Source organism: Neobacillus sp. K501 (assembly GCF_053749995.1).
In genome coordinates this window covers 574,332-632,002 of sequence record NZ_JBSLYA010000002.1, presented here as the reverse complement: position 1 = coordinate 632,002, position 57,671 = coordinate 574,332, and the positions used below count along the sequence as shown (strand labels likewise).

Annotated in this window: 52 protein-coding genes and 2 other annotated features (1 of these 54 only partly in view); of the genes, 40 read left to right on the top strand and 12 right to left on the bottom strand. The window is 38.7% G+C overall.

Annotated elements, in window-relative coordinates:
• Nucleotides 1-131 precede the first annotated feature (131 nt).
• Nucleotides 132-354 (top strand) — a binding site (T-box leader).
• A 43-nt stretch (nt 355-397) separates the two neighbouring features.
• From leuS to ACWM35_RS07655, 3 genes are all read left to right on the top strand, one after another.
• On the top strand, nt 398-2,815 hold the full coding sequence (gene leuS, locus ACWM35_RS07665; protein ID WP_454817000.1) for a leucine--tRNA ligase: 2,418 nt from the start codon (nt 398-400) through the stop codon (nt 2,813-2,815).
• Between the two features lie 63 nt (nt 2,816-2,878).
• Nucleotides 2,879-3,184, top strand: a complete 306-nt coding sequence (locus tag ACWM35_RS07660; protein ID WP_454816998.1) for a rhodanese-like domain-containing protein — start codon at nt 2,879-2,881, stop codon at nt 3,182-3,184.
• Between the two features lie 86 nt (nt 3,185-3,270).
• Nucleotides 3,271-3,456 carry a sporulation protein Cse60 gene (locus ACWM35_RS07655; RefSeq protein ID WP_454816996.1) on the top strand — a complete coding sequence of 62 codons (186 nt, stop codon included), beginning with the start codon at nt 3,271-3,273 and terminating at the stop codon, nt 3,454-3,456.
• Between the two features lie 9 nt (nt 3,457-3,465).
• Here ACWM35_RS07655 and ACWM35_RS07650 read toward each other — a convergent pair whose 3' ends face one another.
• Nucleotides 3,466-4,743, bottom strand: a complete 1,278-nt coding sequence (locus ACWM35_RS07650; protein ID WP_454816993.1) for an NAD(P)/FAD-dependent oxidoreductase — start codon at nt 4,741-4,743, stop codon at nt 3,466-3,468.
• A gap of 219 nt (nt 4,744-4,962) precedes the next feature.
• Between ACWM35_RS07650 and ACWM35_RS07645 the strand changes: the two genes are divergently transcribed.
• Nucleotides 4,963-6,585: a putative polysaccharide biosynthesis protein gene (locus ACWM35_RS07645; RefSeq protein WP_454816991.1), complete on the top strand. Its 1,623-nt coding sequence runs from the start codon at nt 4,963-4,965 to the stop codon at nt 6,583-6,585.
• Between the two features lie 24 nt (nt 6,586-6,609).
• Nucleotides 6,610-7,329 carry a pseudouridine synthase gene (locus tag ACWM35_RS07640; RefSeq protein ID WP_454816989.1) on the top strand — a complete coding sequence of 240 codons (720 nt, stop codon included), beginning with the start codon at nt 6,610-6,612 and terminating at the stop codon, nt 7,327-7,329.
• A gap of 37 nt (nt 7,330-7,366) precedes the next feature.
• Here ACWM35_RS07640 and ACWM35_RS07635 read toward each other — a convergent pair whose 3' ends face one another.
• The gene (locus ACWM35_RS07635) at nt 7,367-7,813 is read right to left on the bottom strand and encodes a Dps family protein (RefSeq protein ID WP_454816987.1); all 447 of its coding nucleotides are present in this window, start codon (nt 7,811-7,813) and stop codon (nt 7,367-7,369) included.
• Between the two features lie 194 nt (nt 7,814-8,007).
• Here ACWM35_RS07635 and speD point away from each other — a divergent pair, with 194 nt between their 5' ends.
• Together speD and ACWM35_RS07625 are read left to right on the top strand one after the other, a co-directional pair.
• Nucleotides 8,008-8,823, top strand: a complete 816-nt coding sequence (speD, locus tag ACWM35_RS07630) for an adenosylmethionine decarboxylase (RefSeq protein WP_454816985.1) — start codon at nt 8,008-8,010, stop codon at nt 8,821-8,823.
• Between the two features lie 154 nt (nt 8,824-8,977).
• Nucleotides 8,978-9,700, top strand: coding sequence for an AAA family ATPase (locus ACWM35_RS07625; RefSeq protein WP_454816983.1), 723 nt, complete (start codon nt 8,978-8,980; stop codon nt 9,698-9,700).
• A 53-nt stretch (nt 9,701-9,753) separates the two neighbouring features.
• Here ACWM35_RS07625 and ACWM35_RS07620 read toward each other — a convergent pair whose 3' ends face one another.
• The gene (locus ACWM35_RS07620; protein ID WP_454816981.1) at nt 9,754-11,097 is read right to left on the bottom strand and encodes an amino acid permease; all 1,344 of its coding nucleotides are present in this window, start codon (nt 11,095-11,097) and stop codon (nt 9,754-9,756) included.
• Nucleotides 11,098-11,272: 175 nt separating this feature from the next.
• Nucleotides 11,273-11,494 (bottom strand): DeoR family transcriptional regulator, encoded by a 222-nt coding sequence (locus tag ACWM35_RS07615; protein ID WP_173058944.1) that lies wholly within the window; start codon nt 11,492-11,494, stop codon nt 11,273-11,275.
• Nucleotides 11,495-11,914: 420 nt separating this feature from the next.
• On the opposite strand from ACWM35_RS07615, the gene pepV reads away from it, so the two are divergent.
• Nucleotides 11,915-13,336 (top strand): dipeptidase PepV, encoded by a 1,422-nt coding sequence (gene pepV / locus ACWM35_RS07610; RefSeq protein WP_454816979.1) that lies wholly within the window; start codon nt 11,915-11,917, stop codon nt 13,334-13,336.
• Between the two features lie 177 nt (nt 13,337-13,513).
• Nucleotides 13,514-14,368 (top strand): D-amino-acid transaminase, encoded by an 855-nt coding sequence (gene dat / locus ACWM35_RS07605; protein ID WP_454816977.1) that lies wholly within the window; start codon nt 13,514-13,516, stop codon nt 14,366-14,368.
• Nucleotides 14,369-14,409: 41 nt separating this feature from the next.
• Here dat and cysK read toward each other — a convergent pair whose 3' ends face one another.
• Nucleotides 14,410-15,342, bottom strand: coding sequence for a cysteine synthase A (gene cysK, locus ACWM35_RS07600; protein WP_454816975.1), 933 nt, complete (start codon nt 15,340-15,342; stop codon nt 14,410-14,412).
• Between the two features lie 142 nt (nt 15,343-15,484).
• Between cysK and thpR the strand changes: the two genes are divergently transcribed.
• The 4 genes from thpR to ACWM35_RS07580 all read left to right on the top strand — a co-directional run bounded on the left by thpR (nt 15,485) and on the right by ACWM35_RS07580 (nt 20,180).
• Nucleotides 15,485-16,051 carry an RNA 2',3'-cyclic phosphodiesterase gene (gene thpR, locus ACWM35_RS07595; RefSeq protein WP_454816973.1) on the top strand — a complete coding sequence of 189 codons (567 nt, stop codon included), beginning with the start codon at nt 15,485-15,487 and terminating at the stop codon, nt 16,049-16,051.
• A gap of 34 nt (nt 16,052-16,085) precedes the next feature.
• The gene (locus tag ACWM35_RS07590) at nt 16,086-17,069 is read left to right on the top strand and encodes a diacylglycerol/lipid kinase family protein (protein WP_454816971.1); all 984 of its coding nucleotides are present in this window, start codon (nt 16,086-16,088) and stop codon (nt 17,067-17,069) included.
• Nucleotides 17,056-19,197, top strand: coding sequence for a type I pullulanase (gene pulA / locus ACWM35_RS07585; RefSeq protein WP_454816969.1), 2,142 nt, complete (start codon nt 17,056-17,058; stop codon nt 19,195-19,197). The genes ACWM35_RS07590 and pulA overlap by 14 nt, the downstream gene beginning before the upstream one ends.
• A 209-nt stretch (nt 19,198-19,406) precedes the next feature.
• A complete protein-coding gene (locus ACWM35_RS07580) occupies nt 19,407-20,180 on the top strand; it encodes a phosphotransferase (RefSeq protein WP_454816967.1) in 774 nt (257 codons plus the stop codon).
• On the opposite strand, the gene ACWM35_RS07575 is transcribed toward ACWM35_RS07580, so the two are convergent.
• On the bottom strand, nt 20,181-20,459 hold the full coding sequence (locus ACWM35_RS07575) for a YtzH-like family protein (RefSeq protein WP_454816965.1): 279 nt from the start codon (nt 20,457-20,459) through the stop codon (nt 20,181-20,183). It abuts the gene before it with no gap.
• 135 nt (nt 20,460-20,594) lie between these two features.
• Here ACWM35_RS07575 and trmB point away from each other — a divergent pair, with 135 nt between their 5' ends.
• Together trmB and ACWM35_RS07565 are read left to right on the top strand one after the other, a co-directional pair.
• On the top strand, nt 20,595-21,236 hold the full coding sequence (gene trmB / locus ACWM35_RS07570; RefSeq protein WP_454816964.1) for a tRNA (guanosine(46)-N7)-methyltransferase TrmB: 642 nt from the start codon (nt 20,595-20,597) through the stop codon (nt 21,234-21,236).
• Nucleotides 21,237-21,489: 253 nt separating this feature from the next.
• Nucleotides 21,490-22,329 carry a YtnP family quorum-quenching lactonase gene (locus ACWM35_RS07565; protein ID WP_454816962.1) on the top strand — a complete coding sequence of 280 codons (840 nt, stop codon included), beginning with the start codon at nt 21,490-21,492 and terminating at the stop codon, nt 22,327-22,329.
• Nucleotides 22,330-22,367: 38 nt separating this feature from the next.
• On the opposite strand, the gene ACWM35_RS07560 is transcribed toward ACWM35_RS07565, so the two are convergent.
• Nucleotides 22,368-22,694, bottom strand: coding sequence for a PepSY domain-containing protein (locus ACWM35_RS07560; RefSeq protein WP_454816960.1), 327 nt, complete (start codon nt 22,692-22,694; stop codon nt 22,368-22,370).
• A 178-nt stretch (nt 22,695-22,872) separates the two neighbouring features.
• Between ACWM35_RS07560 and ACWM35_RS07555 the strand changes: the two genes are divergently transcribed.
• From ACWM35_RS07555 to ccpA, 12 genes are all read left to right on the top strand, one after another.
• Nucleotides 22,873-23,946 (top strand): M42 family metallopeptidase, encoded by a 1,074-nt coding sequence (locus tag ACWM35_RS07555; RefSeq protein ID WP_454816958.1) that lies wholly within the window; start codon nt 22,873-22,875, stop codon nt 23,944-23,946.
• Nucleotides 23,947-24,164: 218 nt separating this feature from the next.
• On the top strand, nt 24,165-24,680 hold the full coding sequence (locus ACWM35_RS07550; RefSeq protein WP_454816956.1) for a DUF84 family protein: 516 nt from the start codon (nt 24,165-24,167) through the stop codon (nt 24,678-24,680).
• A 144-nt stretch (nt 24,681-24,824) separates the two neighbouring features.
• The gene (locus tag ACWM35_RS07545; RefSeq protein WP_454816954.1) at nt 24,825-25,313 is read left to right on the top strand and encodes a hypothetical protein; all 489 of its coding nucleotides are present in this window, start codon (nt 24,825-24,827) and stop codon (nt 25,311-25,313) included.
• A gap of 81 nt (nt 25,314-25,394) precedes the next feature.
• Nucleotides 25,395-25,706, top strand: coding sequence for a thioredoxin family protein (locus ACWM35_RS07540; RefSeq protein WP_454816952.1), 312 nt, complete (start codon nt 25,395-25,397; stop codon nt 25,704-25,706).
• Nucleotides 25,707-25,708: 2 nt separating this feature from the next.
• A complete protein-coding gene (locus ACWM35_RS07535; protein ID WP_454816950.1) occupies nt 25,709-26,506 on the top strand; it encodes a DUF1444 domain-containing protein in 798 nt (265 codons plus the stop codon).
• A 168-nt stretch (nt 26,507-26,674) separates the two neighbouring features.
• Nucleotides 26,675-29,230, top strand: a complete 2,556-nt coding sequence (locus ACWM35_RS07530) for a DNA translocase FtsK (RefSeq protein WP_454817119.1) — start codon at nt 26,675-26,677, stop codon at nt 29,228-29,230.
• A gap of 204 nt (nt 29,231-29,434) precedes the next feature.
• Nucleotides 29,435-30,736, top strand: a complete 1,302-nt coding sequence (murC, locus tag ACWM35_RS07525; RefSeq protein ID WP_454816948.1) for a UDP-N-acetylmuramate--L-alanine ligase — start codon at nt 29,435-29,437, stop codon at nt 30,734-30,736.
• Between the two features lie 171 nt (nt 30,737-30,907).
• Nucleotides 30,908-31,372, top strand: a complete 465-nt coding sequence (locus ACWM35_RS07520) for a DUF948 domain-containing protein (protein ID WP_454816946.1) — start codon at nt 30,908-30,910, stop codon at nt 31,370-31,372.
• Between the two features lie 18 nt (nt 31,373-31,390).
• Nucleotides 31,391-31,780, top strand: a complete 390-nt coding sequence (locus tag ACWM35_RS07515) for a YtxH domain-containing protein (RefSeq protein ID WP_454816944.1) — start codon at nt 31,391-31,393, stop codon at nt 31,778-31,780.
• A gap of 93 nt (nt 31,781-31,873) precedes the next feature.
• The gene (gene ytxJ / locus ACWM35_RS07510) at nt 31,874-32,212 is read left to right on the top strand and encodes a bacillithiol system redox-active protein YtxJ (RefSeq protein WP_454816942.1); all 339 of its coding nucleotides are present in this window, start codon (nt 31,874-31,876) and stop codon (nt 32,210-32,212) included.
• Nucleotides 32,213-32,445: 233 nt separating this feature from the next.
• The gene (locus ACWM35_RS07505) at nt 32,446-33,522 is read left to right on the top strand and encodes a bifunctional 3-deoxy-7-phosphoheptulonate synthase/chorismate mutase (RefSeq protein WP_454816940.1); all 1,077 of its coding nucleotides are present in this window, start codon (nt 32,446-32,448) and stop codon (nt 33,520-33,522) included.
• Between the two features lie 234 nt (nt 33,523-33,756).
• Nucleotides 33,757-34,755: a catabolite control protein A gene (gene ccpA, locus ACWM35_RS07500; protein ID WP_454816939.1), complete on the top strand. Its 999-nt coding sequence runs from the start codon at nt 33,757-33,759 to the stop codon at nt 34,753-34,755.
• 52 nt (nt 34,756-34,807) lie between these two features.
• Here the strand turns inward: ccpA and acsA are convergent, their stop codons facing one another.
• Nucleotides 34,808-36,526: an acetate--CoA ligase gene (gene acsA / locus ACWM35_RS07495; RefSeq protein WP_454816937.1), complete on the bottom strand. Its 1,719-nt coding sequence runs from the start codon at nt 36,524-36,526 to the stop codon at nt 34,808-34,810.
• Between the two features lie 210 nt (nt 36,527-36,736).
• Between acsA and ACWM35_RS07490 the strand changes: the two genes are divergently transcribed.
• From ACWM35_RS07490 to ACWM35_RS07480, 3 genes are read left to right on the top strand one after another with little or no spacing between them, the layout of a single operon-like run.
• Nucleotides 36,737-37,369 carry a GNAT family N-acetyltransferase gene (locus tag ACWM35_RS07490; RefSeq protein ID WP_454816935.1) on the top strand — a complete coding sequence of 211 codons (633 nt, stop codon included), beginning with the start codon at nt 36,737-36,739 and terminating at the stop codon, nt 37,367-37,369.
• A gap of 36 nt (nt 37,370-37,405) precedes the next feature.
• Nucleotides 37,406-38,053, top strand: coding sequence for an acetoin utilization AcuB family protein (locus ACWM35_RS07485; protein WP_454816934.1), 648 nt, complete (start codon nt 37,406-37,408; stop codon nt 38,051-38,053).
• Nucleotides 38,050-39,222 (top strand): acetoin utilization protein AcuC, encoded by a 1,173-nt coding sequence (locus ACWM35_RS07480; RefSeq protein ID WP_454816932.1) that lies wholly within the window; start codon nt 38,050-38,052, stop codon nt 39,220-39,222. Before ACWM35_RS07485 ends, ACWM35_RS07480 begins: the two co-directional genes overlap by 4 nt.
• 144 nt (nt 39,223-39,366) lie before the next feature.
• Here ACWM35_RS07480 and ACWM35_RS07475 read toward each other — a convergent pair whose 3' ends face one another.
• Nucleotides 39,367-42,102, bottom strand: coding sequence for a transglycosylase domain-containing protein (locus ACWM35_RS07475; protein ID WP_454816931.1), 2,736 nt, complete (start codon nt 42,100-42,102; stop codon nt 39,367-39,369).
• Nucleotides 42,103-42,246: 144 nt separating this feature from the next.
• Nucleotides 42,247-42,463, top strand: a binding site (T-box leader).
• 175 nt (nt 42,464-42,638) lie between these two features.
• On the opposite strand from ACWM35_RS07475, the gene tyrS reads away from it, so the two are divergent.
• Nucleotides 42,639-43,892 carry a tyrosine--tRNA ligase gene (gene tyrS / locus ACWM35_RS07470; protein ID WP_454816929.1) on the top strand — a complete coding sequence of 418 codons (1,254 nt, stop codon included), beginning with the start codon at nt 42,639-42,641 and terminating at the stop codon, nt 43,890-43,892.
• 343 nt (nt 43,893-44,235) lie between these two features.
• Here the strand turns inward: tyrS and rpsD are convergent, their stop codons facing one another.
• Entirely contained in the window at nt 44,236-44,838 is a 603-nt protein-coding gene (gene rpsD, locus ACWM35_RS07465) for a 30S ribosomal protein S4 (protein WP_454816927.1), read from the bottom strand.
• A 431-nt stretch (nt 44,839-45,269) separates the two neighbouring features.
• Here rpsD and ACWM35_RS07460 point away from each other — a divergent pair, with 431 nt between their 5' ends.
• Nucleotides 45,270-46,700 carry a sensor domain-containing diguanylate cyclase gene (locus ACWM35_RS07460; RefSeq protein ID WP_454816925.1) on the top strand — a complete coding sequence of 477 codons (1,431 nt, stop codon included), beginning with the start codon at nt 45,270-45,272 and terminating at the stop codon, nt 46,698-46,700.
• Between the two features lie 83 nt (nt 46,701-46,783).
• A complete protein-coding gene (gene megL, locus ACWM35_RS07455; RefSeq protein ID WP_454817117.1) occupies nt 46,784-47,974 on the top strand; it encodes a methionine gamma-lyase in 1,191 nt (396 codons plus the stop codon).
• A 27-nt stretch (nt 47,975-48,001) separates the two neighbouring features.
• Here megL and ACWM35_RS07450 read toward each other — a convergent pair whose 3' ends face one another.
• Nucleotides 48,002-48,484 (bottom strand): GAF domain-containing protein, encoded by a 483-nt coding sequence (locus ACWM35_RS07450; RefSeq protein ID WP_454816923.1) that lies wholly within the window; start codon nt 48,482-48,484, stop codon nt 48,002-48,004.
• A gap of 160 nt (nt 48,485-48,644) precedes the next feature.
• On the opposite strand from ACWM35_RS07450, the gene refZ reads away from it, so the two are divergent.
• The 7 genes from refZ (at nt 48,645) to rarD (ending at nt 57,001) form a co-directional block, all read left to right on the top strand.
• On the top strand, nt 48,645-49,274 hold the full coding sequence (gene refZ, locus ACWM35_RS07445; RefSeq protein WP_454816921.1) for a forespore capture DNA-binding protein RefZ: 630 nt from the start codon (nt 48,645-48,647) through the stop codon (nt 49,272-49,274).
• 277 nt (nt 49,275-49,551) lie between these two features.
• Nucleotides 49,552-51,240: a septation ring formation regulator EzrA gene (gene ezrA, locus ACWM35_RS07440; protein ID WP_454816919.1), complete on the top strand. Its 1,689-nt coding sequence runs from the start codon at nt 49,552-49,554 to the stop codon at nt 51,238-51,240.
• A gap of 132 nt (nt 51,241-51,372) precedes the next feature.
• Nucleotides 51,373-52,515 carry a cysteine desulfurase family protein gene (locus tag ACWM35_RS07435; protein ID WP_454817115.1) on the top strand — a complete coding sequence of 381 codons (1,143 nt, stop codon included), beginning with the start codon at nt 51,373-51,375 and terminating at the stop codon, nt 52,513-52,515.
• Between the two features lies 1 nt (nt 52,516).
• Complete coding sequence (thiI, locus tag ACWM35_RS07430) at nt 52,517-53,722, top strand: tRNA uracil 4-sulfurtransferase ThiI (protein ID WP_454816917.1); 1,206 nt, start codon at nt 52,517-52,519, stop codon at nt 53,720-53,722.
• A gap of 136 nt (nt 53,723-53,858) precedes the next feature.
• Nucleotides 53,859-54,065 carry a small, acid-soluble spore protein, alpha/beta type gene (locus ACWM35_RS07425; RefSeq protein ID WP_454816915.1) on the top strand — a complete coding sequence of 69 codons (207 nt, stop codon included), beginning with the start codon at nt 53,859-53,861 and terminating at the stop codon, nt 54,063-54,065.
• 181 nt (nt 54,066-54,246) lie between these two features.
• Complete coding sequence (mbcS, locus tag ACWM35_RS07420; RefSeq protein ID WP_454816913.1) at nt 54,247-55,830, top strand: acyl-CoA synthetase MbcS; 1,584 nt, start codon at nt 54,247-54,249, stop codon at nt 55,828-55,830.
• 247 nt (nt 55,831-56,077) lie between these two features.
• Nucleotides 56,078-57,001 (top strand): EamA family transporter RarD, encoded by a 924-nt coding sequence (rarD, locus tag ACWM35_RS07415; protein ID WP_454816912.1) that lies wholly within the window; start codon nt 56,078-56,080, stop codon nt 56,999-57,001.
• A gap of 38 nt (nt 57,002-57,039) precedes the next feature.
• Here the strand turns inward: rarD and ACWM35_RS07410 are convergent, their stop codons facing one another.
• Nucleotides 57,040-57,671: the 3' portion of an NAD kinase gene (locus tag ACWM35_RS07410; protein WP_454816911.1), read on the bottom strand. 169 nt of this gene lie beyond the right edge of the window; the window shows 632 of its 801 coding nt (coding positions 170-801); the start codon falls outside the window, past its right edge — the gene reads right to left on this strand; it ends in the stop codon at nt 57,040-57,042.

Below are 57,671 nucleotides of genomic sequence, written 5' to 3'. Positions count from 1 at the left end.
GAAGCCGGTACCAAATGGTGCCGGTTTTAATATTATGTTTAAATAAAATTTTTTCAGGCAAAACTGCAGTTATGCTTGGTCACTTGCATATTGTATGAAAATTTAATACAATAACCGTAATACTTGTATAGTGAAAGACAGTGAGTAGGAGTAGTAATGATACATTCCCGCCTTTAGAGAGTTGACGGCTGGTGGAAGTCAACCGGGTAGATCATGAACTCGCCTATGAGTCGCAGGCATGAAATGTTAAGTAATGCTTGCCGTTCTCCGCGTTAAGGATAATGAAGCGAGTGTTTTTAACACTAATGTGGGTGGTACCGCGGGAGATACATAGATAATCCTCTCGTCCCTTTTTGGGATGAGGGGTTTTTTTAATTTTTTTTAGGAGGAAACTGAAATGAGTTTCGATCATCAGCAAATCGAGAAAAAGTGGCAGAAGTTTTGGGAAAATGAAAAGACATTTAAAACGAGTGAAGAATTCGAGAAAAGAAAATTCTACGCTCTAGATATGTTTCCATATCCATCAGGTGCAGGACTTCACGTGGGTCACCCTGAGGGCTATACCGCAACCGATATTCTTTCACGGATGAAACGGATGCAAGGTTACAATGTGCTGCATCCAATGGGCTGGGATGCATTCGGTCTGCCAGCAGAACAATATGCTTTAGACACTGGTAATGATCCAGCAGAATTTACGGAGCAAAATATTAATACGTTCCGCAGACAAATTAAATCTCTTGGTTTCTCTTATGACTGGGATCGTGAAGTAAATACAACAGATCCAGATTATTATAAATGGACACAATGGATCTTCTTAAAGTTATGGGAAAAAGGCCTTGCATACATCGATGAAGTAGCGGTGAACTGGTGCCCAGCATTAGGTACTGTTCTTGCCAACGAGGAAGTAATCGATGGTAAAAGTGAGCGCGGCGGCCATCCGGTAGAACGCCGTCCAATGAAGCAATGGATGTTGAAAATCACGGCTTACGGTGACCGATTACTTGAAGACTTAGAAGAATTAGATTGGCCAGAAAGCTTAAAGGAAATGCAGCGTAACTGGATCGGCCGTTCTGAAGGTGCGGAAGTAACCTTTAACATTGATGGACATGATGAAACTTTCACGGTATTCACTACTCGTCCAGATACATTATTCGGTGCAACATATGCAGTTCTTGCTCCTGAGCATTCATTTGTTGATAAAATTACGACTGCAGAGCAGCGAGAAGCTGTAAATGCATATTTGGATAAAGTGAAGTTGAAGAGTGATCTTGAACGGACAGATCTTGCAAAAGAAAAAACGGGCGTATTTACAGGAGCCTATGCCATCAATCCTGCTAATGGTGAAAAAATGCCAATCTGGATTGCGGACTATGTATTAGCAAGTTATGGTACAGGTGCAATCATGGCGGTTCCGGCACATGATGAGCGTGATTATGAATTTGCCAAAGAATTCGGTTTACCGATTAAAGCGGTAGTCGCAGGCGGCGATATCGAAAACGAAGCTTATACTGGCGACGGCGAGCACATTAACTCTGAGTTCTTAAATGGTTTAAATAAAGAAGAAGCGATTCAAAACATGATTGCCTGGTTAGAGGAAAAAGGTATTGGTACGAAGAAGGTTACGTTCCGTTTACGTGATTGGTTATTTAGCCGTCAGCGTTATTGGGGCGAGCCAATTCCAATTATTCATTGGGAAGATGGAACAATGACAGCGGTACCTGACGACCAGCTACCATTGACATTACCAAAAACAAAAGATATTAAACCTTCTGGTACTGGTGAGTCACCGCTTGCAAATATCGAAGAATGGGTAAATGTAGTGGATCCGGTAACTGGTAAAAAAGGCCGCCGTGAAACCAATACGATGCCACAATGGGCGGGCAGCTGCTGGTACTATTTACGTTATATCGATCCTAAAAATGATCAAGCACTGGCTGCACAGGAAAAATTAAATCACTGGCTTCCGGTTGATATCTACATTGGCGGTGCGGAGCACGCGGTACTTCATTTACTTTACGCACGTTTCTGGCATAAATTCTTGTATGATATCGGTGTAGTGCCAACGAAAGAGCCTTTCCAAAAGCTTTTCAACCAAGGTATGATTTTAGGCGAAGGCAATGAAAAAATGAGTAAATCTAAAGGAAATGTTGTCAACCCTGATGATATCGTTGCCAGCCATGGTGCCGACACTCTTCGTTTGTATGAAATGTTTATGGGACCACTTGACGCATCGATTGCTTGGTCTACAAATGGTTTAGACGGTTCCCGTCGTTTCTTAGATCGTATTTGGCGTTTATTGGTGGAAGAAAATGGGGAGTTAAATCCAAAAATCCAAGAGGATGAAGAAGCTTCTAACTTGGAAAAGGTTTATCACCAAACCGTCAAAAAGGTAACCGAGGATTACGAAGGCTTACGATTCAATACGGCGATTTCACAAATGATGGTATTTATTAACGAAGCGAATAAAGCCACGGTTCTTCCGATGCGTTATATGGAAGGGTTCGTTAAAATGCTTGCACCAGTAGCTCCTCATATCTCAGAAGAACTTTGGGAAAAGCTAGGACATAGCGGTACAATATCTTATGAAGCATGGCCAGCATATGATGAGGCTAAATTAGTGGATGATGAAGTAGAGATTGTTATTCAAGTGAACGGAAAAGTTAAGACTAAGTTGATGGTTCCTACTGATGCCAGTAAGGAAGCGCTAGAAGGTATTGCTATGGATGATGACCGTGTGAAGGAACAAATCGAAGGAAAAACGATTCGCAAAGTAATTACAGTTCCGGGTAAACTAGTGAATATCGTAGCAAATTAAAACTTAAGAAATGCCCCCTGTTCATAGGGGGCCATTTCTCTCTAAAAAGGGGATGGATTTACTATGGAAGAAATTAAAATAATTACTCCTGAGGAGCTCCAGAAGAAGCTTGAACAAGGGGAGAAACTGGAGCTTGTTGATGTTAGGGAAGACCATGAGGTGGCACAAGGAATGATTCCGGGTGCTAAGCATATTCGCATGGGGGATATTCCGGCAAACCTTGAATATTTTGATAAGGATAAAGAATATATCTTTATTTGCCGCTCCAGTGGCCGTAGCGGAAACGTCTGCCATTATTTACAAGATCAAGGCTATAAAGTCCGTAATATGACCGGTGGCATGCTTGAGTGGTCCGGAGAAACTAAGTAAACGATTCCTATATGGAGTCGTTTTTTTATTTTAAAAATTCAGTAAATTGGAAAGGATGGTAGTAAAAAGGAAAAGAGGAGATTCCGATGATTCAGGTAAAACTATTTGATCGTGAACATGAAAAGGATTTGGAGAAGGAAATGAATCGTTTTTTAAAGGGGCTGGATGAACAAAAATTACTCGATATTAAATACAATGTTGCTGCCCTGCCTGAGGACGAAGAGGAAGATCAAATCTATTGTTTTTCAGCCATGATCATTTACAGAGCCTGACAATAATTGTCAGGCCTGATAATGTTTTTTAGCCGAAAGAGCAGCATTAGTGCCTGCAAGTCTTCCTGTTACTAAAGCCGAGGTAATATTATAACCACCTGTGTAACCATGAATATCAAGGATCTCACCGCAAAAATATAATCCGCCCATTAATTTCGAGCCCATTGTTTGTGGCTCGATTTCTTTAACGGAAACGCCTCCACCTGTCACGAAAGCTTTTTCTAAAGGTAAAGTACCGTTGACCTTTATGAAAAACTGCTTGCAGCTTTTTGAGAAACTACGAATTTTCTCATTTGAAATGGTTGCTCCTTGTTCTGAAGGATCAATCTCATTAAATTCTAATAAAAACAAAAGATATCGTTCTGGAAGTAATCCCTTTAAAGTATTTTTAATACTTTTTTTCGGTTCACTTTTTACCAGCTTGATAATCTCTTGAAAAATTTCTTCTTCCTTCCGATCAGGAAGCGCATCGAGACTCATCAATACCTCTGGCAGCTTCGATTTTTTCAAAGCCTTCACGACAAATTGACTGCAGCGGAGAACAGCAGGCCCGCTTAAGCCAAAATGGGTAAATATCATATCCATTCGATGGGAGATAAGCGGTTTCCCCTTCGGGTTTAACACACTTAACTCGATATCCCTTAAGGAAAGACCTTGTAATGATTTATTTTTGATAAATGGCTCGTTGGAGGTGACAGGCACCTCAGTAGGGAATAGCTCAGTTATGGTGTGACCAGCCTTTTCTGCCCAGGAATAGCCATCACCGGTTGAACCAGTGTGTGGGACAGATTTTCCACCAACAGCGATGACTACTGCCTTTGCCCCGATTTTCGAACCGTTCTTCAATAATACTTCTGCAACCTGGCCATCTCTATAAATAACGTTTGCAACAGGGCTATTAGTAAATACCTTTACCTTTAGCTTTTCTAATTGGGTTAGTAACGCATCCACAACAGATTGAGCTTTATTGGAGACTGGAAACATTCGGCCATGGTCTTCCTCTTTTAGCTCAATACCTAATTTTTCAAAGAAGGCAATAATATCTTCGTTGCTGAAAATCGAAAAGGCGCTATATAGAAACTTACCGTTCCCAGGTAAATGTTTAATAATTTCTTCAATAGGGAGGCGATTGGTCACATTGCAGCGCCCGCCACCAGAAATGGCGAGTTTTCGCCCAAGCTTGTCTCCTTTATCAATTAACAGCACCTTTGCTCCTTTTTCCCCGGCAGCAATCGCCGCCATTAAACCTGATGGCCCACCGCCAATCACAACTACATCAAATTCCATTGATCCACCAACTTTATGTATATTGATAACACTTCATTATAACCATTTCCCATCCATCTTAAAAGAAAACGAGCGTCAACAATTTTTAATGAAATTCACTAAGTTGTGAGTAGCATCGCAAGGGAAAGAGAGGTAAACTACTAATAGTGTGCAAAAAAGGTCGAATAACCTTGTTCATATGCGCACGAACTTTCTTCAGATAGAAGGGATCCTGATTTTATGTCGTCGAAGCTTATAAGAGGAACATTTATCTTAACCTTGGGTACGATTCTTTCCAAAGTACTTGGCCTACTCTATGTTATTCCTTTTTATCAAATCGTAGGCTCTGAGGGAACGGTACTATATCAATATTCTTACATACCTTATACAATTTTTATCAGCATCGCAACGGCTGGGGTGCCGCTTGCGGTTTCAAAATTCATTTCAAAATATAACGCTCTTGAAGAATACGCAGTAGGCCGAAAATTATTTAAGTCCGGTTTGCTAATTATGCTTTTAACAGGGATTGCTTCTTTTGTATTCTTGTATTTATCGGCTCCAATAATGGCTGATATGGTCATACCCGATGATAAAGGTAATGAAAGCAACATAGAAGATATCACCACCGTCATCCGGGCGGTAAGTTTTGCCTTAATTGTTGTCCCTTTTATGAGTTTGATTCGTGGGTTCTTCCAAGGACACCAATCAATGGGGCCATCGGCCGTATCACAAGTAGTGGAGCAAATTGTTCGAATTGCTTTCACCCTTGGCGGTGCATTTATTGTTGTTCAATTCCTAAATGGAAGTATTGTAACTGCGGTAAGTGTTGCAACATTCGCAGCGTTTGTGGGAGCAATAGGGAGCTTGGTCGTATTATTTTGGTACTGGTTTAAACGTAAACCGCATCTTGATCAGTTGTTGGAGCACGATAAAGGGACTGTAAATGTGTCACTGGGGGAAATGTATAAAGAAATTTTCGTTTATGCCGCTCCGTTTGTATTCGTAGGGATTGCCAACTCATTATTCCAACTGATTGACCAATTCACCTTTACAAGGGCGATGACAGAGCTGGGACATAGTTTAAAAGCATCCCAAGCAGCTTTTTCCATCATGAACTTTGAATCACACAAAATTGTCATCATTCCGGTATCGCTTGCAACTGGTTTCTCCCTGGCGCTTGTTCCAAGTATCACCAAGGCCTTTGTGGAAAATGACCGAAAAGGTTTAAATCTGCAGCTAAACCAAGCATTCCAAGTATTGCTGTACTTAACACTGCCAGCAGCAATTGGTCTCTCGTTATTAGCCGAGCCGGTCTACACCGTGTTTTATGAGCACAAAATACTTGGAACCGAAGTTCTTCAAGTTTATGCGCCCGTGGCAATTTTATTTGCTTTGTATTTGGTGACAGCTTCGATACTCCAAGGAATCAATGAACAGCGTTATACGGTTTTAAGTTTGTTAGTTGGATTATTAATAAAATTATCCCTAAATATCCCGCTCATAAAAATGTTTGAAACAAAGGGTGCCGTATTAGCAACAGCACTCGGGTATTTAGCAGCGATATTAATCCAATTCTTTGTAATCAAAAAATATGCAAGCTATCCATTCTTATTTGTGTGGAGAAGAAGCTTGTTAATTGTGATCTTTGGTGCGCTAATGTGGGCAGGTACGAGCATCGTGTACAAACTGCTGTTAATGTTCCTTTCACCGGAGTCCAAATTTCAATCAATCATGATTATTGTAATTTGTGCCGCAGTAGGGGCAGTTATCTATTTTTACCTAGGATTAAAATCGGGACTTGTTAACAAACTATTTGGTGATAGAGTGGACCGAATAAAGAAAAAGTTAAGATTGCCAATTTAATCTCCTAGAAAAGGAGTGCTTATTTTGCGAATAGACAAAATGTTAGCCAATCTCGGCTATGGAAGCCGGAAAGAAGTGAAACAGCTTTTAAAAAGTGGTGCGGTTAAGGTTGACGATGTTGTCGTAAAAGATGCGAAGCAGCATGTCGATACAAATAACCAATCCGTCACATTAAATGGAGAAGTGATTGAATATAAGGAATTTATCTATTTGATGATGAACAAGCCACAAGGTGTTTTGTCTGCGACCGAGGACAGCGTCGGAGAGACGGTGATCGATTTATTGGAACTCGAGGATCAAGTGTACGAGCCTTTCCCAGTTGGACGGTTAGATAAGGATACAGAGGGATTATTACTTATTACAAATGATGGCCAATTAGCTCATCGGTTGCTTTCACCGAAAAAGCATGTTCCAAAAACTTATTTTGCAGTGATTGATGGTGAAGTTACGGAAGAGGATATTACGGCGTTTTCAAAAGGGGTAACACTTGATGACGGTTATGAAACGAAGCCTGGAGATTTAATAATCCTAAAGTCCGGTATCCGTTCAGACATTGAACTGACCATCACCGAAGGAAAATTTCATCAGGTGAAAAGAATGTTTCAAGCTGTTGGAAAAAGGGTTGTCTATTTAAAGCGGATTTCAATGGGGCCTTTACCACTTGACGAAACATTAGAGCTTGGAGAATATAGAGAATTAACGGAAGAGGAAGTAGAGTTATTAAAGGAGTATCAAGTGAAATAACTTGTAAAAGGACAAGGCATCATGCCTTGTCCTTTTACTATGCAGCTAAGAAAGAATTTAACATCCAGTTATGTTTCTCTAGTTTTTCAATTAAGTCCTCGAACATCCCGCTAGTAATTTCATCTTCATTTTGTTCCGCAACTGCCATTCCTATTTTTAATTCAGCAATAATAAGTGAGAAATCATTGATAATGGTTTGTACCATTTCTTCAGACGTTAATACATCAGTAGACTCTTCAATCGTTGCGAATTGAATATATTCTCTCAATGTGGAGATAGGTTTCCCGCCGATACTAAGTAAACGTTCAGCCAATTCATCAATCGTTTCTGCGGCTTCATCATATAACTCTTCAAATTTAGCATGTAAGGTAAAGAAATGTGGCCCCTTTACATACCAGTGATAACGGTGAAGCTTTGTATATAACATATTCCAGTTTGCAATTTGTAGATTTGTTACCTCTTCTAAAGTCATTGTTTTTGTCATGATTCATACCTCCAATTTCTTATCTGTTTTAATTATAACATATATTATTTTAAAGTAAATACTAAATTATAATAATTATAAATAAACTCCAAACTAGAGCTATTCAAATACGATTATTTGATGTTCATTTCAGAAAAATAAGTAACAATTAATAAAAATGGGTAATCTAAAGATATTTACAGAGTAAGGGGGAAATGATCATCAAACTTTCACATGAGCATGTTATTGAATTACATGGATTTAATAACCTAACCAAGTCATTAAGTTTTAATATGTATGATATTTGCTATACGCGAACAAGAGAAGAGCGAGAAGCTTACGTAAAATATATTGATGAGCAATACAGCGCAGACAGATTGCAAAAAATTTTAACCCATGTGTCGGATATTATTGGGGCGCATGTATTAAATGTAGCGAGTCAGGATTTTGAACCAGCGGGTGCGAGCGTCACACTGTTGGTTTCAGAGGGTCCTGTTGTCAATGCCCCATCGGAGTCTTTTGAGGAGTCACCTGGGCCATTGCCAGAGTCCGTTGTTATGCAGTTAGATAAAAGTCATATCACGGTTCATACTTATCCCGAATACCATCCCGATGAAGGAATCAGTACATTTAGGGCAGATATTGATGTCTCGACATGTGGAGAGATTTCACCGCTTAAAGCTCTGCATTATCTTATTCGAGCGTTTGAGACTGACGTGATGACAATTGATTACCGTGTGCGTGGTTTTACGAGAAATAAGGATGGGTACAAGCTCTTTATTGATCACGAAATAAGCTCGATTCAGAATTATATTCCAGACGATGTTGGTGAACTTTTTGATATGATTGATGTGAATGTCTATCAGGAGAATATTTTTCATACAAAGTGTAAGCTTCGCGAATTTGATTTAAATAACTATTTATTTGGTTATACAAAAGAAAAATTATCTCCTGAAGAACATATTGAAATTACTGAAAGGCTAAAGCTAGAAATGGATGAAATTTTTTATGGGAAGAATATTGTTCAATAAATGACGATCATCATCTTAGCCTTCATCTATCGAATTGTCACCAAAAGGAAAGTGCGCAGCTTTACAAAAAAGTAAAGCTGTTTTTTTGTTTAATCGAATGTGGCAAATCGTGTAAAATGGGGATGAGCAGCAAAAAACTTAAGCGGAGGTATGTATGTTCTTACGGAAAGTTTCATTATTAAAAGAACGGCTCCCAATTAACGAAAGCTATCCCTTTACGATTCCCTCAGTAAAAAGTCTAAATGAATTAGAGTTTACTAGTAATGTTACTTTCTTTGTCGGCGAAAATGGATCGGGAAAGTCAACTTTATTGGAGGCAATCGCAGATAAATGTGATTTTAATACGGCTGGTGGAAGCAGGAATAATAATTATGAGGTGTATGATTCTGGTTCGGAACTAAGTGAATACATAAGGCTTTCCTGGTTGCCAAAAGTAACAAATGGATTCTTTTTACGGGCAGAATCGTTTTACCATTTTGCGACGCATCTGGAAGAAGTCGATATGACAGGGTTTAGAGATTATGGTGGAAAATCCCTATTAAAACAATCCCATGGTGAGTCATTCCTGTCATTATTTGTGAATCGGTTTAACGGAGAAGCGATTTATCTGTTAGATGAACCAGAAGCAGCACTATCCCCGGCAAGACAATTATCCCTCTTGAAAATTATTCATGACTTAGCCTCTATAGGAGATGCCCAGTTCATTATTGCGACACATTCACCGATCCTATTGGGATATCCAGAAGCACAAATCTATAGCTTTGATGATGGAGAAATATCACTAATTGATTATGAAGAAACGGATCACTATACCATCACCAAATACTTCCTTGAAAATCGAAAAAGATTTCTTCACGAGCTTTTTCGAGAAGATTGAGTTTGTTCCAACAAAAAAACAGGTCACATAGAACGTTCTATGTGACCTGTTTGCTATTTTTTAATCCCTTTTCGTACGGAAAAGGATAATAGGATAAGTATACCTATTGTAACCAGACTGGTTGAAGTGCCGATGAGATTATTAGGATTCAGCATAAAACCAATAAAGATAAGACTCAAAGCGACAATCGCAATAATCGTTGTAACGGGGAACCATTTTACCGTAAACGACGGTTTCACTTTATATTGTGGTCTAAGCTTTAATTGAGCCGCACAAATTCCAATCCAAACGATCATTATCGTAAAGCCGGGGATCGTCATTAGATAACTAATAACTTGTCCAGGAGTCAAGTACGCTAAGAAAACGCCAATGAGTAAACAGATGGTAGTTATCAATAGACCTGTAAGTGGTATCCCAGCTTTTGTTGTTTTCATTAACTGCTTAGGAGCAACCCCACTTTTCGCCATTGAAAACAGTGTTCTCGATGTTGCATAAATACCTGAATTGGCAGCCGAAAGAACTGCGGTTAATAAGACAAAATTCATCACATGAGCAGCCCCTGGGAGCCCTGCAATGCTAAACACTTGGACAAACGGACTATCTACACCTGTAACTTGATTCCAAGGCATAATTCCGCAAATAATCAAAATTGGGAAGATGTAGAAAATAATAACACGCCATACTGCCCCTTTTACAATGCTTGGCATGACACGCTCAGCATCTTTTGTTTCTGTAGCTGCCACCCCAATTAATTCAGCCCCGCCATAGGAAAACATGACGACTAAGAATGCACTTAACATTCCACTGATACCATGCGGGAAAAATCCTCCATTTCCCGTATAGTTTTGAAGGGGATTTTCGATATTACTTGGAAATAGCCCGAATATAATCAATGCTCCCAATATAATAAATGCCGTTAATGCTAGGATTTTAATACTGGCAAACCAAAACTCCAGTTCCCCATAGTATTTGACATCAACCAAATTAATCGCGATGATTCCAATTGCACAAATAAGACTCAGAAGCCATAACGGCATGGTTGGATACCAAAATTGCAAAAAGCTCCCGGCAGCCAGTAATTCTACAATGATCACAATGGTCCAGTTGATCCAATAGAGCCAGCCTGTGATAAACGAAACCTGAAAGCCAAACGCTTTATGAAGGAGGAGCTGTACATTGTTGTTGGGGAAGGCAATCGCCATTTCTCCTAATGCAGCCATAACGATAAATAATAATAGTCCTCCGATTAGATAGGTAATCACAACACTGGGACCGGCTATGTTTAACGTATCGGAACTACCTTTAAAAATACCCGTGCCTATCATTCCAGCCAACGCCATAAATTGAACATGTCGTGGTAATAACCCTTTTTTTAAATCCTGATTGTTATGTTTCATGATGAGCCTGCCCTTATTAAAATTCTTCTCTACTTAAACGCTTTTAAGTACTAAAGCGCTATCCTACTATAACATAGTTTTATAGATTATTAAACCTTACAAAAAAAATAAAAGCAACCAAGCACGTGATTAGGATCACATGCTTGGTTGCTGAATTTATCTTTAGACATTTTGTTTACGATGACATTTTTACTTTCTTTTCCGTTGTTGTCCATTTTCCGCGGCTTGGGCTTATTACCAAGTCATTATAGGCTAAGACATTTAAATCTCGTTGTATGGTGCGAGGAGTGATACCAAATTCCTCTACAAGTTCTTGCGTCGTGACAGTCCCGTTATTACGAATAAACATGTAGATGCATTTGATGCGGTTTAACATCCGGTTAGTCGAAGGTTTCAAAGAACCACTCCCTATCCTTTTTTCAAACCTATGGCTTAATCCCTCTACCGACAGCCTGTTTCATTGATATGTAGTTTTTTTTCCGCAGACAACTCCTTTTCATGGATCGTTGTAGTGGATACTGGGATGTCATACAACTATTTACATTGTACCCACAATATCTGAAAATTTCCACCATTAGAGTAAATTTTACAAAAAAATTACATTAATAATCGATTCTGCCGGATAACTCCACCTCCCTTTTTGTATTCTCACTATAGTCTATGGGCGGTACTGTTAGGTTTATGATATTTTTTTGAATTTTTTGTATTTTTATCGAAATCGACTTCTATTAAAAATTTTAAGTTTTTATAAAGAAAATTGCTAAGATATTTGCAATAATGATATTGTCTTACCATAAAGGTTAGGAGGAATTGACAATTGACTAAAATAAATTGGATGAGTGAAGTGGAAAAACGAAAATTGGCACTCATTAAAGATACACAGGAATTGCTACATATAAAAAGTCTATTAGACGAAGAAAACACAACTCCTGATGCCCCATTAGGACAGGGGGTAAAAGACGCCCTGGATTTTATGTTAAACCTCGGCGAAAAGGATGGCTTTACACCAAAGAATGTTGGAAATGTCGCAGGACATCTTGAATTTGGAGAAGGAAAAGAGCTGCTCGGGATTCTCTGCCATGTAGATGTTGTTCCTGAGGGTGACGGCTGGACAAGCGATCCTTATAGTGCAGAAATTCGTGATGGAAAAATCTATGCTCGCGGAGCTCTCGATGATAAAGGGCCGACAATGGCAGCTTACTATGCAATGAAAATTGTAAAGGAGCTTGGATTGCCATTAAAGAAGCGGGTGCGAATGATTATTGGAACTGATGAAGAAAGCAATTGGCGCTGTGTGGAGCATTATTTCCAGCAGGAAGAAATGCCAACTTTAGGTTTCGCACCGGATGCAGACTTCCCAATTATAAATGCTGAAAAAGGTATTGCTGATTTTGATATGGTTCAGAAGCTTTCAGGTCATGGCTCTTCTGAAGCCAATGTAGAGGTCGTAAATTTTGTTTCCGGAAAAAGATATAATATGGTACCAGATTTTGCAAAAGCCGTCCTATTGGTCAATGATAAGCAAACAGATATCGTTCAGCGCTTTGCGGAATTTTTGAAGAAACATGATATTGAAGGTAGATCCTTTGTTGAAAACGGCGAGTTAGTTCTTGAAGTGATTGGAGTTTCTGCTCACGGTATGGAGCCTAAGAAAGGAATAAATGCCGGTCTATTTTTAGCAGAATTCATCTCAAAGTTAAGCTTAAATTCAGAAGCTGAACAATACTTTCAATTTGTCTCCCGCTACTTCTTCAACGATTCAAGGGGAGTAAATTTAGGGGTTGACTATACGGATGAGATTTCTGGAGAATTAACCATTAATGCTGGAAAACTAGCTTTTACAAAAGGTGATGGCGGCAGTATTGGCATGACTTGCAGATATCCAGTAACAAATAATATGGAAATAACGAAAGCTAAATTGGATGTTCTTTTAGAAAAAGAGGGTTTTGCCATTGAAAACTTCTCGGATTCTAAACCACATCATGTTGATGAAAAGGAATTTCTCATTCAAACCTTAAAGAAGGTTTATGAAGAACAAACAGGGGAAAAGGCAGAATTGATTGCAATCGGTGGAGGAACCTATGCACGTTCTTTAAAGGCCGGAGTGGCCTTTGGCCCACTATTCCCTGGCAGACCAGACATTGCCCATCAAAAGGATGAATATATGTATATCGAGGACTTATTGAGGGCAACGGCTATTTATGCTCAAGCTATTTTTGAACTCGCTCAATCTGAATAAGAAAAGCGCAAGGCGCCCGCTTATCGGCGACAAGCAGAAGACGAGCCGGCTGGAAGGTTGTTCTTTAACCATCCGGACGGATTGGCTTCTGACCTCGAGCCGATGGCGCCTGGAGCTGGACAATTCTCAAAGACGAATTTTACAGATTCTTATCTTTTAAAAAAGGGGAACGTATGCATGGGCTTTGCTTTATTAAACGGGGAGATTATCGAGCGTTCGAATGCGAAGGTTGATATTGAAGACCGCGGATACCAGTTTGGCGATGGGGTCTATGAAGTGATTCGGGTCTATAATGGGAAAATGTTTACTGCAGATCTGCATTTGAATCGCTTTGTTAAAAGTGCAAGCAGTATTGGAATTACACTTCCCTATTCATTGACAGATTTAATGGAACTGCTTAATGAGCTTCTTGTGAAAAATAATCTTCAATTCGGGAATATTTATATGCAGATTACAAGGGGTGTGGCTCCGAGAAATCATCCATTTCCAGTTGGAAACGTAACACCGACACTTGTTGCTTATACCATTAATGGGTTGCGGCCGCTGGAAAGCTTGAAGGCTGGAGTGAAAACGATTCTAACAGAGGATATTCGTTGGCTGCGCTGCGACATTAAGAGCTTAAATTTATTAGCTAATTTATTGGCGAAACAAAAAGCTACTGAAGCAGGCTGTTACGAAGCAATCCAGCATCGTGGGCAAGACGTTACGGAAGGCAGTTCTTCTAATATTTTTATTGTGAAAAATGGTACGATCATTACTCATGAATCGGATCAGCTTATTTTGAAGGGAATTACTAAGGATGTGATCCTTGACATCTGTGAGAAAAATAATTTTTCAGTTGAGGAGCGAACATTTTCGTTAGAAGAACTTGAACTTGCTGATGAAGTTTTCCTCTCCAGTACGACTTCTGAGGTTATGCCGATTATTGAAATTGACGGAAAAAAAGTCTCGGATGGAGTTCCAGGTCCATTAACAAGAAAGCTACAAGAATTGTTTGAACAAGAAATAGAGTCTCAATGTGGACACATTTAAAATGAAAAAAGTGCGGCTGATAAACATCTGCCGCACTTTTCTTATTCAAATTGAAAGACATCACTGGATAAGTATCTTTCTCCTGTATCACAGGCGATGCAAATCACAATTTCATCAGGAGAGTATTGCTTAGCTATTTCTAATGCTGCATTACAAGCAGCTCCTGAAGATGGACCAACAAGAATCCCTTCTTCACGAGCGAGCCTCCTTGTAATCTCATATGCATCTTCATCAGATATTTGATGGATTTTATCGTACACAGCTTGATTCAAGATATTTGGTATGAATCCAGGGCTTGTTCCAACCAATTTATGTTTTCCTGGCTTTCCGCCCGATAATACGGGAGAACCCTTTGGCTCTACAACATGAACCGTGAGTTGCTCAAATTCCTCTTTTAACCTTTCACCAGTACCTGTAATCGTCCCTCCGGTTCCTGCTGTAGCCACAAACGCAGCCAGAGGTTTCCCGATCTCTTTAACCGCCTCGATAATCTCAATCGCAGTAGAAGCTCGGTGCGCGTCCGGATTTGCATGATTATCAAACTGCATCGGAATAAAACTATCTGGAATCGATGACGCTAATTCTTCCGCTTTTTTTATCGCTCCCGGCATTTTTTCATCACCTGGTGTAAGGACGACCTCTGCTCCGTATGCTTTTAATAAGTTAATCCGTTCCTGCGTCATCGTATCAGGCATGACGAGAATAGCTTTATAGCCACGTGCTGCGGCATTCATTGCAAGGCCGATCCCTGTATTTCCACTCGTTGGCTCAATGATGGTTGCCCCTTTTTTCAGTTTTCCGGTCTTTTCTGCTTCGATAATCATGTTAAAAGCTGCCCGATCCTTTACACTTTTGCTAGGATTTATATATTCAAGCTTTAAATAAACGGATGCTCCATGTGGTGATGCTAAGCGATTTAATTTCACAATCGGTGTATCGCCGATTAATTCCGCAATATTGGTTACAACCTTCATATTTGACCTTCTTTCTGTTCATTTCATTAAATCTATTTTAATGAAATTACCTCTCAAAGTAAAAAGTATGATTCAACCTCCCATGGAGAAATTACTTACAAGAAATAAAAAATCGATTAAAATAAAAAGGATGAACGAATCTATGAACCTTCAAACCCATTTTTTCTATGCAGTCAAAATTCCTGAAGAAATAAAACGGACGATGCAGGAGAATTGTGAAAAACTAAAAGAAATTCTCCCTTTTAGCCGCTGGGTCCATTACCAAGATTTACATATCACACTTGCGTTTTTAGGTAATGCTCCTACGGAAAGATTAGTGGCTGCGGATCATTTCGTTCGTGAAGCAATCCATGGATTTAGAGCATTTGAATTACAAATTCATAACCTTGGAATTTTCGGAAAGGAAGATTCGCCACGGATTTTTTGGGCGGATACAAAAGAAAGCAATGAGCTCGGATTGCTAAGAAAAAAGGTGTTCACGGCTTGCGGACAGGCAGGATTTATCCTTGAAACAAGAACCTTTCGCCCCCATATAACACTTGCAAGGAAGTGGGCAGGGGGGAATCCATTTCATAAGGACTTACTTGCAATTTGGAAGGAAGTCCAGAGCGAACCGCTCACTTTCACTGCGAGCGAAGTGGTTTTATATCAAACACATCTTGAAAAAACACCAAAGTACGAAGCTAAAACAGTCTACACCTTAATATAAATCTAGAAAGAAAATAAATATAAAGGTTGGTCATATGAAACAAATCTATTTTATTATCAATCCGCAAGCGAGAAATGGCTATAGTTTGAAAATATGGAAAAAGGTTGAGGAGAAACTTTCTGGCGATAAGATCCCCTATTTGGCCTTTTTTACGGAATATCCTGGCCATGCTAAGAAGCTTTCGGCACAAATTGCTGGAAGTAATCAACTAGAAAAGCTTGTCATAGCAGTAGGTGGTGACGGCACGGTTCATGAGGTCATGAATGGAATGGTGAATAGCAGGCATGTAACACTTGGAGTTATTCCAGGTGGGTCTGGTAATGATTTTTCTAGAGGATTTCTTATTTCTTCTGACCCAGAAGAGGCAGTAACGGTCATTCTCCGCCTCATGAACCATGAAGCGACTTTGATTGATATTGGCAAGGTTACCATGAAAGATCTTTCAGAAAAATATTTTATTAATAATATGGGGGCAGGCTTTGATGCCTTAGTATCCCATGCAGTAAACCAATCAAGAATGAAAGCCTTCCTCAATAAGCTTGGCTTGGGGAGATTGGTATACGTCTATTTTTTACTCAAAAAATTATTTACCTATCAATGTACGACAATTGATTTATTAATTGACGGGAAAAAGCATATATTTGAAGATACTTGGTTTGTCACTGTTTCCAATCAGCCCTACTATGGCGGGGGGATGAAGATCGCGCCTGATGCAAAGCCGGACGATGGGAAATTAGATATTACCATTGTCCATCAATTATCAAAGCTTAAGCTATTATTGGTTTTTATTAGCGTATTTTGGGGGAAACATATTTATTTTAAAGAGGTGAAAACCTTTAAAGGTGTAACCGCATCCATTCATTCCTCCTCTGCATTATATGTACATGCAGATGGTGAAACCATTGGATTTACTCCATTAGACATACAGGTCGTGACGAAAAACCTCCATGTATTAACGAGAATAAGAAGGAATGAGGAATCTACTCAGAAGGTGAGGGATTGGAATGATAACGGGTGATCGAAAGTTCTTTGCCTATTTAGATGAAATGTTAATCATTACCATTCTAATGCCGCTTTCCTATCATCATGGTGTATCATCCTCTTTTACGATCGTTAATGAATCTCAAAGTAAGCGATTGAAGATTTTAGAGAAATTAACAATAGAGAATAATATGAAATATGTTTGCCAGCTTACGGAGGAAATCCAGTTTGGCAAGACGTATTGGATATATGATGAACACGGCGGCAAAACAGATTTACAAACAGGTGCTGTTATTCGGACAAAAGCATTTGATGAAAAGTTTTATTATGATGGCGATGACCTTGGTGTGAAGTGTGACGACGGGCAAACAGTATTCAAGCTATGGGCTCCCACGGCTACGTCAGTAAAAGTAAAATTGCGATCTCATAAAAGTTCTTTTTCAGAAATCGTGAAGTTGAAAAGAGAGGGTCAAGGGGTCTGGTCACTCGTCTTTCATTTGGATTTAGAGTATTACCAATATTCTTATCTTGTTCTTGTGAATCAGGAATGGCGTGAAGCTGTAGATCCCTATGCATCAGCAGTTACGGCCAATGGTGAGTTTGGGGTGATTGTCAAGCTTGAGAAAACAAGGATGGAAAAAATACAATTACCTCCATTCGAACATCCAGTAGATGCCATCATCTATGAAACACATCTCCGTGATTTCTCGATTCATCCAAATAGCGGTATTCACAATAAAGGACTTTATCTAGGCGCAGGTGAGCTCAATACTAAAAATGAAAGCGCAATAACGGGACTATCCTATTTAAAAGATTTAGGGATTACCCATATTGAATTTCTCCCCTTCAATGATTTTGCTGGTGTCGATGAATTAGACAGAGGTAAAGAATATAACTGGGGCTATAATCCACTTCATTTTAATGCTCCTGAAGGTAGTTATTCATCAGACCCAACGGATCCTTATATAAGAATTATCGAACTAAAGCAATTAATAAATCAAATTCACCGTCAAGGTTTAAGAGTGATCATGGATGTGGTCTATAACCATGTTTATATTCGTGAGGATTCTCCATTTGAAAAAATTGTCCCTGGATATTATTTCCGTCACAATGAGTTTGGTTTGCCATCAAACGGAACAGGGGTTGGAAACGATATTGCCTCTGAAAGGAAAATGACCAGAAAATACATTATAGATTCTATACGTTTTTGGATGGAAGAATATCAAGTTGATGGTTTTCGTTTCGATTTAATGGGGATTTTAGACGTAGAAACAATGCGGGAGGTAAGAAAAACCTGTGACAGCATCTCAAACAGCACCCTGATTATTGGTGAGGGATGGAACCTTAATACCCCGCTACCGATTGATCAAAAGGCTATTATTCGGAACCAAGCTAAGCTCCCTGGAATAGGACAATTTAATGACCGTTTTCGGGATTTTATTAAAGGTAATTCGTTTAACCTATATGATAAGGGTTATGCATTTGGCAATGACCATTATTATGCCTCGGCTGTTGAGGCAATCGCTGGCAGTATTGGTTTTGAAAAAAAAGAAAACCATCTCCTTAATGAGCCTTCCCAATCTGTCAATTATGTTGAATGTCATGATAATCACACGATGTGGGATAAATTAACGGCCTGTATGCAGGAAGCTGATGAGAAGCTGCGAATGAAATATCACCGGCTGGCAACGGCGATTGTGGTCTTGTCGCAGGGGATTCCCTTTCTCCACAGTGGTCAAGAATTCTTTCGAACAAAGATGGGTGAGGGGAATAGCTATCGATCCTCTGATGTGATAAACCAGTTGGATTGGGATAGAAGAAAGCAATATGCTAATAATGTAGATTATCTTAAAGGAATTATTCTCATTCGAAAATCACTAGCCTGTTTTCGAATGAGAACAGCTGATGATATTCGGGTAAACATGCGAACCTTACCACTACCTGTTCCACTTATAGGTTTTTCCTATAAAAATCATAATGACGATATCCAAGAAGTACTTTTATTCATTAATCCTCTAAATAAAAAGCAAGTGATAAAACTTCCTGAAGGCAAATGGGAGGTCCTTGCAGACCATCAAACTGCCGGTATTTCTTCAATAAATGGCTATCACGAGCAGGCAATTTTCATGGAGCCTGTTTGTTTAAATGTTTTAGTAAAAAAATAGTTTTCTTCAGATGTACTTGACGAAAAAAGCCTATTGGAGATAAAATTTATTAAGATGGCTATTGTGTGTCATGAATCAATAGCTTTTTTTTATTTAACTTAGATTGGGCTGTTGGTTTATTTTGAAACCTTCCAGCAGCATAGATTTTACTTCTGTAACTAGATGGGACCAAAGCCCATTAGAACGGTATAAATTGAAGGTGAACAATTTTGGAACATATACTAGGACAAGAATGGGAAATTGTCCCTGCGGGAGGCGCAACAGGAGAAGCATTTTATGCGAGCTATCAAGACCAAAGACTGTTTCTTAAACGCAACTCTTCTCCATTTCTCGCAGTATTATCTGCCGAAGGAATCGTCCCAAAGCTTGTATGGACAAGAAGATTGGAAAATGGGGATGTCATTACAGCACAGCAATGGCTGGCCGGTCGTGAACTTAAGCAGCATGAAATGAATCAGGAGATTGTTGCCAAGCTACTTAAAAAAATCCACCGCTCGGAACCAATGCTTGGAATGTTAAGCAGATTAGAAAAGCTGCCACTCCAACCTGAAACCATTTTTCAATCGATTAAAGACGAATTAGATGATGAGGTTTTATCGTTACCGGTTGTCCAAAAGGCACTGGACTTTATCCTCAAAGAATCAACGAATGTTTACTGTGAAGAAAAAGTGGTTTGTCACGGGGATGTCAATCATAACAACTGGCTGTTAACGGAAGACAACCAGTTGTATTTAATTGACTGGGACGGTGCAATGATAGCAGATCCGGCAATTGATCTCGGGATGCTGCTTTATTGGTACATACCCGAAGAAAATTGGCAAAGCTGGTTAGCGATGTATGGAAAGCCGCTTAATGATCATTTACGACTGAGAATGAAGTGGTATGTTGCGCTTCAAACCCTTTCTTCCATTCAGTGGTATAAAAATAAAGACCGTATTCAGGAAAAGAATAAATGGGTGAGCTTTTTAGAAGGAATATTGTAATCAAGAAAATGAGTCGATATTATTTACCCATTGTGATAGGTTTCCTTGATTCGTCAGTATGTGCTGATCAAGATCGGCTGTATGTGCACCGTCTTGACTGTAATGATAGACCTCCTGCAAAGTACTTTTTACATTTTGATCAATCTCTGAATTGACCATTAATGATTTCACTAAACGTTCCAATTGTTCACATTCGGCAACAGAACCACAGCAATCGGTTTGATGGTTGTTTAATATATCTTTTAATAATGTAACTTGGTCTTGATGACTCAATGGCATAGTTAACACCCTTTCAAGTGAAATAAAAAAAGGAATTCACAGTTAGGTTGTGAATTCTTTTTTTGTTTATGCATTCATGGGACCGTCCAATATTACCAATAATAAAAAATAATCAAATTTTTTAGGAGTGTCAAAATGAGACTTAGAAATAAACCTTGGGCTAAGGAAAAAATAGAAAATCATCCGCAATACATTGTCGCAAATCCAGAACAATCTAAGGGCAAATGGCATGAAGTATTTCATAATCATAACCCGATTCATATTGAGGTAGGCACTGGTAAAGGTCGTTTCGTAACGGAAATGGCTAAGGCACATCCAGATATTAATTATATCGGTATCGAATTATATGACAGCGTCATTGTTGCGGCATTAGATCGTTTAATTGAAGCTGATTTACCAAATTTAAGACTTTTGAATGTAAATGCTGCTGAACTTGCAAAATACTTTGAGAAGAATGATGTCAGCAGAGTATATTTGAATTTTTCTGATCCATGGCCAAAGGTTCGTCATGAAAAAAGACGATTAACCTATAAAGACTTTTTAAAGCTTTATGAAAATATTCTAGTTGACCAGGGCGAAATTCATTTTAAAACCGATAATCAAGGTTTGTTTGAGTATTCCCTGATGAGCTTTTCTGAATACGGCTTACTATTAAAATTCATCAGCCTTGATCTTCACAAAAGCGATTTCGAAGGGAATATCATGACAGAATACGAGCAAAAATTCTCAGAAATGGGAAATCGTATCTACCGCTGTGAAGTGAAATATCAGAACTAGAACAGTCCCTTAAGGACTGTTTTTTAGGTTTTGTTGAAAATCATTGTTGAATTTCTAACTGAGTTGATTTGAGCGGAAGGCACGAAGACTCCTGCGGGAGTACGGGGCTGGGGAGACCCCGCAGGAGCGCAGCGACGAGGAGGCTCCCCGGCACGCCCGCGGAAAGCGAAGTGCCTGGAGCTCCAATCAACGGACAAGTTTAACACAATCAACTTTTATGTTAGAATATTGAAAAAAGACAAGGGGGATGAAGATGGAGACATTAAAGATTGGCAAAGTTCAGCTTACCTGGTTATCTGGCGGAGTAACCAACCTAGACGGTGGAGCGATGTTTGGTGTTGTTCCTAAAGCTTTATGGTCAAAAAAATATCCTTGTAATGAGAAAAATCAAATCGAATTACCTACCGACCCCATTTTAGTTCAAGCGGAAGGAAAAAATATATTAGTGGAAGCTGGTCTGGGGAAAGGGAAACTATCCGAAAAACAGTTAAGGAATTTTGGCGTAACAGCAGAATCAGAAGTGGAAGGCTCTTTAGCCCAATTAGGAATAACCCCTGGGGATATCGATTATGTTTTAATGACTCATTTACATAATGATCATGTTGGTGGTCTAACTAAGATTGTAAATGGGGAATTTGTTTCAACATTTCCAAATGCCCAAATTATTACCTCTACAATTGAATGGGATGAAATGAGAAATCCAAATATCCGTTCAAAAAGTACATATTGGAAAGAAAATTGGGAAGCGATCCAAACACAGGTTATCAGCTTTGATGAAAAATGGAGCTTCGGTCCAGTCACAATGATTCATACAGGTGGACATAGCAATGGACATTCCATCGTCATTATTGAGGATGGTGGGGAAATGGCTATTCATATGGCGGATATTATGCCGACACATGCCCATCAAAATATTTTATGGGTTATGGCATACGACGATTATCCTATGGATTCGATTGAAGCTAAACAGAAATGGACACCTTTTGGAATGGAGAAAAATGCATGGTTTACTTTTTACCATGATTCTTTTTATCGAGCAGTAAAATGGGATGAAAATGGCCAAATATCTGAAAGTATAAAGCGAATAAAATAAGTAAATCAAAAAAGAAAACTCGCCCTTGGCGAGTTTTTTTATAAGGCAGTATCTGCTTGCGATTTGATATCCAGCAGTGTACCGGTGGATGCATCCGCAATAAATTCGAATTGTTCGTTTATTCCATTATTATTTTTAGAAATGCCGCCTTTGTAAACTTGATATTGAATTTGGTGTTTTTCATACGGTTCTGCTTCCATATGTATCCATGAACCACTAATGTTTCCATTTTGTTTAAATTGCTTTTTTACATTCTCCAATACTTTTTCAGGTGAGACATATGTTTTTTGTGAGATGACTTCCTTCACTGCATAACCGCTAATTAATCCAACTGCAGCACCAAGGATAAATGATTTCCAGTTCATAAATGCACCTCCATGATTTTACATTTCGCCGATTCATCCTATTTCCAGTATATCTCATTTAGCTTTGAGAACATAATAAAAAAAAGGATAAATTAAATAATGGTAAGGGACTTGAATTTTCAGTAAAATAAAAAAAGATACATATAGTGCCATCAAACCTCGAGGAGGAATTATTCAATTGAACGAACAAACATTAAAGCTTTTTAAAACGTTAACAGAGCTCCCGGGAGCCCCAGGAAATGAGCATTTAGTTAGAAACTTTATGAGAGAACAGTTGTCACCTTATGCAGATGAAATCATTCAAGATAAATTAGGAAGTATATTTGCAGTGAAAAAAGGTCTGGAAGCAGGGCCGAAGATTATGGTTGCTGGACATATGGATGAGGTTGGCTTTATGGTAACGGCCATAACTGATAATGGCATGCTGCGTTTTCAGCCGCTTGGCGGCTGGTGGAGCCAGGTTTTATTAGCTCAGCGAGTACAGATTATGACGGGCAATGGACCTATTATTGGTGTCATCGGTTCTATCCCTCCGCATTTATTAGATGACTCTAAGCGTAATAAACCGATGGAAATAAAGAATATGCTTATTGATATCGGTGCGGATGACCGCGAGGACGCGATCCGTATTGGGATCAAACCTGGTCAATCGATTCTACCAATTTGTCCTTTTACACCGATGGCAAATGAAAGGAAAATTCTTGCTAAGGCATGGGATAATCGCTATGGCTGTGGCCTTGCGATAGAATTGCTCCAAGAATTAAAGGATGTAACAATTCCTAACATTCTTTATTCTGGTGCAACCGTTCAAGAAGAAGTCGGACTACGAGGAGCCCAAACTGCCGCCACTATGATTAACCCAGATATCTTTTTTGCCTTGGATGCCAGTCCGGCTAATGATATGACTGGGAACAAATCAGAATTTGGTCATTTAGGAAAGGGCACTTTATTTCGAATTCTTGATCGCTCGATGGTCACTCATAGAGGAATGAAAGAATTTATTTTAGATACTGCAGAAACCAATCAGATTCCTTATCAATATTTTGTTTCTCCGGGGGGAACAGATGCAGGTCGTGTTCACCAAACCAATGAAGGGGTGCCAAGTGCCGTTATCGGTATTTGTTCTCGTTATATTCATACTCATGCTTCGATCATCCATATTGATGATTATGCTGCTGCAAAAGAATTATTGGTTAAACTCGTGAAAGCTTGTGATCAAACCACCGTTGATACGATCAAAGCAAATAGTTAAAGCGATACATTGGGAGCATAGATGGTGCTCCCTTTATTTAATGATACAAAAGTATAAAATTCGACTTTGAGAATTGTCCAGCTCCAGCGCCTAGGGGCTTGGGTCATAAGCCAATCCGTCAAGAAGGTTAAAGAACAACCTTCTCGCCGGCTCGTCTTATGCCTGTCGCCCCTGACCAAGGCGCTTGCGCTTTTCTTATTATAGGAGATGTACAAAAAATGAAAATTATTATTGGCTCTAATAATCCGGCTAAAATTGCAGCGGTTAAGGGTGCTTTTCATTACCAACAATCGGAATTTCTCTCGTTGGATATTCCATCGGGGGTAAGTGACCAGCCGTTTTCTGATAGTGAGACCATTAATGGAGCGATTAATCGCGCTGTCGGTGCGTTAAAAAAAGGCAATGGGGAAATCGGGATTGGACTAGAGGGAGGCGTTCAGGAATCTGAGCATGGATTATTACTATGTAACTGGGGCGCACTTGCGGTGAACAACATGGATCCAATTATTGCTGGAGGTGCCAGGTTTCTTTTGCCGGAAGAAATCTCTGTAAGATTAAGAGCAGGTGAAGAACTCGGACCAGTCATGGATGATTATGTTAAAAAGCAAAATGTTCGGAAGAATGAAGGAGCGGTTGGAGTGTTTACCAATGGTTTAATCAATCGTGCCCAGATGTTCTCTCATATTATGGACCTACTTGTCGGACAATTTCATTATCAAAGGCAGAGAAAATAGGATAAATTAAGAAAAAACCTTCTTTTTCGACACCATAAATCGACAAAAACCCTTGTCTTTTATAGTTTATCAAAGGTATGATATAGATAGGGTCATTGTCTGTTAAAGGAGGCGAAAAGGCTGAGATTATTTAAAGCGATTTTAATGTTAACTATATCCGTTCTTATATTAGCTGCTTGTGGGAATTCATCCTTTAAAACAGAAAGTAAAGAAACGATAACTGCAGTGAAAGAAGCTTTTAATCAAAAAGCGAAAAAGCCAAATAAAAAAAGTGGAAATATCTCTTTTTACATGCCATTTGGCTATGAAATTAAAGAGGAATCCCCACATAATATTATTATAAAAAACGGATCAAAGACGTATATTCTTTTTCACAATCCACAGGAAGATGCAATGAGTGAAGTCGTTTATCAATCAACCGTTGCTCAATATAAGGATATCGATGTTAATAAGCAATTTAAAGAAAAAAATCAATTTGGATATTTAATTATTAAGCAACTGAAAGATGGTATGAATGAGATGACCATTGGAGTTGGCGGTTCAAAGATTACTACTCAAGTAAAAACAAGTAGTTTAAAAAACGAAGCTGCTGCAATGACTCAGATGGTTATTTCAGTAGAAAGTAAAAAATAAAAACGGAGAAGTCTCTCCGTTTTTTATTTTTTATGAACCATGATATGATTTGAATGGGAAAATAAATAGGAGGTATTGAGGATGAAAAACTTAGAGTCATTAGAACAATTCACGGAACTTCGTGATGGAGATAAAACAATATTTATGTTTTCGGCTGGATGGTGCCCAGATTGCCGTATCATTGAACCAGTGTTGCCAGAAATAGAAGCTAAGTTTCCTGAATTTACGTTTTTGCATGTGGACCGGGATGAGTTCATTGAACTTTGTCAACAGCTAGATGTATTTGGAATTCCTAGTTTCATTGCCTTTGAAAATGGAAAAGAGCTTGGCCGTTTTGTTAGTAAAGATCGGAAAACTCAAGAAGAAATCGAAGGATTTATTGCGGGTCTTTAAGAATGAAAATGGATAGTATCAAAATGAAAAAGGAATTAGAATCACGATTAACGGCCGAAAATCGGGTAATTACCTATGATCGTGACAAAGATCAACTCCGAATTGAAAATGTAGAAACTGGTAAAGGGATTACGATCTCTCTCCCTGGTATCGTGGCCAAATGGCATGTTGAAAAAGAAAAGGCCATTGATGAAGTGGTTTATTATGTGGATGAAGGACTTCGGGCCATGACTGATACTGTCCAATTGACGGATCATGAGAAGAAGATATTTCCAGTTATTCGTGCAGCCTCTTTTCCCGGTGAAGCAGAAGAGGGTATCCCGTTTTTAATTGACGATCATACGGCAGAAACAAAAATTTATTATGCCTATGATATGGGAACTACCTATCGTTTAATCGATACCCGGATCATGGAAAAAGAAGGATGGCAGCCAAGCAGAGTGAGGGAAATCGCATTATTCAATGTAAGGTCACTTAAGACAACGGTTAAAGAAGACCAAGTAGCTGGTAATACATTTTATTTTCTTAATACAAATGATGGCTATGATGCCAGCCGCATCTTAAATAAAGGCTTTTTAAATGAAATGGAGCAAAAAATCCAAGGGGCGATGGTCCTCGCTGTTCCCCATCAGGATGTTCTAATTATTGCAGATATACAAAATAACACTGGCTATGATGTTTTAGCACAAATGGCGATGAGTTTCTTTGCGAACGGTCGTGTGCCAATTACTGCATTATCATTTTTATATGAAAATGGAGAATTAGAGCCGATTTTTATTTTAGGAAAGAACAAGAAATGAGGATGAAAAAAGATCACATCTTTTGTGGTCTTTTTTCATTCTGATTATGTAAATATTTCCAAACGTGTGGTATTTTGACTCAATCTAAGATTTTGGGTCGAAATATTAATAAATACTGCTAAAATAGAATGATAGATGAAAGTAGAAAGAGTGATAGTTTTGAGCTGGATGCAAAACTTTTTGCAAAGGTTTATGAAAGACAGTGAACCTGAATATGATGATTATGAAATACATACCTATAAGCAGGAAAAGTCTTTGTCTCTTAAGACGAATGAAGGTGTAAAGGATTTAAATACAAGAATTTCTTACCAGTATCCAAAAGGGCAAGTGGATTCTTTTTTCAAACAAGAAGTAAATAAAATTAAAGCGGAGAAGCCTGTGAGGAAAAAGCGAAGTGAGCAGGCAGTAGAAAAAAAACACTTGGAACTGGATGGCGCTAAACCTGTTAAGAAGGAGATTCCTAAAAAAGGTAATGAAGAGCCTATAAGAAGGACCCGCCCTTTTCAACCGACAGAGATCCCCTCACCGGTATTTGGATTTCATAGGCCGGTTAGCAAGACTATTGAGGTCGTTGAGCATGAATTGAGTCATTTTTTAGAAGAGGACTTTCAGGGAAAAATAAGTTTAGATACTCAAGAGGAAGTTGCAGCTGCGATTGAAATCGTACAAATTCCAATTGAATCTATCACGGAAACACTCTCGAAGGATACAGAACCGTTTAAAAGCGAATCAGTTATTGTGCTTGAACAAGGAGAACTAAGTGAACCTGAAATCGAAGTTGAACCGGAGACTGAACCTGAAGAGTTGAGTGTACCTGAAATCGAAGTTGAAACTAAGACTGAGCCTGAGGATGTAATCGAAGCTGAATTTGAAGAAGCAGTCGTAGAACAGACTGAACCAATAAAGCCAAAACGGTCGCATCTTCCTTTTAATGTGATGATGCTTAAGCAGGATAGGCTGAAATGGGAAGAAAGCAAGCGAAGAAGGGCAGAGAAGAAAGAAATAGCTCAACCGGAAGCCATCGTGGTTGAAAAGACTGTTGCAAACATCCAAGTAGAAAAGTCAAAAGAGGAATCTGCACAAATTGCAACTCAGGTAGAGAACCGGGTTATTGTGCAGCAAGAAGTTGTTCAAGTTGAAGAACCGATAGCCAATGTACAGCAAGAAGCAATTCAAGTTGAAAAACCGATAGCCAATGTACAGCAAGAAGCTGTTCAAGAGGCAAAGCCAAATATTATCCCTCGGGATCGAATGATCAATCCAGATACCGTAGAAGATGCAACAAAGCCTTCCGGTGACACCTATGAGTTTCCTGCTGACCATTTGTTAAATCCACCCGTTAACGTCGATTATGATGCTGAGTGGGTGTTATACCAAGAAGAACTGTTAAATCAAACACTGCAAAACTTTAATGTCGGTGCTAATGTAGTCAATGTAACCCAAGGTCCTTCCGTTACACGCTTTGAGGTTCAGCCGGAGCCAGGTGTCAAAGTAAATAAAATTACAAATCTAAGTGATGATATTAAATTAAGTCTGGCAGCCAAGGATATACGTATTGAAGCACCAATCCCTGGAAAGCATACGATTGGCATCGAGGTGCCAAACCAAAAATCACGGCCAGTATTTATTAATGAAATTATCCAAAGTCCTGTTTTTCGTGAGGCAGACTCTCCATTGACCGCTATTCTTGGATTAGATATATCAGGTAAACCAATTGTAACGGATTTGAAAAAAATGCCTCATGGATTAATTGCGGGTGCGACGGGATCTGGGAAAAGTGTCTGCATCAATTCCATCTTAGTTAGTTTGTTATTTAAAGCTAGCCCGGAAGATTTAAAGCTGCTGTTAATTGACCCAAAAATGGTTGAACTAGCTCCTTATAATCGGATTCCGCACCTAGTCAGCCCAGTTATAACGGATGTAAAAGCCGCAACAGCTGCCCTGAAATGGGCCGTAGACGAAATGGAAAGGCGTTATGAACTATTTGCTCATACTGGCGTTCGTGATATTAATCGTTTTAATGATTTGGCGATTCAGCATAAACAATATTCTGATAAATTACCATTTATTGTAATAGTTATTGATGAATTAGCTGATTTAATGATGATGTCCCCTGCAGATGTAGAGGAGGCAATCTGTAGAATCGCCCAAAAAGCAAGAGCATGCGGCATTCATTTAATTGTTGCCACTCAAAGACCTTCCGTTGATGTTATTACTGGATTAATTAAAGCCAATATCCCGACGCGCGTGGCCTTTTCTGTTTCATCTCAGGTTGATTCGAGAACCATTATTGATATAAGTGGTGCTGAAAAACTACTCGGGCGTGGTGATATGCTTTTCTTAGAAAATGGCTCTTCTAAGCCTGTCCGACTTCAAGGAACTTTTGTTTCGGATGAAGAAATTGACTTAGTGGTGGGGCATGTAAGGGAACAACGGGAGCCTGCCTATTTGTTTGAACAAGATGAGCTCCTAAAAAAAGCTCAAGTAACCGAGGATGAGGATGAGCTTTTTTATGAGGCTTGTGAATTTATCATTGAGCAGGGGCTCGCTTCAACGTCTAGTTTACAACGGCGTTTTAAAATCGGCTATAACCGAGCGGCAAGATTGATGGATATGCTTGAAACGAACGGTTTTATTACAAGTGCTAACGGAAGTAAACCACGCGAAGTATTGATTACATTAGCTGACTTGGAGTCTATGCAAGATACTGGTACAATGAAGTAATGGTGAGTATTCTTTAATTCAGAGAACAAATAATAGGTAGTGCAAAGGTAAGCAAATAGTTTTTATCAATGAACAATGTTATAATACGTTAATATGGATTCTTAACAAGATTCTTGCAAACGACAGTTGTATTGTTAACAATAGCAAAAATAGATAGATGTCATATACTGTTTTACAGATAGACGTTGGTTGGAGGTTCTTTACATGACTATTTACCATTTTGTAGGTATAAAGGGGTCAGGAATGAGTGCTTTAGCACAAGTTCTCCATGATATGAATTTTGAGGTACAGGGCTCCGATGTCGAAAAGCGCTTTTTTACTCAACTGGCCCTTGAACAATCAGGAATAAAGATTCTTCCCTTTCAAAAAGAAAACATTAAACCAGGAATGACGATCATTGCTGGTAATGCCTTTCCTGATACACATGAAGAAATTCAAGAGGCCATGAAGCTAGGGCTCCCAATAGTTCGCTACCACCGATTTTTGGGCGATTTTATGCAAAATTTTATTAGCGTTGCCATCACTGGAGCACACGGAAAAACGTCTACAACAGGTTTGCTTGCTCACGTCATCAAAGGGGCAAAGCCAACATCATTTTTAATAGGAGACGGTACAGGTAAAGGTGAAGAAGATGCTAAATATTTTGTATTCGAAGCCTGTGAATATAGAAGGCATTTCTTGTCCTATTTTCCTGATTACGCGATTATGACAAATATTGATTTTGATCATCCTGATTATTTCGCCAACATCGATGATGTATTTTCTGCCTTCCAGGAAATGGCGGTACAAGTGAAGAAGGGGATTTTTGCTTTTGGGGATGATGAACAACTGCAAAAAATCCAGGCAAAGGTTCCAGTTCTTTTTTACGGATTTGGGGAAGAAAATGATTATCAAGCCAAAAATCTTGTGAAAACAACAAGTGGAACCACCTTTGATGTATTTATTCGCAACACTTTCTATGATACGTTTTCAATTCCAACCTTTGGTGAACATAGTGTGTTAAATGCACTTTCAGTCATTGCTCTGTGCCACTATGAAGAAATCGATGTATCGATTGTGAATGAGCAATTAAATTCGTTCCAAGGTGTAAAAAGAAGATTTTCTGAAAAACGAATTGGATCTCAAATTCTAATTGATGATTATGCCCATCATCCTACTGAAATTAAGGCCACGATTGATGCAGCAAATCAAAAATACCCTGATCGCGAAATTGTTGCCGTATTCCAGCCGCACACCTTCTCACGAACGCAAGCTTTTCTTGAGGATTTTGCAAAGAGTTTGCGTCTAGCAGATAAGGCATATTTATGTGAAATTTTCGGTTCTGCAAGGGAAAACCATGGCAAGCTGACAATTAACGATCTGCAGACCAAAATTGAGGGTTCTGAAATTCTGTCTGAAGAAAACACAGCCATTCTTGAAAAACATAAAAACGGTGTAATTATTTTTATGGGAGCAGGAGATATTCAAAAATTCCAAGAATCCTATGAAAAGCAATTAACGCCATAAAAGGGATGCCAGCGATACTGGCATCCCCTTTTAATTTTCTAAATGAAAACAAATTGAATCATCGGCAGGAAAATGAGACAATTGTCTTGAAGTAGTAGAAGATACCTATTTAGGTTTAATACAAAAGCCGATAGGTAATACATAATGGTAAATAGGCGGAGGTAAGCACAAATGGAAATTATTTTATACTTAAGCGTCGCTTTGATAGCGATTGCATTTTTGATCCTTGTCATTTTCTTGTCCAAAACATTGAAATCACTGCAGTTGACTTTAACTAGTGTTTCAAAAACTTTAAATGGCTTGGAAAAACAACTCGATGGCGTAACATCAGAAACCACTTTACTTTTACAAAAAACGAATGCTCTTGCAGATGATATTCAACAAAAGTCAGAGAGCTTGAATAGTGTCATCACCTCTGTAAAAGATGTCGGTACAACCGTTAACCAATTTAATGGCACTCTTAAAAGCTTAACCCAATCCTTTGATACTCAAATCGAACAAAGTAAAGAAAAAGTGTCTCAAATTGTTCAGTGGGGCAACGTATTTTTGGAGCTTCGGGATAAGTGGAATGAAAGAAAGCAGCAAAAGAGTGAACCAGTGGTTGAGGAAAAACAGAGAGTAAGATCAAGATCATAATGAATAGGAGGATTTACTATGGCGAATAAGGATTATGAGACTAGGGAAAACAAAAGTGAAGAGTCTTCAAGCAGTTTTTTACTTGGCATCTTGATTGGTGGACTCGTTGGTGCAGGGGTGGCGATTGCTTTAGCCCCGAAATCTGGGAAGGAGATTTTTAATAAAATCAACAATCAAGCAGGCTCACTGAAAGAAAAAACGGTGCAGCTTAAGGAGAATGTCTTAAATAAATCCAAGACTATTCATGAAGATGAAGAAGATTCTCAAATCAATTATATTTCCTTAAATGGTGTGGGCAGCAAAGTTACAACTGGAAAAGAGAAGCATATTGATGAAACTGTGATTCGAAAAAAATTAGCAGAAGCACAAAAAGCGTTAGAAGAAGAAGAATACAAAGTTACCCATTAAGATCATAAAAATAAGAAGTCTGATTATTTGTAACAATGGGCGGTGAAGTGATAGAATGACTTCACCGTTTATTTATTATAGGAGGAATACTTGATGCTTGAAAAAATTGAAACAGAAGAACAATTTGAATCATTGTTGCAAACACATGAGAATTTTATTCTTTTGAAACATAGTCTAACTTGCCCGATTAGCCATGCAGCTTATCAGGAGTATGAAAAATATGCGAATGAAAATCAAAACGTACCAACCTTTTTCTTAGCTGTACAAGATGCTCGACCACTTTCAAATGCAATTGCTGAGAAGTTTCAAATCAAACATGAATCACCACAAGCCCTTTTATTTTCCAAAGGTGAGGCTATTTGGAATGCTTCTCATTGGAAGATTACCAAACGTTCTTTGGGAACGGCAGTTAGTGAAAAATTTTCCCTATAGACACCATCAGAAAACTAAAGCATATAGTTAAGTCATGAAAAACAAAATACTTTAGTGCTTAAAAGCGTTTAATTGATAAAGAAAAAATAGGTGACAAAATTCTTCATATCCGATATAATAAATCCTAATTATTGAAATGTTGTAAAATATAAAAAAATTATTGAGGGCTTATAGCTGACGGGATACAAACGGTATGAAAATTCTGTTTAGCTAAAGAAAGGACGGGGACAACGATGAGCAATAATAATTTAGATCAATTAAGAACTCGTGTTGATGAACTGAACTTGGAATTGTTAAGGCTGATTAATGAAAGAGCTCAGCTTGTCCAAGAAATTGGTAAAGTAAAAGAAAATCAGGGAGTATTTCGTTATGACCCTGTTCGTGAAAGAAAGATGCTGGATATTATTAAAGAGAACAATGATGGGCCGTTTGATAATGCCACCATCGACCATATTTTCAAGGAAATCTTTAAAGCAGGCCTAGATTTACAAAAGGATGATCATCAAAAAGCACTTCTTGTCTCCAGAAAAAAGAAGCCAGAAAATACAATTGTGACGTTAAAGGGTGAAACCGTTGGCGATGGCAAGCCGCATTTTGTTTTTGGTCCGTGTGCGGTTGAGTCCTATGAACAAGTGGCTACTGTTGCTAAAGCTATGAAAGAAAAGGGCTTAAAACTTTTACGCGGTGGCGCTTATAAGCCGAGAACATCTCCGTACGATTTCCAAGGACTAGGTGTTGAAGGTTTAAAAATTCTAAAACGAGTGGCTGATGAGTACGATATGGCTGTCATTAGTGAAATCGTTAATCCAGTCGATATTGAAATGGCGATTGATTATATTGATGTTATTCAAATTGGTGCTCGGAACATGCAAAACTTCGAATTATTAAAAGCTGCAGGTGCGGTAAATAAACCTGTTTTATTAAAAAGAGGGATCGCCGCAACGATTGAAGAATTCATAAATGCAGCAGAATACATTATGTCTCAGGGTAATGGTAATATTATCCTCTGTGAACGAGGAATTAGAACTTACGAGCGAGCAACGAGAAATACGCTTGACATTTCAGCGGTACCAATTCTAAAACAAGAAACACATTTACCGGTTATGGTGGACGTTACTCACTCGACTGGCAGAAGAGATTTATTATTGCCAGCTGCAAAAGCGGCACTTGCCATTGGCGCAGATGGCGTAATGGCTGAAGTACACCCAGATCCAGCTGTAGCACTTTCAGATGCCCAACAGCAAATGAATCTTGAACAATTCGATCAATTCTATAATGAACTACTCGCTTCCAACTTCGTACGAATTTAATGCAAAATAGTAAAAAACCTTCTCTAAAGAAGGTTTTTTGCGTTTTTATGAAAATTAAAATGAAAATGATAATAATTTCAATTGCGGCTTTAACCTTCTTATCGTATCATTAATACATAATAAAGATTGTTTACTTTCTCACAATTAGTTCAGTCAAAAAGAAACATGACTAGTTTATACAAAACTAATGTAAAATAAAGAAAATAACGTATCGTTTTTAAGGAGAGTGTTAACGTGAATATAACGATTTATGATGTTGCCCGCGAAGCCAATGTGTCGATGGCAACCGTTTCACGTGTTGTGAATGGTAATCCAAACGTCAAACCAGTTACCCGAAAAAAAGTATTAGAGGTGATTGAAAGACTTGGCTATCGTCCAAATGCCGTTGCGCGTGGACTTGCCAGCAAAAAGACGACTACTGTCGGAGTTATTATTCCTGACATTTCGAATATCTTTTTTGCAGAATTAGCCCGTGGTATTGAAGATATTGCCACCATGTATAAATACAATATTATTTTAAGCAACTCCGACCAAAATAAGGACAAGGAGTTACACTTGTTAAACACCATGTTAGGAAAACAAGTGGATGGCATTGTCTTTATGGGAGGAAATATTACGGCAGAGCATGTTAGTGAATTTGAAAAATCTCCAGTTCCGATCGTTTTAGCTGGGTCTATTGAGGAAACAGAACAGATTCCTTCCGTTAATATCGATTATGAACAGGCAGTGTTTGACTCCGTGAAAGAATTCATCGATAAAGGCCATAAGCATATTGCCTTTGTGGTTGGACCGTTACACGAGCCTAAAAATACTGAAAGAAAATTAAAAGGCTACCAAAGAGCTCTTCAAGAATCTGGGCTTCCATACAATGAGGAACTTGTCGTTGAAGGTGATTATTCATACGATTCTGGCCTCGAAGCTTTTGATAAATTATTAGAAGCAGCCCAGAGACCGACAGCGATTCTTGTTGGTTCCGACGAAATGGCACTTGGTGTTGTGCATGGTGCTCAAGATAAAGGGTATAAAATTCCTGAGGATTTTGAAGTGGTTACATCTGATAATACAAGATTATCGCTGATGGTTCGTCCGCAGCTAACAACCATTGTCCAGCCTTTATATGATATTGGAGCGGTAGCGATGCGTTTGCTTACCAAATTAATGAATAAAGAAGAAGTATCCGAGCAAATCGTCGTCCTGCCACATCGGATTGAGCATCGTCAGTCAACGAATTAATAATATGAAAAGCAGTTACTGAAAAAAAGTAACTGCTTTTTTCATTCTAATACTAATCTTCCATCGTCGATAGGTCGCCAGTTGGCAGATTAAGTTCCCAAGCTTTTAAGACACGGCGCATAATTTTTCCGCTCCGTGTTTTAGGCAGCTTATCGCGGAAATCAATTTCTCTTGGGGCTGCGTGGGCTGCCAAGCCTTTTTTCACAAATAGCTTGATTTCTTCCTTTAGTTCTTCTGTAGCTTCATAACCGTCTCTAAGAGCGATAAACGCTTTAATGATTTCTCCCCGCACAGGGTCTGGCTTGCCGATTACACCTGCTTCTGCGATCGCTGGGTGTTCAACGAGTTTACTTTCCACCTCAAATGGACCAACGCGTTCCCCTGACGTCATAATTACATCATCAACACGGCCTTGGAACCAGAAATATCCATCTTCATCCATATAGGCAGAATCCCCTGAAAAATACCAGCCGCTAGGCATAAAGTAAGAATCGTACTTTTCTGTATTATTCCAAATTGTATGCATCATCGATGGCCAGCCCTTCTTTATAGCAAGGTTGCCCATACGATATGGCGGGAGTTCATTGCCTTGATCATCAATTATCGCAGCCTCTACACCAGGAATTGGTTTCCCCATAGAACCAGGTTTAATTTCCATACATGGATAGTTACTAATTAATTGAGCACCTGTTTCTGTCATCCACCAGTTATCATGAATTCTTTTGTTAAATACTTTGGCACCCCATTTCACAACCTCTGGGTTTAATGGTTCACCGACGCTTAGAACATGACGGAGACTACTTAAATTGTAACGCTTCACAATTTCATCACCTGCACCCATTAACATCCGGAATGCAGTAGGGGCACTATACCAAACGGTGACTCCGAAGTCTTCAATCATTTTATACCAAGTATCAGGACTAAAACGTCCTCCGACAATGACATTGGAGGTCCCGGTTAACCATGGACCGAAGATTCCGTAAGATGTTCCAGTTACCCAGCCAGGGTCAGCTGTACACCAGTATACATCGTCTTCTTTTAAATCTAGTACCCATTTAGCGGTTTGATAATGCTGGATCATTGCATTATGTACATGCAAGACGCCTTTTGGTTTACCTGTTGAACCGGACGTATAGTGAAGAATAAGACCGTCTGTCCGTTCCACCCATTCAATTTTTAATTCCTTACTTGCTTCTGCAAATTTTTTTAAGAAGTCAATATTCTTTCCTTGTTCTTCAATATCATTGCCTACTAAGAAAATATGCTTTAATGCAGGAAGTTCATTAACTGGAACACGGTCAAGCAGTTCTGGTGTCGTAACCAATACCTTTGCTTCACTGTCTAGCAGGCGGTCCCTAACGGCGCCTTCCATGAAAGCTTCAAATAATGGACCAACAATCGCACCAAGTTTGATTGCACCAAGAACAGTAAAATAAAGCTCAGGAGTTCGTGGCATAAAAACAAATACGCGGTCACCTTTTTCTACATCGCCATAGGTTTTCAGCACATTTCCTGCTTTGTTTGAAAGCTCTTTCATTTCTTTGAAGGTGAATTTTTCATTCCGTGAAGGATCACGATAATAAAGAGCCACTTTATTTTTTCGGAATGTAGCAGCATGGCGGTCAATCGCCTCATAGGCGAGGTTAACAAGCCCAGTTTCGTGCCAAGAGAATTCCTTCTCTGCTTGTTCCCAGGTGAAAGTCTTATATGTTTCTTCGTAATTAACTAAATTATGCTCCCCTTGCATAACCGGAAGTGTTTCCACTTTCATTTTAATTCCCCCTCTGCCTAATATGAAATTAATTATAGTACAAAAAATGATTATTCTCAATTTTAAAAAAATATTTTTGGTTAGTAGTTAACTATATTCATAGTGAAGCAGTTTTCTAATTAGACAGAAAATTTAGCAGAGAGGGATAAATCTAAGGGGAAATTATGTATAATAGAGAGGATATTGAATGATTATTCAGGTGGTGTTGGAATGAAACACAAAAAAACGTACAATGCAAAAGAATTAAAAACTCCTCATGGGAACTTAATTATTGAAGGTCCTGTTTCATCAGATAAACTAGCAAGCTATGATTTTCATGAACATCTCACTGCGTTTCGACCACCAGAGCAGCAGCATAAAGCATTAATTGGAATTGCTGATCTTGAGGAAGGCAGAATTATTATTGCCAGACACCGCGAAATGATTGTTGGTTATGTGACCTTTCTTTATCCTGATCCACTTGAACGATGGTCCGAAGGTAAAATTGATAATTTAATTGAATTGGGAGCGATTGAGGTTATTCCTCAATTTAGAGGCTGCTCAGTTGGTAAAAACCTTCTTACCGTTTCAATGATGGATGATGCAATGGAAGATTATTTAATTATCACAACGGAGTATTATTGGCATTGGGATTTAAAGGGAACGGGATTAAATGTCTGGGAATACCGAAAAATTATGGAGAAAATGATGAATGCCGGCGGACTTGAATGGTACGCAACGGATGACCCAGAAATATGTTCTCATCCTGCCAATTGTCTGATGGCAAGAATAGGTAAAAGGATAGATTTGGAAACTGTCCAAAAATTTGACCGTCTTCGTTTTATGAACCGATTTATGTACTAATTTTATCTTTGTGATTTTAGTAGAGGGGGAATTCGGATGATAGTAGAAGAAATTATGAAAACAAAGGTCATGACTCTTTCTGCAACAGATTCAATTATGGATGCGATGAATTTAATGGAAACAAAAAAATTCCGCCATATTCCCATTGTTGATCAAGACCAGCATCTAGTTGGAATCGTAACCTTGTCAGATGTATGGAAGGCATCACCATCTACCTTCCGTGCGAATGAAAACCAAGAGGATTTACAAAGACCGGTAGAATCGATTATGAAGAGAAATGTGATCACAGGCCATCCACTTGATTTTGTTGAAGAGGTTGCAGCTGTATTTTATGAACATAAAATTGGCTGTCTGCCTATCACAAATGACGGGAAGCTTGTAGGGATTATCACTGAGACAGATCTACTAAGGACAATGGTAGAGTTAACGGGAGCGCATCAGCCTGGTTCACAAATTGAAGTCAGGGTGCCAAATCTTGCCGGAAAACTAAGTGATATTACTGCCGTCATTAAAAATCGGAAAGCGAATATTTTGAGTGTCTTAGTCTATCCGGATAAGAAAAATGAACAGCATAAAATACTTGTTATTCGCGTCCAAACGATGAACCCTACGGCGCTCATTCAAGATCTTAAACAAGCCGGCCATGATGTTTTATGGCCAAATATGCCAGGTGTTTCCCTATGAAAGATCGGTGCTCCTTTGTATTTTCAGAAGAACTGCTGAATTATAAATTCAGCAGTAATCATCCTTTTAATCAATTTCGCCTTAAATTAACGGTAGATTTATTACATAGATTAGATGCATTGGCCAATCAGGATGTGATTGCTCCGAGAATGGCAACAGAAGAGGAGCTAAGCCTAATTCATGATCCCGGCTACATTGATGCCGTCAGGATGGCAGGACATGGTCAGCTGCCACAGGAAATCGCTGAAAATTATGGATTGGGTACAGAGGATACACCAATCTTCCCCAATATGCATGAAGCAAGCTCGTTATTGGTAGGCGGTACTTTAACGGCTGTTGATCAAGTAATGAGTGGACAAGTACTCCATGCTCTCCATTTAGGAGGCGGTTTGCATCATGGATTTCGCGGAAAAGCATCAGGCTTCTGTATTTATAACGATAGCTCCGTGGCAATTAAATATATCCAAAAGAAATACAATGCAAGGGTTCTTTATATTGATACGGATGCTCATCATGGCGATGGTGTACAATGGTCTTTTTATGATGATCCCAATGTCTGTACGCTCTCGATTCATGAGACAGGAAGATACTTATTCCCTGGAACCGGTAATGTGACGGAACGTGGGCAAGGAAAGGGCTATGGTTATTCCTTTAATGTCCCGGTGGATGCTTTTACAGAGGATGAATCATGGCTGACTGCCTATACGCAATCCTTAAGAGAAGTGGCTGAGTTTTTTAAGCCTGATGTTATCCTTACTCAAAATGGGGCAGACTCACACTATTATGATCCATTAACGCATTTATCAGCAACGATGAAAATCTATCGTGAAATTCCTAAACTTGCGCACGAAATCGCGCATCAGTATTGCGGCGGCAGATGGATTGCTGTTGGCGGGGGAGGATATGATATTTGGCGGGTAGTTCCAAGAGCTTGGGCACTGATTTGGCTTGAGATGACTGAAAACTCGAACTGTTATGGAAGTTTACCGGTGGACTGGATGGAAAATTGGCAGGAAAAAGCCCCAGTAGCGTTACCAAAGGAATGGGATGATCCAGAGGATATGTATAAACCAATCCCTAGGAAAGCAGAGATCACAGAAAAGAATCTGCTTACGCTTAATAAAGCCCTTTATCCAATTCGAAATCATCAAAAAAGTGAATCTACATAGAAAAGCGGAAGCGCCTTGGTCAGGCGCTTATGACCCGAGCCCCTAGGCGCTGGAGCTGGACAATTCTCAAAGTCGAATTTTATAATTCCTTTTCCAAAATAAAAAGAGGAGCTCGATTTTTTTGAGCTCCTCTTTTTGTTCTATTTAGGGTTGTGGAATGCTAACAATATCAACGATATTTGATGGCGTTGATTCATTTCCGGCTATATCTACGGCGACTACATAGTAACTGCCATCAGGGGCAGATGCTGCAAGTGTTGCACCACTTGGTATACTCACAACTTTTGCACCGTCTTGATAAATCCGGTAGCCGACAACATCATTATCACCCGAAGGCGACCAACTTAATTGATTACCTGAAGCGACTAATGTTACAGCATCAGGCAGTTTACCGTTATCTCCAATTTTAGCATTTGATACAAGAATATTGCCCCAACGATCACGCTTCGGAATCAGCTGACTAATATCTGAAAAATTCTTGCCAACCATTCTCTCCACGAAATCAGGGTTTAAGATCATTCCTTGCTGAGTAAACTCAGCAGGTGCTGAATCCGGAGCTAAATATTTTTTATCGCCAACTTGGACATACTTTCCTAAAACTAAACTGTCATCCACTTTGGTTGGTACATGAGCAACGTTAAAGTAATCACTTTCAACTAATCCAGCCTTTGAACATGCCTCTGATGGCAACAAGCCTGACACAGCACAATAAGAACGTGTGACAATACCAGATGGCATTTTAAAGGACTCTTCTGGATCCACTAATTCAGGCTTGATTGCATAAGCTGCGTTAATCAAATCAACCCAAAGGTTGTTCGTTCTTTGCGAATACGACATACCGCCTGTCTTTAGTGATTTTGGTGTATCGTAGCCTGTCCAAATTCCAAATGTGACATTTGGATTTGTTGCGACGAACCAAGCATCATGGAAATCAACCCCAGTTCCTGTTTTACCTGCCCAGTCTGCTTTGAATTTTAAACGGCTGTTAATTCCGGCAGCAGTCCCACTTTGAATAACATCACGCATCATATCAACTGTTAAGAAAGCTGTCTGTGGTGTGAAAACATCAACTGGTTTTACTTCATGCTGATAAACCACTTTGCCATTTTTATCAACAATTTTATCGATTAAATAAGCATCGATGAATTTACCTTCATTTGCAAAAGTACCAAAAGCATTCGTGTTTTCTTCGACAGTAACGCCATTATCCAGGGAACCAATTGCCGTAGAAAGGTGTTCAAAATCTCCTTGCGTCAGAGAAGTGAAGCCCATTTTTTCCAAATATTTTGCTGGCTTTTGATCAAGAATATCCTTGTAAAGCTTAACCGCTGGAACGTTATAAGACTTGGCCAGTGCGTATCTTGCGGAAGTGATTCCGCTGTACCTAAGGTCATAGTTTTTAGGCCAAGGAGTATTTCTGCTAGGATCAAGACGTAACGCTACATCAGGAAGAGGCAGCCCAGGAGAGGCTTTTCCCAATTCAATGGCTGGTGCATAAACAAGCAGTGGTTTCATAGTCGAGCCATTTTGGCGGATTGCATTGGTAGCATGATTGAGCTCTTGTTTGCTATGGTCTCTTCCACCAACAAAACTGATTATTTTTCCTGTTTTATTCTCAATGAGCATTGCTCCAACTTCAACTGGCTCCATGACAGTAATCTTTTCACCAGTTTCTGGATCTAATTTCTCTTCAGGTTTATCAGGGCCAAAGGAAGGATAATTGTCTTTAATTTGCTGCATGGCATCATAAATATCTTTATTAATCGTTGTGTGGATCTCATATCCATTTTGCCTTAAATTTTGACTTGCTAATGATCGGTAACGATAATAGAGATTCTCGTCCTTTAAATCCTTTTCCTCATAGCCATCTTTTTTAGCTAGTACCTTCATGAGGACTTCGATGGCACGATCTTCAATTTCGAATGTAAGGTAAGGATATTTTTCAATTGGATTTTCACCTGCTGGGATGAAATCCTTTGTAATATCGTACGCAGAAGCCTCTGCATATTGTGTCTGGTTAATGTATCCAGCATCAAACATTCTCTTTAAGACTGTTTTCATGCGAGTTAAGCCTGGTTCAAGATTGTTTTTTACGGTTCCCTCTCTGGTAAAAGGAGTATATCCGAAGGGACTTTGTGGAAGACCTGCAATAAAGGCAGATTGGGCAATGTTTAAATCACTAGCATTTTTGCCGAATATTCCCATTGCAGCAGCTTGGACTCCGCCAATATTTTTCCCAGAGGAATTTCTGCCAAACGTAGAAACATTTAAATAGGCTTCAAGGATTTCCTTTTTAGTAAAAAACTTTTCTAAGCGAAGAGCAAGCAGAATTTCGTTTGCTTTTCTTTGGAAAGAAACCTCATTTGTTAAGATTTGATTCTTAATTAATTGTTGTGTTAAAGTACTTCCTCCTGATTGAACAGAAGAGTTTGTTACCTCTTGGAATAGGGCGCGAAAGACGGCTTTTGGAACCACGCCTTTATGCTCATAAAAATATTCATCTTCCGTTGCAATAACGGCTTTGACTAGGTAGTCCGATACTTGGTCTAGTTTAACTTCTTCGCGTTCAAGATCTGTCCGAAGCTTTCCAAGATAAACACTATCAGAAAAATATAAGTCCGATGTTTCCGTATAATTATAAATATCCTTCTTCATACTGTCATAGGAGCGAACTGGTTCCTCCTTAACAAGTGAGGCAAAATAGCCGGCACCAACACCCGTTGCAAATGCCCCCCCAAGAATAACCACTGTTATGAGCAACAATAAGAGATTCCAAACTACTTGGTACGTAATTCGGGCACTTTTTACTGTTTTTCTATGGGAAAGCAAGTTTACTGTGGATTTGAATTTCTCGATCCACACTTGCCATTTATCATTCATCGAATCACCTCTCTTAAAATCATGTATATTATAGCATATAGATGGTTGTAAAACTGACAAACTTCTACATTTTTCTGATTTTTCCAGTTGGAGGTTTGACAGTGGAAATAAAATATGTTAAAAATGCTATAAGTTATTATTAATATTGAAGCTGTGAAAGGAACTCATTGTAGTTCTTCTATCCCTGTTCTTAGAGAGTCGGCGGCCGGTGTGAGCTGATACATATAGAAGAATGAATTACATCCTCGAGCTTTCCCCGTGAATATGAGAGTAGCGGTGAACGGTCAAAACCGTTAATTTTTCGAGTAGGAGGAATTTATTCCTCAAGCTGGGTGGTACCGCGCATATAGGCGTCCCTGCAATTTTGCAGGGGCGTTTTTTATTTATCTAGCTTCAGCGCCTAGGGGCTCGGGTCATAAGCCAATCCGTCAAGAAGGTTAAAGAACAACCTTCTCGGCGGCTCGTCTTATGCCTGTCGCCCCTGAACAAGGCGCTTCCGCTTTTATTTTTTACTAGAAAATGGAGGTTTATGAAAAATGGATTTATTACAGGATTTAGCATGGAGAGGTCTTATCTACCAGCAAACAGATGAAGCGAGCCTTAGAGATGTGATGAGCAATGAAAAGATTTCTTTATACTGTGGAACGGATCCCTCAGCTGACAGCTTGCATATTGGACACTTGGTGCCGTTTTTAACACTTAGAAGATTTCAGCAGCATGGGCACCGTCCAATCGTTTTAGTGGGAGGATCAACAGGTTTGATCGGTGACCCAAGTGGAAAAAGTGAAGAGCGAAAGCTGCAAAGTCTTGAAGTGATTCAAAAAAATGCCGAGGGTATCCAGAATCAATTAGCAGCTATTTTTGACTTTGATGGTGAAAATGGTGCAGTCATGGTAAATAACTATGATTGGACTAAATCAATGGATGTTATTTCCTTTTTAAGGGATATCGGTAAATACATCGGAGTTAACTATCTACTTGCAAAAGATACGATTGCTTCAAGATTAGAAACAGGAATTTCTTTCACGGAATTTACCTATACGATTCTTCAAGCAATGGATTTTAATCATTTATACGAGAATCATAATTGTAAACTTCAAATTGGTGGTAGTGATCAGTGGGGGAATATTACTTCAGGTCTTGAATTAATCCGTAAAATGCAGCCAGAGGGTTCGAAGGCATTTGGTTTAACGATTCCGCTTGTTACAAAAGCTGATGGAACAAAATTCGGTAAGACAGAGGGCGGGGCTGTCTGGTTAGATCCAGAAAAGACATCACCATATGAGTTCTACCAATTCTGGATTAACACAGGCGATGCGGATGTTGTGAAATACTTAAAATACTTTACTTTCCTATCTCATGAGGAAATTGAAGCTTTAGAAAAGGCAGTGCAGGAAGAACCTCATTTGCGTAAAGCACAAAAGGCTTTAGCGGAAGAGATGACACGTTTAATTCATGGAGAGGAATCTTTACAACAGGCAATTAAAATTACCGAAGCTTTATTTAGCGGTGATGTAAGAAATCTGTCTGCAGCGGAGATTACTCAAGGCTTTAAGGATGTACCGACTTACGAGGCTGCGGGAGAAGAGAACTTAGTAGATTTATTAGTCGCAGCTAAAATCTCTCCATCTAAGCGTCAGGCTCGTGAAGACATCAGCAATGGTGCGGTATCGGTAAACGGAGAACGAATCACAGATAAAGCTTATGTATTATCTGATTCCGATCGAATCGAAGGTCAATTCACGATTATTAGAAGAGGGAAAAAGAAATATACATTAATAAAGCATTAATAGCTATTTGAAACATGGGTTGGGCACGTATACGATGTATACGTGCCCGACCCATGACTTTTTAGGTAGTATAGGTCAAGTAAAGTCTTTATACGTGCCTGTAATATAAATTTAAAGTAGTAGATGGTAACGTAAAGCCTTCATACGTGCAAACTTTTTGTTTTTTCAAGCGGTTGTGGTAACGTAAAGCCCTAATACGTTGCCGTAAAATGGATTTAAAGTAGTTATTGGTAACATAAACCACTTATACGGTACAAATCGTATAGTATCCTGTCTTTTGGTTACGTGAGTTCCATGGAAAACAACAAAAAACCCGCACCAATTGGTGCGGGTTCTAAGTATATTATCTTGAGTAGAACTCAACGATAAGTGTTTCGCTAATTTCAGCTGGTAATTCAGAACGCTCAGGTAAGCGAGTGAAAGTACCTTCTAATTTGTCTGCATCAAAAGTTAAATAGTCAGGAACGAAGTTGTTAACTTCAACTGCTTCTTTAACTGCATCTAGGTTACGAGATTTTTCACGAAGACCAATTGTTTGACCAGGCAATACGCGGAATGATGGAATATCAACGCGTGAACCATTAACAGTAACGTGACCGTGGTTAACTAATTGACGAGCCGCACGACGAGTACGAGCTAAACCTAAACGGTATACTAAGTTATCAAGGCGTGATTCAAGAAGAATCATAAAGTTTTCACCGTAAACGCCAGGCATTTTGCCAGCTTTTACGAATAAGTTTTTGAATTGGCGCTCATTAACACCATACATGTGACGAAGCTTTTGCTTCTCTTGTAATTGCAATCCGTATTCAGAAAGCTTTTTGCGTTGGTTTGGACCATGTTGTCCAGGAGCGTAAGGACGCTTTTCTAATTCTTTACCTGTGCCGCTTAGAGAGATTCCAAGACGACGGGATAATTTCCAGCTTGGGCCGGTATAACGAGCCATGAATGACTCCTCCTTCAGTGTTTTTATTTTGGTAAAATAAAAACCGTTATGATTCAGCAATAATATTCATTTTGTTTTCATGCACCTTCGCCCTAGCAGCTAAGGGTTACAAGATGCACCATCAATAGAGTCGGCGACTCATGAGGAACAAAATGAGACTATTAAAGTGTTCACATAGGCTGCAATATTTTACACAAAGAGTATTATATAATTTTTTTCTGTATTATGTCAAGGTGATTTGATACATAATAAATTATTGTCCTTCTTTTCAACATAAACTTTGGTTCAATTACATTTTTAGGTAAAAATATACAAAAATTTAAAAAACTTTCAAAAAAATATATCAAAAAGCCTAGACTTTTTACTATAATAAAGAGAGGGATGTATTTTTTTGGTATTTAAGTTATCAGTATAATTGGGTGATAAATGAGATGGATGATCGTGAGAAGAATTTGTTATTGGAATTAAATAGATATAAGAAGTTGTTTCGTGCTGCGGAAAAACTTCACTCTTATATGGAAAAAGATACAATCTTAGAAGAAATCATTGGGACCCTCGAACAAATTTATCCTGAATTTGATTATTATTTACTCCTTTCACAAGATCATAACAATGCTAGTAATCTGCCAGTTATTGAATTTGATTATGAAAGTGAGAATTTAGCCGCATTAGGATCGTATGTTTCTGGACAAATTCAACTTGAGTCTTCAATAGAGGAAAAGCAAGCCATTCTCTATGCGCCTTTAAAAGGAAAGCAAGGGGTCTACGGAGTTATACAGGTCATTGCTCCCGATACACTTGATTTTCCAAAGGATGAAGTGGAGTTTATATCCTTGTTAGCGCAAACCACAGGAAGTGCTCTAGAGAATGCCCAACTCTATTATCAATCTAAACGAGTGATTTCTGAATTAGAATTAATAAATGAAACCTCCAAACGCTTAAATTCAAACCTGCGTTTAGCTGAAACAATGAAATATATGTCCAAGCAGATTAAACAAACTTTTGAAGCTCAGGAAATCGGCTTTTTTCTGTTTGCTAATGATCGGGAGGAAATCAATGTTCTGCCAGGCTCAACCTCCTTCTTTTTGACCGATAAATCAAGAATTTATATCGACCACATTAAGGATAAAATACTTCAAGAAAACGATTCACTGTTTATTGGTGATTTAAACCTACCAATCAAGTCTAATGTGACACACTATCATTCAATCATTGCTGTACCAATGATTCAAAGCAAAAAACTAAAGGGTTTTTCGATTATCATGCATCAAAAGCCATTTTTCTTTTCTTTCGAGACCTTTAAACTTCTTCAATCTCTCATTTACCATTCGTCATTAGCGTTAACAAACTCGATGTTAAGGGAAGAACTGGAGAACATGATCATTACAGATCATCTAACCAAGCTTCATTCACGGAACTATTTAGATGAAAAAATTCAATGGTCAATGGACGAGGATGAGGAAGGAACCTTTATCTTAATTGATATTGACAATTTCAAGAAAATCAATGATACCTTTGGACATCAGATAGGTGACGAAATTCTTGTCCAGGTGGCAGACCTTATCAAAAGCAATATCCGGGGAAAAGATGTGGGTGCTCGTTGGGGGGGAGAAGAATTAGCCATATATCTTCCTAAAGCCTCGCTTGCAGCTGGCTTTGCCGTGGCGGAAAGACTAGTGGAAAAAGTTGCTGAATGTTCCCATCCAAAGGTAACGATTTCATGCGGGGTTTCCTATTGGCATAAGGACCATTTAGATACCTATAATCATTTATTTAAAAGAGCCGATGAGGCACTTTATATTGCCAAGGCTTCGGGGAAAAATAAAGCTGTAGCCCAAGATAACAGTATGAGAGCAAGCTAAGGCATTCGTGTCACATTAAGAGTGCCTTAACTTGCTCTTTCTTCATAGAATATAATGAAAGCGTTTTCAAATAGGAGGGGTAGATTTTGGAAGAGAAAAAATTACAGTTTGAAACGGTAGTCATTCACGCTGGTTATAAACCGGATGAACACCAAGACTCTTTAGTTCCCCCGATTTATCAAACATCAACCTTCACCTTTAATAGCGCAGAACAAGGTGAAAAAAGATTTGCTGGTAAGGAAGATGGATTCATTTATTCACGCTTAGGAAATCCTACGGTAAATATTCTTGAGCATAGGATAGCTGAACTAGAAAAAGGAGAAGCAGGTTTAGCTTTTTCATCTGGGATGGCTGCGATTTCTGCTGTATTAACTGCATTAACGAAAACGGGAGACCATATTTTATGTTCCAAAGGTGTTTATGGCTGTACTTTTGGATTCCTTCAATTATTAAAGGAAAAGTATGCGATTGATCATGATTTTTCGGAAATGAACTCAAAGGAAGCACTAGAAAGAGAAATTCGCCCAAATACAACTTGTATTTACATTGAAACGCCCATTAACCCAACAATGAAGCTGGTGGATTTAGAGGTGGTTTCAAGCGTTGCTAAAGAGCGGGGAATTCCGGTGGTCGTCGACAATACTTTTTGTTCACCTTACTTACAAACGCCGCTCACCCATGGATGCGATATTGTTATTCATAGTGCTACTAAGTATATTTGCGGACATGGCGATGTAATTGCTGGGCTGGTGATTGGGTCGGAGGAATTTATTCGGCAAGTTTCAAGGACAACACAAAAAGATATTGGAGGAATTATTTCCCCATTTGATGCCTGGCTTCTTTTAAGAGGGTTAAAAACATTAGCCGTCCGAATGGACCGTCATTGTGAAAATGCTACTAAACTAGTTGAGTTTTTACGAGGGTCTCCAAAAGTAGGAGCGGTCTATTTTCCTGGCGATAGTGATCATCCAGATGATGGAGAAATTATGAGAAAGCAAATGAAAAAGCCTGGTGGACTTATCTCTTTTACGTTAAAAGGCAACAAGAAAACAGCTCAATTATTTATGAACCAGTTAAAATTAGTTAAAATTGCGGTGAGTCTTGGTGATGCCGAGACCTTGATTCAACACCCTGCAACGATGACACATGCAGTGGTACCGGAAGAAGAACGAAAAAAAATGGGGATAGAGGATACATTGCTTCGCTTATCTGTAGGGCTTGAGGCATGGGAGGATATAAAAGGCGATCTGGCCCAAGCACTTGAGAAGATATAAAGAAAACTCGCCAGGGGCGAGTTTTTCTTATATATATTCGATTAAGACAGCTACAAAATCTTCAAGTTGTTCTTGATCCAGTTCATCAAAACGATTTTTCTCTGGAGAATCGATATCAAGAACCCCAAGTAATTGACCATCCTTAATGAGCGGGATGACAATTTCTGATTGTGATGCCGCGTCGCAGGCAATGTGCCCAGGAAACTGATGAACATCCTCTACACGGAGGGTTTCTTTATTTTTGGCAGAGGTGCCGCAGACTCCTCTGCCAAGTGGAATTCGGACACATGCAGGTAGCCCTTGGAATGGGCCTAAGACAAGCTCATTATTACTGTCTAATAGATAGAATCCAACCCAGTTAATTCGATCTAGAAATTGGTTTAATAATGCCGAAGCATTACTTAAATTGGCAATTTGATTTTCCTCACCATGGAGCAGTGCCTGTAATTGTTTTTTGACAAGTTGATAATTATCCAGGCGGCTTCCAGTATACATTTCGACGTTAAACATGTTATTTCACCTCTCCATGTTGAAATTTATTATATATTTTATCAAATTTTCAAGAAAAAGAGGATACTTTGTCGATAATTTCTTGAAGGAATCGTGAATGATGAAAAGAATCAATAATGTAAGGATAAAAATGCACGTGAGCTTACAGGAGGTGTACCGGATGAAAAAAGATTCAAAAGAAGAAATTGTGAAAGCGGCAGTATCCTTGTTTAATTCTAATGGATACTCTGGGACCTCGATTCGGGATATTGCTTCACTGGCAAAAGTAAATTCCGCAACAATTGCGTACCATTTCGAAAATAAACTTGGGCTGCTGGAGTTTTGCTTCATGTATTTTTTTGAAAAATATATTCACATTATTGAAGAGCATTTTTCTAAAATTGACCAAGGTTCGAAAGAATGCCTTAAAAAAATGACAGCTGATCTACTCCATTATCAATGTGAAAATATTGAATTAACTAGATTTGTTCATCGGGAAATGTCAATGGATTCACAAATCGTGAGAGAAATTATGTCCACATATTCGTTAAAAGAAAAATATTATCTACAAAAGATTTTTGAAAAGGGATTTGAACGAAAAGAGTTTCGTCCACACTCCATTCCATACTTGATTATTCAGTACAAAAGTCTGCTAATGATGCCATTTGTTAATGCAAATTATTTAAGGGAAGTGCTCTACACTTTTCCAAACGAACGGTTTTTTGAACAGAAATATTTAAAAGATATAAATAATTGGATTGACACAATGCTTACTGCTCAAACCGTAGAAAAGAAAGAAGCTATCTTATAATCATATGAAAAGATAAAAATGTAAAAAAGCACTTGTCGGGAACGAATGTTCCCTTGCGGCAAGTGCTTTTTTCGTTGTAAGGTTGTCGTTAAACTATCGTTTTTTGTTATAAAAATGTAATTTTCATATCTTTTACAAAAAAAATGAAAATAATAGTCAAAAAATGTCGTTAACATGGTATTATAAAGGCACTGAATATTAATGAATGAAAATTTTATATAGATTTTGAACGAGCGTTTTTTGAGATTAAGAGTGTTTGGAACAGGGAGGCTTACTTGTGAAATATTTCATTGGATTTTTCATCCTAATACTAGCCTTATTTGTATTAGGATATTTGATAAAGAAAAAATATTTTAAAGAAATGGATCGCTTAGAAGCATGGAAAATCGACCTATTTAATCGGCCTGTACTCGAGGAAATGTCTAAGGTAAAGCAATTGAACATGACTGGACAAACAGAAGAGTTATTCGAGAACTGGCGGAATCAATGGGATGATATCGCTGCAGTGAAACTTCCTGATCTTGAAGAGATGTTATTTGATGCTGAGGAGTATATTGATAAATATCGGTTCAATAAAGCGAAAGGCATACAACTGGAAATTGGCAGAAAATTACAAGAAACGGAAGACAAGGTTAATAAAATACTAGAAGAATTGCATGAGCTTGTTGGCAGTGAAGAAAAAAATCGAATCGAAATAGAACAGTTGAAGGAAATCTATCGCGAAACCAAAAAAGCGTTGCTTGCCCACCGTCATAGCTTTGGCAAATCAGAAAAATTCCTCGAAGCACAGCTTGAAGATGTGACGAAAAAATTCCATGAATTTGATGAGAAAACAGAACAAGGGAATTATTTAGAGGCGAGAGAACATGTCTTAATGCTTCAAACCCAGTTAGTAACCATCAAGAATAACATGGATCTCATTCCACAGTTGTTAATTGAATGTCAGTCGCTGCTTCCAGCACAGCTTTCAGATGTCGTCGATGGTTTTCGAGAGATGACAGATAATGGATATTATCTAGAGCATATACAATTAGAAAATGAAATTGAAAGCTTACGTGAAAAGTTAAATACTTACCAAGGCTTTATTGAAGAAACGGAAATAGAAAAAGCCGTAGAGGGCATCAACGAAGTGAAAGACAGAATTGACATCCTATTTGACCTTTTAGAAAAAGAAGTAAATGCAAAGCATTTTATTATTCAAAATGAAAAAGGAACAAGCGGTCTTTTGGCATCTCTTCAAGAAGAACATGAAAATCTTTCAAATGAAGTGATTCATGTTCAAGAAAGTTATCATTTAACAGAATATGACTTTGAAATTCAAAGGCACTTGGAAAAAGAGCTTACCGCTGTTACCAAGCACTATTATATTTTGCTTGAAAAAATGAATAGTAATGAGACAGCGCAAACGGTAATTTGTGAAGAGTTGAAGGAAATTAAAGAGCAGTTGGAAATCATTCATGAAGAGCAGGATAGTTTTGCTAAAAAACTTCAAGACCTAAGGAAAGATGAATTTGAGGCGAGAGAAAAGGTTAGAGATTTAACGAAGAAAGTTGGCGAAACCATTCGACTCGTGACAAAAAGTAATATCCCAGGATTGCCTGAAGATTATAAGTATTTATTTGAGGATTCCAATGAAAGCATTCAAAATGTAAAATTGCAGCTTGAAGAGAAGCCACTGAATGTCTCCTCATTAAATCAGTATTTAGAAATTGCTGTTTTAACCGTTGAAAAGCTGTCAAATACAACCATCGAACTGTTGGAAAATGTTATGCTTGCTGAAAAAGCAATCCAATATGGAAATCGATATCGTAGACAGTATCCATCCGTTGCTAAGGGATTGGCTGATGCAGAAAATGCATTTAGACATTTCGAATATGAAGAGGCACTTGAACAGGCCGCAGCATCTCTAGAAGCGATTGACCCAGGGGCTTTAAGACGAATTAAAGCAACAATTGTAGAGGAATAAATAAAGATTTAATCGATTCAGCCTTGCAGCTGAATCGTTTTCTTTTGGACAAATTCATACCCTTTTTCATTTAATAAAGTTTATGATAAGATTTATTTCTGTTAAGGGTGTCGGAAGGGAATGGTTGATACCATGATTTATTTTGATAATAGTGCAACGACAAAACCATATAAAGAAGTGTTAGATTCTTTTGTGACAGTGTCGAATGAATTTTTTGGGAATCCCTCATCCATTCATAGTATTGGGGGGAGAGCTGAAAAACTTCTCTCACAAGCCAGAGCGCAAGTGGCTAACCTTGTAGAGGTTAATCCATCTGAAATATTTTTCACCTCTGGAGGCACGGAAAGTAATAATTTAGCTATTAAAGGAGCAGCGTTGTTTCATAAAAATAAAGGGCGACACTTAATATTATCAAGTGTTGAGCATCCATCTGTCCGTGGTGCTATGGAACAGCTTCAACAATATGGATTTGATATTACCTATTTGCCAGTAGATTCAAGTGGCCGTGTTTCTGTTGAAGACGTAAAAGCTTCGATTAAAAAAGACACTATCCTGGTTTCTGTCATGCAGGTGAATAATGAGGTCGGGACGATTCAACCAATAAATGAAATCGGAAATTTGTTGATCCAATATCCTAATATTCTTTTTCATGTTGATGCTGTCCAAGCAATTGGAAAAGTCCCATTGGAGCTGTATAGGAATAATGTTGACCTTTGCTCCTTTTCAGGGCATAAATTTCATGGATTAAAGGGAACGGGAGCCTTATTTATTAGAGATGGTGTTAAATTGGATCCGCTTTTTTCTGGTGGAAATCAAGAATGGAAACTACGCAGTGGAACGGAAAATGTGGCTGGAGCTGTAGCCATGGCCAAAGCATTGCGGTTGGCGCTGGAAAAATGTAAATCAGGTAAAGCTAGAATGAAGAAGGTAATTTCATTGTTACGAGAGGGGCTTAGCCAGATTGAAGACCTTACCATTCATACACCGCTAGAAAATTCAGCCCCGCATCTATTAAATTTTTCAATAAAAGGAATAAAGTCTGAGGTATTGATTCATGCACTTGAACAGCAAGAGATTTTCCTATCGACAACAAGTGCCTGTTCCTCTAAGAAGAAATCTCCTAGTAAAACGCTATTAGCAATGGGAGTACCTGAGGATCTCGCTGACAGTGCCTTTAGAATCAGCCTTTCCTATGAAAATACGGAAGAGGAAGCAGCTGCCGTCATCACCGCTTTAGAAAAGGCTGTTAAACAGCTTAGAAAGGTTATGAACTAATATGGAATATGATCGTATATTAATCCGCTATGGAGAAATTTCAACTAAAGGAAGAAATCGTAATAAATTTGTTGATAAATTGAAGAAGAGCATTCGAATCGCGTTGGCCCCTTTTCCGAAAATAAAAATTGAAGCCAGTCGGGATCGCATGCATGTTCTGCTTAATGGTGAAAACCATCAAGAAATCATTAAGTTGTTAAAGGGAATTTTCGGAATTCAATCCCTAAGCCCAGCGATTAAAGTGGCAAAAGAAATTGAAGCGATGAAAGAAGAAGCCCTAGAACTAGTAAAAAGCCTCTATCATGAGGGACAAACTTTTAAAATTACTGCAAAAAGGTCAGATAAAACTTTTGAGTTAGATACCGATGGAATTAATCAAACCTTTGGCGCGCATCTGCTGCAAAATATCCCGGGGATTAAGGTGAATGTAAAAAATCCGGATATTAATCTTAAAATTGAAGTTCGAAGTGAAGCCGTTTATTTATCATGTGAGAATATTTTGGGTGCAGGCGGACTTCCAGTTGGCTCGAGCGGCAGAGCAATGTTAATGCTCTCAGGTGGAATTGATAGTCCGGTTGCAGGATACTTAACGATGAAACGCGGAGTAGAACTTGAAGCAGTTCACTTTTTTAGTCCCCCATATACGAGTGAACGGTCAAAGGAAAAAGTAATTGATTTGGCTAAAAAGCTTGCTGAAATTTTTGGAAGCATGAAGTTGCATATTGTCCCATTCACGAGTGTTCAAGAAGCCATTCGTGAACAGGTTCCAGAAAACTATTCGATGACAACAACAAGAAGATTTATGTTGCGGATCACGGATGAAATCAGGAAAAAAAGGGAAGGACTAGCAATTGTTACAGGTGAAAATCTTGGACAGGTAGCGAGTCAAACACTAGAGAGTATGTATGCGATAAATGAAGTTACCAATACGCCTCTATTGAGACCGTTACTGACGATGGATAAAAATGAAATCATAAAAATCGCAGAACAGATTGATACCTTTGATATTTCAATTAGACCATTTGAGGATTGCTGTACGATTTTTGTTCCTGCGTCACCAAAAACAAAACCACGTAGAGAAAAAGTTCAGCATTATGAAAGCTTTTTTGATTTTGAATCCTTAATACAAGAGGCTGTTGAAAAAACGGAAATGCTGACAATTAAACCTGATCGGAATCAATCATCAGAGTTTAGTGAATTATTTTAAGTGTAATCTCTCCTTTGGGTATTCTAGTTGTTGCGATTTATTAAAAACGAATTTTCTGTGAACAATTACCAATTTTTATTTGGAATGAACTCCTTGTGATATACACATTCTATACTCACAAGGAGGTGATTAACACATGGCTAGTAACAACAACTCAAATCAGTTACTTGTACCTGGTGTACAACAAGCACTTGACCAAATGAAGTATGAAATTGCTACTGAATTTGGAGTACAACTTGGTGGTGACACTACTTCACGTGCTAACGGTTCTGTTGGTGGTGAAATCACTAAACGTTTAGTATCTATGGCTGAATCACAACTAGGCGGCGGATTTTCACGATAACAAATGAATAATATGGCTACAGAGAGTGGGACTCGTTCCCGCTCTCTTTTACTTTTATTTACTATTAGTATCAGATACTAATAGTAAATAAAAGTTTTCACTGAATAATAATTTAAAATTTTTAAATAATTTTGTATAATTAATGAGAGTCATAGTTCTTAACTTAGTGAGGGGGAAAGGTATGAAACGGGAAGAGTTAATTGCACCAGAAAAGTACAATCTTGTAGCGGAAGTGGAACGGTTTGCAAAGGACCCAAATCGGCTGGCACTAAAATGGGAAAATGAATCAGGGGAAACCAAGCAAGTTACATATGAACAATTATTAACTCGGGTAAACCAAGCGGGGAATGTTCTTACGAATAGTGGTTTGAAAAAGGGTGATGTTGTTCTTGTCATCATTCCACGTCTTGTAGAAGCTTATGTTGTGTATTTAGCCGCATTAAAGGCGGGCATGGTCGTCATTCCAAGCTCAGAAATGCTGCGTGAAAAGGATCTGCAATATCGAATTTCTCATGGTGATGTAAAAGCGGTCATCAGCTATTATCCGTTTGTTGACCAATTTGAGAATATCCAATCTGTCCAAACTCTTACTAAGTTTATTGTCGGGGCAAAAGCGGATGGCTGGGTTCAATTAGAGGAGGAAATGAAAGCGGCATCAGAAGAGTTTGCCCTTGCTGAAACACTCAGGGATGATATGGCCTTTTTATCCTACACTTCCGGTACAACTGGAAACCCTAAAGGTGTCGTTCATACCCACGGCTGGGCTTTCGCTCATTTAAGAACGGCTGCCACAAACTGGCTATGTATTGAGGAAGGGGATACGGTCTGGGCAACGGCAGCTCCTGGCTGGCAAAAATGGATATGGAGTCCTTTTTTATCTGTTTTGGGCTCAGGAGGCACGGGTCTTGTTTACAATGGCAAATTTGAACCACAAAAATATTTAAGCCTTCTTGAAAAATATTCTGTAAATGTCTTATGCTGTACACCGACAGAATATCGGTTAATGGCTAAGGTAGAAAACCTTAATGATTATAAGCTTCCAAATCTTCATAGTGCAGTTTCCGCAGGAGAACCACTCAATCGTGAGGTAATTGACACCTTTAAAAAGTATTTTAATGTCGATGTTCGTGATGGTTATGGACAAACAGAAAATACCCTGCTGGTTGGAGTAACGAAAGGGATGGAGCTGAAATCTGGCTCAATGGGTAAACCGACTCCTGGAAATAGAGTAGAGATTATTAATGAGGATGGAGAAGTTTGTCCTGTAGGTGAGGTTGGAGATATCGCTGTCCACGTTTCAACACCTGCATTATTCAAAAACTATTATAAAGATCCAGAAAGAACAGCGATGCAATTCCGCGGTGATTATTATGTAACTGGTGATAAAGCAAAAATGGATGAGGATGGCTATTTCTGGTTCGAAGGCCGCGGCGATGATATCATCATCAGTTCTGGCTATACCATTGGACCTTTTGAAGTTGAAGATGCCTTGGTGAAACATCCGTTTGTCAAAGAATGTGCCGTAGTCGCAAGTCCAGATGAAATTCGCGGTTATATCGTAAAAGCATTTGTGGTTTTAAAAGATGATGTCGATGCTAATGATCCGGAATTGACGAAAAAGCTTCAGGAGCACGTGAAAGAACTTACAGCACCATATAAATATCCAAGAAAAATTGAGTATTTGGCAGACCTTCCGAAAACAACCTCTGGGAAAATTCGTCGGATTGAGCTGAGACAAAAAGAATTGCAATCTGTAAAACAATAGTTTTGGCATTACTAGAGCAGACAAATTTGTCTGCTTTTTCCATTGTCTAGCTCCAGTGCCTAGAGGCTCGGGTCATAAGCCAAACCGACAAGAAGGGTAAAGTGCAACCTTCTCGCCGGCTCGTCTTATGCCTGTCGCCTCTGTGCAAGGCGCTTGCGCTTTTCTTTAAGCAAAAAGCTGCCATCTTCCTTGTGTTTCGATGTATAATGAAATGTATTTCGAAACTAGAAGGAATCGGGGCCAGAATATGAATAAAACAAATGATATAAGGACTGGGGCAATATATGCAGGGTTTTCCTATTTACTTTGGGGATTACTGCCGATATATTGGAAGCTTTTAGAGCACATAAATGCAACGGAAATCCTCGCGAATCGGGTATTCTGGTCTTTTGTTTTTATGGTAATTGTACTTTTGTTTACAAAAAAATGGGGATTATTTATTCATACCTTAAAAGGCTTTGCGAAAAACCAAAAACAGATGTATGCCTTAATCATCGCATCGTTATTAATTAGTGTGAATTGGTTTATTTATATTTGGGCTGTCAATAATCACCATATGATCGATGCAAGCTTAGGTTACTACATTAATCCGCTTGTTAGCGTTCTTTTGGGGATGATTGTGTTAAAAGAGAAATTAACGATTTATCAATATATTTCATTTGGTTTGGCGGCTATTGGTGTGATGATTGCGACAGTCTCATATGGGCAATTTCCATGGGTTGCAATTGTCCTCGCAGTTAGCTTTGGCTTTTATGGCTTAGCAAAAAAGCTGATTAATGTTGATTCTGCAGTGGGACTGACATTAGAGACATTGGTAGTAACGCCAATTGCAGCCATATATATAGGATGGCTTTTTATGAATGGTTCCAATGCGCTCTTGTCCATTAATATTGGAACAGATTTACTATTATTGGGAGCAGGTGCAGCGACAGCAGTACCACTTCTTTATTTTGCTAAAGGTGCTCAGAAGATCCCCTTATCACTGCTAGGCTTATTGCAATATATCGCTCCAACATTAACCTTACTTTTAGGGGTATTTGCTTATAATGAACATTTTTCCAAACTCCAATTACTTGCTTTTATATTCATTTGGTCGGCATTAACTTTATATTCACTTTCAAAGACAAAACTGCTATTAAATAGAAATCTATCAAAAGAAAAACTCCATTAAAAATAAAAGGCTGCCACAATCTCGGCAGCCTTCTTAGGTTATAGAAAAGTTCTTTTTACTTTTTCCCAGAAGGAATTGTCTTTGAGTTTTAAAGTTTTGATTTTCTTGGCACTAAGTTTGATATGAATCTTATCCACATGCCGGATGCTTAATGCCTCATTGTCTAATCCCATTGTTGGATAATCGTTGTCTTCAGAGCTTACCTTGAGTGTTAATGAGCGATTTCCACTTAAGATAAAGGAAGCCCCAAGCGTCCGATATTTATTATTATTAATGGAGGCTACTTCACTTACTTGCATACAGGAGAGAAGTGGATCAACAACAGCTCCGTTTACAGACTTATTATAAGCCGTGCTGCCTGTAGGGGTTGCAACGATTAATCCATCCCCACGGAAGGTTTCAAAATGAAGATCATCCACAAATACATCCAATACCAATGTTCGAATAATCGATGAACGAATACTAAATTCGTTTAAGCAAGGAAAGGTTCCTTGACCATCAACATTGACTTCAATTAATGGATAGCGTCTTACTTTTAATTGGTCATTTGAAATGGCTTCAACCATATTAGAAAAATCACTCCATCTGAAGTCGCAATACATACTTAAACTATTTTTTGTGGTGATTCCGGCGTAAAGAACGTCCTCCCGAAAACCCGTTTTTCTAACGG

Bases quoted from the DNA above. Each gene is read 5' to 3' on its own strand.
- leuS (WP_454817000.1), top strand. From the start codon at position 398: ATGAGTTTCGATCATCAGCAAATCGAGAAAAAGTGGCAGAAGTTTTGG.
- ACWM35_RS07660 (WP_454816998.1), top strand. From the start codon at position 2,879: ATGGAAGAAATTAAAATAATTACTCCTGAGGAGCTCCAGAAGAAGCTT.
- ACWM35_RS07655 (WP_454816996.1), top strand. From the start codon at position 3,271: ATGATTCAGGTAAAACTATTTGATCGTGAACATGAAAAGGATTTGGAG.
- ACWM35_RS07650 (WP_454816993.1), bottom strand. From the start codon at position 4,743: ATGGAATTTGATGTAGTTGTGATTGGCGGTGGGCCATCAGGTTTAATG.
- ACWM35_RS07645 (WP_454816991.1), top strand. From the start codon at position 4,963: ATGTCGTCGAAGCTTATAAGAGGAACATTTATCTTAACCTTGGGTACG.
- ACWM35_RS07635 (WP_454816987.1), bottom strand. From the start codon at position 7,813: ATGACAAAAACAATGACTTTAGAAGAGGTAACAAATCTACAAATTGCA.
- speD (WP_454816985.1), top strand. From the start codon at position 8,008: ATGATCATCAAACTTTCACATGAGCATGTTATTGAATTACATGGATTT.
- ACWM35_RS07625 (WP_454816983.1), top strand. From the start codon at position 8,978: ATGTTCTTACGGAAAGTTTCATTATTAAAAGAACGGCTCCCAATTAAC.
- ACWM35_RS07620 (WP_454816981.1), bottom strand. From the start codon at position 11,097: ATGAAACATAACAATCAGGATTTAAAAAAAGGGTTATTACCACGACAT.
- dat (WP_454816977.1), top strand. From the start codon at position 13,514: ATGGGCTTTGCTTTATTAAACGGGGAGATTATCGAGCGTTCGAATGCG.
- cysK (WP_454816975.1), bottom strand. From the start codon at position 15,342: ATGAAGGTTGTAACCAATATTGCGGAATTAATCGGCGATACACCGATT.
- thpR (WP_454816973.1), top strand. From the start codon at position 15,485: ATGAACCTTCAAACCCATTTTTTCTATGCAGTCAAAATTCCTGAAGAA.
- ACWM35_RS07590 (WP_454816971.1), top strand. From the start codon at position 16,086: ATGAAACAAATCTATTTTATTATCAATCCGCAAGCGAGAAATGGCTAT.
- pulA (WP_454816969.1), top strand. From the start codon at position 17,056: ATGATAACGGGTGATCGAAAGTTCTTTGCCTATTTAGATGAAATGTTA.
- ACWM35_RS07575 (WP_454816965.1), bottom strand. From the start codon at position 20,459: ATGCCATTGAGTCATCAAGACCAAGTTACATTATTAAAAGATATATTA.
- trmB (WP_454816964.1), top strand. From the start codon at position 20,595: ATGAGACTTAGAAATAAACCTTGGGCTAAGGAAAAAATAGAAAATCAT.
- ACWM35_RS07565 (WP_454816962.1), top strand. From the start codon at position 21,490: ATGGAGACATTAAAGATTGGCAAAGTTCAGCTTACCTGGTTATCTGGC.
- ACWM35_RS07560 (WP_454816960.1), bottom strand. From the start codon at position 22,694: ATGAACTGGAAATCATTTATCCTTGGTGCTGCAGTTGGATTAATTAGC.
- ACWM35_RS07550 (WP_454816956.1), top strand. From the start codon at position 24,165: ATGAAAATTATTATTGGCTCTAATAATCCGGCTAAAATTGCAGCGGTT.
- ACWM35_RS07545 (WP_454816954.1), top strand. From the start codon at position 24,825: ATGTTAACTATATCCGTTCTTATATTAGCTGCTTGTGGGAATTCATCC.
- ACWM35_RS07540 (WP_454816952.1), top strand. From the start codon at position 25,395: ATGAAAAACTTAGAGTCATTAGAACAATTCACGGAACTTCGTGATGGA.
- ACWM35_RS07535 (WP_454816950.1), top strand. From the start codon at position 25,709: ATGAAAATGGATAGTATCAAAATGAAAAAGGAATTAGAATCACGATTA.
- ACWM35_RS07530 (WP_454817119.1), top strand. From the start codon at position 26,675: ATGCAAAACTTTTTGCAAAGGTTTATGAAAGACAGTGAACCTGAATAT.
- murC (WP_454816948.1), top strand. From the start codon at position 29,435: ATGACTATTTACCATTTTGTAGGTATAAAGGGGTCAGGAATGAGTGCT.
- ACWM35_RS07520 (WP_454816946.1), top strand. From the start codon at position 30,908: ATGGAAATTATTTTATACTTAAGCGTCGCTTTGATAGCGATTGCATTT.
- ACWM35_RS07515 (WP_454816944.1), top strand. From the start codon at position 31,391: ATGGCGAATAAGGATTATGAGACTAGGGAAAACAAAAGTGAAGAGTCT.
- ytxJ (WP_454816942.1), top strand. From the start codon at position 31,874: ATGCTTGAAAAAATTGAAACAGAAGAACAATTTGAATCATTGTTGCAA.
- ACWM35_RS07505 (WP_454816940.1), top strand. From the start codon at position 32,446: ATGAGCAATAATAATTTAGATCAATTAAGAACTCGTGTTGATGAACTG.
- acsA (WP_454816937.1), bottom strand. From the start codon at position 36,526: ATGAAAGTGGAAACACTTCCGGTTATGCAAGGGGAGCATAATTTAGTT.
- ACWM35_RS07490 (WP_454816935.1), top strand. From the start codon at position 36,737: ATGAAACACAAAAAAACGTACAATGCAAAAGAATTAAAAACTCCTCAT.
- ACWM35_RS07485 (WP_454816934.1), top strand. From the start codon at position 37,406: ATGATAGTAGAAGAAATTATGAAAACAAAGGTCATGACTCTTTCTGCA.
- ACWM35_RS07480 (WP_454816932.1), top strand. From the start codon at position 38,050: ATGAAAGATCGGTGCTCCTTTGTATTTTCAGAAGAACTGCTGAATTAT.
- ACWM35_RS07475 (WP_454816931.1), bottom strand. From the start codon at position 42,102: ATGAATGATAAATGGCAAGTGTGGATCGAGAAATTCAAATCCACAGTA.
- tyrS (WP_454816929.1), top strand. From the start codon at position 42,639: ATGGATTTATTACAGGATTTAGCATGGAGAGGTCTTATCTACCAGCAA.
- rpsD (WP_454816927.1), bottom strand. From the start codon at position 44,838: ATGGCTCGTTATACCGGCCCAAGCTGGAAATTATCCCGTCGTCTTGGA.
- ACWM35_RS07460 (WP_454816925.1), top strand. From the start codon at position 45,270: ATGGATGATCGTGAGAAGAATTTGTTATTGGAATTAAATAGATATAAG.
- ACWM35_RS07450 (WP_454816923.1), bottom strand. From the start codon at position 48,484: ATGTTTAACGTCGAAATGTATACTGGAAGCCGCCTGGATAATTATCAA.
- refZ (WP_454816921.1), top strand. From the start codon at position 48,645: ATGAAAAAAGATTCAAAAGAAGAAATTGTGAAAGCGGCAGTATCCTTG.
- ACWM35_RS07435 (WP_454817115.1), top strand. From the start codon at position 51,373: ATGATTTATTTTGATAATAGTGCAACGACAAAACCATATAAAGAAGTG.
- thiI (WP_454816917.1), top strand. From the start codon at position 52,517: ATGGAATATGATCGTATATTAATCCGCTATGGAGAAATTTCAACTAAA.
- ACWM35_RS07425 (WP_454816915.1), top strand. From the start codon at position 53,859: ATGGCTAGTAACAACAACTCAAATCAGTTACTTGTACCTGGTGTACAA.
- mbcS (WP_454816913.1), top strand. From the start codon at position 54,247: ATGAAACGGGAAGAGTTAATTGCACCAGAAAAGTACAATCTTGTAGCG.
- rarD (WP_454816912.1), top strand. From the start codon at position 56,078: ATGAATAAAACAAATGATATAAGGACTGGGGCAATATATGCAGGGTTT.